Genomic DNA, 56,473 nt, shown 5'->3' with positions numbered 1-56,473 from the left:
AGCGGCTATGTCAATTTCCTGACCGAAGACGAGGCCGAGCGGGTGGAAGGCAGCTACGGCGCGAACTACGCGCGACTGCAGGCGGCCAAGCGGAAGTACGACCCGGACAACCTCTTGCGCATGAACCTCAACATCGCACCGTCCGCGGTGCACTAGCAGGAGCGCAAGGCGTGAGCGCCCTCGACCATCGCGGCTGCAGCATCACAGGCGCCACGCCCGGTGCACTCGCCGCCTACGAGCGCGCGCTCACCGCATTCCAGGGCTGGCGCACCGGCGTCGATGCGGAACTGGCGACCGCACTGCGCGAAGCCCCGGACTTCGTGATGCCCCATGTGTTGCGCGCCTACCAGCTGATCTGCAGCCGCGATCCGCGACAGGTGCGAAAGGCGCATCCCGTACTCGCCCGGGCGGCCACCCTCACGGCCAACCCGCGCGAACAGTTGCATCTCGCCGCCATCGCCGCCGCATTGGCCGACGATTACGAAGGCGCGAAGACGCGGCTTGGCGAACTGCTCGGCGAGCATCCGAGGGACGCGCTCGCGCTGCAGGTGGCGCATACGTTCGACCACGTCACCGGCGACGAGGCTCACATGCGGCACCGCGTGGCATCGGTGCTGCCTGCCTGGTCGGCAGACCTGCCGGGCTATCACACGATCCTTTCGATGCATGCCTTCAGCCTGGAGGAAAGCGGCGAGTACGCGCACGCGCAAGACGTGGCGCTCGCCGCTCTCGAACTCGACCCCGACGACGCCCGCGCCCACCACGCGATGGCGCACATCTTCGAGATGACCGAGCAGGCCGACGCCGGGGTGCGCTGGATGCGCCGGCACATCGCCGCATGGAGCGAAGGCACCGTCGTGGCGACGCACTGCTGGTGGCATCTCGCGCTTTTTCATCTGGCGCGCGCCGAGTGGGCGCATGCGCTCGCGATGTACGACCAGCGTGTGCGTGCAGGCCATTCGATGGCGATCACCGATCTGATCGACGCCGCGGCGCTGCTGTGGCGGCTCGACCTTCATCGCACCGATCTGGCCACGCGCTGGGCCGAACTCGCCGCCGCCTGGGCCGCGCACATCGACGATGGCTTCTGCAGCTTCAATGACCTGCATGGGGCGCTCGCCTTCGTCGGCGCGCGCGATTGGGGCCTGGCGCAACGGCTGGAGCGGTCGCTGATCGACGCGCAATCCAGGCCGACGCGCCACGGAATCGCCACGCGCCAACTCGGCCTCGCATCGTGCCGCGCGATGATGGCCTTCGGGCACGGCGACGACTCGCTCGCAATCACGCTGCTGGCCAGCCTGCCGGCGCTGGCCCATCGGCTCGGCGGCAGCCATGCCCAGCGCGACGTGCTGCACCTCACGCTGCGCGAAGCGGTCGAGCGGGTCTGCGCCGCCGCCTGCCGCTGGCTGCAGGACGCCTGATCGCCGGATGGCAACTGACGGTGCAGATCGTTACAGACGGCCACCGGTCTCCCGCGCGCCCCGGGCTGCAGCCCTCTGGCGATGCCGCCCGCGGCGTGGTAATTTGCGTGACTCTGCTTCTGCGTCAGAGGCGCGAAGGAGTCCGCTATGACGACGGCGATGAACCCGCCCGTGGCACCCGGCGAACCGGCCCCCGACTTTGCGTTGCCGGCGGTGGCCGATGCCGACACCATCTCCCTGGCCGACTATCGCGGGCGAAGTCCCTTGTTCCTGGCGCTTCTGGTGGGCCTGTGGTGCCCCTTCTGCCGACGGCAACTGGTTCAGCTCGGCGCGCTGGACGGCAAGCTGAAGGCCTTGAGCGTCGAGAGCCTCGCGGTGGTCGCCACCGCGCCGGAGAATGCGCGGCGCTATTTCAAGTTCAGGCCGACGCGGCTGCGGCTCGCCTCCGATCCCGAGCTGTCGACGCACCGCGCCTACGGCGTGCCGAAACCCGAGCCCACGCCCGAACTGGTCCAGGCACTGGGGCAACTGCGCGTGAACCCATTCGGCGACCTGCCCGAGCCGCTGCCGATCGCCGAAGCTGCCAAGCTGATGCAGGATCTGGACGGCTACGTCAACACGCCGACCGATGACGCCGATGTGGGAAAGCAGTGGCCGCAGCTCAAGGCCTATTTCATGATCGACCGCGACGGCATCGTGCGCTGGGCGGACATCGAATGCAGCACCGAAGGCCTCGGAGGCATCGGCAAGCTGGCATCGGAGGACGTGATCCTCGGCGCCGCCCGCGCGCTGCACTGAAGCGAGCCGGCGGCCTCAGTCCAGCGCCGCCACGGCGCACCACATGTGCACCTTCGAGAGGTAGACGCCCCCGAGCGCGACCGCGAAGGGTTCGACGCCGAACGGTGTGAAGCCGCAGTGCGCATAGAGCGTCTGCGCCGCGGCATTGCCTTCGGTCACGGTGAGCTGGACGACCCGGACGCCCTCCCGCGCAGCCGCTTCATCCAGCAGGGCGAGCACCAGTTGCCGCCCGAAGCCGGCGCCGCGCGCCGACGGCACCACGTACATGCCGAACAGGTCGGCCTTGTGCCGCGCCTTCTCCCGCGCCTGGAACTGCAACCCGGCCGCGCCCGCGAGCACGTCGCCGACGAATACACCGAACACCACCTGTTCGGCTGCCGGCGAAGCATCGAGCCGCTTCTCCCACCATGACAGCGGGAGCGCCTCCCGCTCCGTGGCCGTCGAGGTGAACGCATCCGGATGGCGCGCGTAGCCCTCGAGCATCAGGGCGCGATAGGCCTCGGCATCGGCAGGCAGCAGGCGGCGGATCGTCATGTCAGACCGCCGGTGCGATGGCCTCGGCGTACTCGTACAGCGCGCCGAGGATCGCCTCGCCACGCTCGTCGGTCTTTTCGGCGAGTGTGTCGATCTCCGCGAACAGCTCGTCGACATTGCGCGCGCCGCCTTCGCCTTCGAGCAGCCGCGCGACGCGATGGGCCTCCCAGCGCTCGGCCTCTTCCTCCGTCAGCGTGTCGACGAAATTGCGGGCGCGGTAGCGGAACAGCAGCTCTTCGAGCCTCGGATCGTCGAACGCGGTGCGTGCCTGCGCCTGCACGAGCTGCTCCGGCGACAGGCTGCGCAGTTGCGTGAGCCGCCGGCGATCGCCGTTGCCGACGAACCCGCCATAGAGGTCCTCGTCGACATCGGGCGTGCCTTCCCTCGGACGCTCGAAGACACGCGCCCAGATGCTGCTCATGTCGGGCAACGAGGCCGCGATGGCCGCGTGGCGCAGGGCTGCCGCCATGTCGATGCCCCAGCGCGTGGCCATCGCCGGTTCGAGCGTGCGCAGGTTGCCGACCACCATCGGCGACTTGTTCAGGTGGACGCTCTTGATCGGAAGCCGCGTCACGCCTTCGGGCAGATCGGCGCCTCGCGTGAACAGGCGCAGCCGCATCGTCTCGACGTCGAGCCCGGCCAGCTCGCTCGGATCGTGCGCGAGGTCCCAAGCGAGCAGTTCGTTCCGGTTGGTCGGGTGGCTCGCCAACGGCCACATGACCGCAAGGCATCCGCGCTCCGCCGGGAACATCCCCGAGACGTGCAGGAAGGGCCGCATGCCCTCCTTCGTCGCCGGAAGCCCCAACTCGCTCGCCACGCGATCCTTTCGGTGCAGCGCGAACGCGAAGTCGAACAGCCGCGGCTGCCGGTCGCGAATCAGGCGCGCGAGCGCGATGGTCGCGCGGACGTCGGACAGGGCATCGTGCGCCGCTTCATGCACGAGGCCATTGGCGCGGGCCAGATCCTCGAGCTTGAAGCTTTGGCTGCCGTCCGGCTTCTTCGGCCATTCGATGCCGTCGGGACGCAGCGCGTAGGTCAGGCGCACCACGTCGAGCAGATCCCACCGGCCGCAGTCGTTCTGCCACTCGCGCGCGTAGGGGTCGATGAGGTTGCGCCAGAAGAGAAAGCGCGTCACCTCGTCGTCGAAGCGGATCGTGTTGTAGCCCACGCCGATCGTGCCCGGCTGCGAGAAGGCACGTTCGATCTGCGCCGCGAATTCATGCTCGGGCAATCCGAGCTCGAGGCACTGCTGCGGCGTGATGCCGGTGATCAGGCAGGCCTCGGGGCTCGGCAGGTAGTCGGGCGCGGGTTTGCAATAGATCATCAATGGCTCGCCGACCTCGTTGAGCTCGGCATCGGTGCGGATCGCGGCGAACTGCGACGGTCGGTCGCGGCGCGGCACGGCACCGAAGGTTTCGTAGTCGTGCCAGAGAAAGGTGTGAGGAGCCATCGTCAAAGCAAAGGAGAAAACAAACGCGCCGAGGCTTCACCCAGGCGCCGCGGGAAAGTCTGGCGCCGGTTGGCGCGCACCGGCGAGGCATTGCGCAGATCGGTCTGGAACTGCGCCACGAGCGCGCCGGTGAGCGCCGGCCCGTAGATCACGGCGGACACCTCGAAGTTGAGCCTGAAGCTGCGGTTGTCGAAGTTCGCGGTGCCGATCATCGCGCAGCTGTCGTCCACCACCAGCGTCTTGGAATGCAGCATCCGGGCCTTGTATTCCCAGATCTTGACGCCGGCGGCGATCAGTTCGTCGTAGTACGAGCGCGCGGCCGCGCTCACGACGAGCGAATCGCTGCGCCGCGGCACCATCAACCGCACGTCAACGCCACGCAGCGCGGCACTCGTGAGCGCCATCAACGCCGGCTCGGTCGGCACGAAATACGGCGTGGTGAGCCAGGCGCGTTGCTCCGCGGCATGGATCGCATCGACCTGGATGCGGTGGATCGCCTCGAGGGCGCTATCGGGTCCGCTGGTGACGATCTGCACCGGAATGTCGCCGACACCCTCCTCGGCCTCGACGCGCGGGAACATGCTGTCGATCGCCTTGTGCACATGCCGCAGCGGCTCGCCGGTGGCGTAGGTCCAGTCCTCGATGAAAGTGGTCTGGAGCCAGCGAACGGCGCTCCCCTCGATCCTCAGGTGGACGTCGTGATACGCATCCGGGCGGATGCGCGCATCTTCCTCGTCCGTGATGTTGACGCCGCCGGTGAAGCCGATGCGCCCGTCGCAAACGACGATCTTGCGGTGGGTGCGGTAGTTGATCACCGGGCGCAGGCGGCGACCGATGCGGGTGTCATGGAACAGCGCCACCTGGATGCCCGCCTCGCGCATCGGCGCCATGAACTTGCGGCCGATGCGCTTGGACCCGAGTGCATCGAGGAGCAGGCGCACCGTCACGCCTTCGCGCGCGCGCTCGATCAGCAAGTCGCGCAGCGCGGTGCCGATGGTGTCGGGCTCGAAGATGTAGTACTCGAGATGCACGTGGTCGCGCGCCTGGCGAATGCAGTCGAAGATGACGTCGAAGGTCCGCGCGCCGCCCGACAGCAACTCGACCGAGGTCGCGCTCGACACCGGCAGCCCGCAGGCTGCCGTTCCCAATGCGGCCAGTTTTCGCAGGGTGGGCGGGGCGTTCTTCGATGCTTCTCGCAGCCTCGGCGATGTCGCCCGGCGCCTGCTCGATGGCACGGCTGCGAAGGCGCCTGAGCCGCTGCTTCTTCAGTCGCTGCGGCCCGAGGAAGTAGTAGATGAGGAATCCCACGAACGGCAGCAACGCGAGCGAGAGGATCCAGCTCATCGTCGACACCGGCGCGCGCTTCTGCATCACGATCCAGACCGAGAGGACCGCGATGTAGCCGCTCCACGCGAGGGAGAGGCCCGTTTTCCATTCCTGACTGAGCTCGGGGAGGATCAAGGCGAAAGGTGTGCGAACAGAAAAAAGGCCGGTAGCGCAATGCTACCGGCCTCGTGGGGCGGGAATTCCGCCGGAATGGCGGAAGCTGGCATCAGCCCGCTGCGGTTTCTTCCGCTTCCGGCTTTGAACGGCCTTCCTTCTTGGGCAGCGGCTGGATATCCAGCACGACCTCTTCCTTGTCGTCGAGATCGACCGTCAGGCGACCGCCGTCCTGCAGGCGACCGAACAGCAGTTCGTCGGCCAGGGCACGACGGATCGTGTCCTGGATCAGACGCTGCATCGGACGTGCGCCCATCAGCGGATCGAAGCCCTTCTTCGCGAGATGCTTACGCAGAGCGTCGGTGAACGTGACATCCACCTTCTTCTCGGCCAGCTGCGTCTCGAGCTGCAGCAGGAACTTGTCGACCACGCGCAGGATGATCTGCTCGTCCAGCGCCTTGAAGCTCACGATCGCGTCCAGGCGGTTGCGGAACTCCGGCGTGAAGAGGCGCTTGATGTCGCCCATTTCGTCGCCGGCCTGGCGCGGGTTCGTGAAGCCGATGGTCGACTTGTTCATCGTCTCGGCACCGGCGTTGGTGGTCATCACGATGATCACGTTGCGGAAGTCTGCCTTGCGACCGTTGTTGTCCGTCAGCGTTCCGTGGTCCATCACCTGCAGCAGCACGTTGAAGATATCGGGGTGCGCCTTCTCGATTTCGTCGAGCAGGAGAACCGCGTGCGGCTTCTTCGTGATTGCCTCGGTCAACAGACCGCCCTGGTCGAATCCGACGTAGCCCGGAGGCGCACCGATCAGGCGGCTCACGGCATGGCGCTCCATGTACTCCGACATATCGAAGCGGATCAGCTCGATGCCCATGATGTAGGCGAGCTGGCGGGCCGCTTCGGTCTTGCCGACGCCGGTCGGGCCGCTGAACAGGAACGAGCCGATCGGCTTGTCCTCGCGGCCCAGGCCCGAGCGGGCCATCTTGACCGCGGAGGCGAGCACTTCCAGCGCCTTGTCCTGGCCGAACACCACGCTCTTGAGGTCGCGCTCGATCGTCTGCAGCTTGCCGCGGTCGTCGTTCGACACGTTGGCCGGGGGAATGCGTGCGATCTTCGCGACGATTTCCTCGACCTCGGTCTTGCTGATGGTCTTCTTGCGCTTGTTCGCGGGCAGGATTCGCTGCGCCGCGCCAGCCTCGTCGATGACATCGATCGCCTTGTCGGGCAGGTGACGGTCATTGATGTACTTGGCGCTCAGCTCTGCGGCGGCCTGCAGTGCGGCCACGCCGTACTTCACGCCGTGGTGCTCCTCGAAGCGCGACTTGAGGCCCTTCAGGATATCGACCGTCTCGGCCACCGTCGGCTCGACCACGTCGACCTTCTGGAAGCGGCGAGACAGGGCCGCATCCTTTTCGAAGATGCCGCGGTATTCATTGAACGTGGTTGCGCCGATGCACTTGAGCTGGCCGCTGGAAAGCGCCGGCTTGAGCAGGTTGGACGCATCCAGGGTGCCGCCCGAAGCAGCGCCCGCGCCGATCAAGGTATGGATCTCGTCGATGAACAGGATCGCATTGGGCTTGTCCTTGAGCGACTTGAGCACGCCCTTGAGACGTTGCTCGAAATCGCCGCGGTACTTCGTCCCCGCGAGCAGCGCCCCCATGTCCAGCGAATACACGTTGGATTCCGCGAGGATCTCCGGCACGTCGCCCTGCGTGATGCGCCATGCGAGGCCCTCGGCGATCGCCGTCTTGCCGACACCGGCCTCACCGACCAGCAGCGGGTTGTTCTTGCGACGGCGGCAGAGGATCTGGATCACGCGCTCGACCTCGTACTCGCGGCCAATCAGCGGATCGATCTTGCCCTCCTTGGAGAGCTGGTTGAGGTTCTGGGTGAACTGCTCGAGAGGAGACGACTTCTCGTTCTTCTCGCCGCCGCCCTCCTCGCCCTCGCCGGACGACGCATCGCTGCTGCCCTTGGCCGCTTCCGGCGGGTCGCTCTTCTTGATGCCGTGGGCGATGAAGTTGACAACGTCCAGCCGCGTCACACCCTGCTGGTGCAGGTAGTACACGGCGTGCGAGTCCTTCTCGCCGAAGATCGCCACGAGCACGTTGGCGCCGGTGACCTCCTTCTTGCCGTTGCCGGTCGACTGCACGTGCATGATCGCGCGCTGGATGACGCGCTGGAAGCCCAGCGTCGGCTGGGTGTCCACGTCATCGGTGCCGGCGACCTGCGGCGTGTTGTCCTTGATGAAGTTGGTGAGCGACGCCCGGAGGTCGTCGACGTTCGCCGAGCATGCGCGCAGGACCTCCGCGGCACTCGGGTTGTCCAGCAAAGCGAGCAGCAAGTGCTCCACCGTGATGAACTCGTGGCGCTGCTGCCTGGCTTCGACAAAAGCCATGTGCAAGCTGACTTCCAGTTCCTGGGCAATCATGTGATTTCCTTTTGGCCTTGCTGTAAATATTCCGCAGATGGGTTGGAGAGCGATTTATTCAACCGGTTCGCTGACGCATTGCAGCGGATGTCCGGCCTGGTGGGCTGCCTCCATCACCTGATTCACCTTGGTCGCCGCCATGTCGCGGGAGTACACGCCGCACACGCCGCGTCCATCGAGATGGATCTTCAGCATGATCTGCGTGGCTGTCTCCCGGTCCTTGTTGAAGAACTGCTGGATCACGACGATGACGAACTCCATCGGCGTGTAGTCGTCGTTGAGCATCACCACCTGGTACATCTGGGGTGGCGCTGTCTTCTGCGGCCGCCGTTCAAGAACGACCGAGTCGCCATCGTCGCCGGCCGGCTTCGCAGCCGGTGGCGTCTTGGGGGTCGGGGGATTCTGGTAGCCATGAAAACCATTTTATAGAGCAGCCGCGCATTGCACTTGCGGCAGGGGGACAAGTGGTGGCGGCTTTGTGACATTCAAGGCGAATCGCGTGTGGAACCGGTCGTCGGCTCATGCAAACGCCGTGCCTCGCCGACCCGACACTCCCTCGTATATCGGCCGATCGCGGCAGAAAAAAGCCCCGGCGCCTTGCGACGCCGGGGCTTGGTGTTTGCAGGCCGAAAAGCGCCCGACGTGTCTTACATGTTGTCGATCATCACCTGTCCGAATCCGGAGCAACTGACCTGGGTGGCGCCTTCCATCAGGCGCGCGAAGTCGTAGGTCACCTTCTTGCTGATGATCGATTTCTCCATGGCGCTGATGATGAGGTCGGCGGCCTCCTTCCATCCCATGTGGCGCAGCATCATTTCGGCCGAAAGGATCTCGGAGCCGGGATTCACGTAATCCTTGCCCGCGTACTTGGGCGCGGTCCCATGGGTGGCCTCGAACATGGCGACGGTGTCGCTCAGGTTCGCACCGGGGGCGATCCCGATGCCGCCGACCTGCGCCGCGAGGGCATCGGAAATGTAGTCGCCGTTCAGGTTGAGCGTGGCGATCACGGTGTATTCGGCAGGTCGCAGCAGAATCTGTTGCAAGAACGCATCAGCGATCGAGTCCTTGACCGTAATTTCTTTGCCGGTTTTCGGGTTCTTGATCTTCATCCACGGGCCGCCGTCGATGAGTTCGGCGCCGAATTCCTTGGCCGCCAGACCGTAGCCCCAGTCACGGAACGAACCCTCCGTGAACTTCATGATGTTGCCCTTGTGAACGAGCGTCACGCTGGGCTTGTCGTTGTCAATGGCGTACTGGATCGCCTTGCGCACCAGACGCTCGGTGCCCTCGCGCGATACCGGCTTGATGCCGATGCCCGAGGTGTTCGGAAAGCGGATCTTCTTGACGCCGAACTCGTCCTGGAGAATCTTGATGAGCTTCTTCGCCTTCTCGCTTTCGGCTTCGAATTCGATGCCGGCGTAGATGTCTTCGGAGTTCTCGCGGAAGATCACCATGCGGGTCTTCTGCGGCTCCTTCACGGGGCTCGGCACGCCCTCGAAATACTGGATGGGCCGCAGGCAGACGTAGAGATCGAGTTCCTGGCGCAGCGCAACGTTCAGCGAACGGATTCCGCCGCCGACCGGCGTGGTGAGCGGCCCCTTGATGGACACCACATAGTCACGCACCGCCTGCAGCGTCTCGTCGGGCAGCCAGACATCCGGGCCGTAGACCTTGGTCGACTTCTCGCCCGCGTAGACCTCCATCCAGTGGATCTTCCTCTTGCCGCCGTACGCCTTGGCCACAGCCGCATCGACCACCTTGAGCATCACGGGCGTGATGTCGAGGCCCGTGCCGTCGCCTTCAATGAACGGAATGATCGGTTGATCAGGCACATTCAGCGAGTTGTCGGCATTCACAGTGATCTTTTGGCCCTCGGCCGGGACTTTGATGTGCTGATAGCTGGACATGGGGACAACGGCTCCGGATGAAATGAACACTGGAAGACACTGCGCTTCCGAGCGCCTGAATACCCTTAGAATTTTAGACGCAACCGGAGGAGCCTGAGGATCTGTCAACCACGGCCATATTGGCTCCGTTGTTGACAGACCTTCTGCTGGCCGGGAGGCGTTTTCAACCATTTCCAATGAGGAATCCGTAATGAGCAAAATTCTCGCAGCAACGATGGCCGGCCTGATCGCAGCCGGTGCTGGTCTGTTCTCGGTCAGTGCGTCCGCGCAGGGCCCTTCCACCTCGCAGGAAGCCGCTCCGCCCACCAACACCAAGCCGCAGCAACGCGCCCAGGAGCGTCGCTCCACCAAGCCGCAAGGCCAAGTCCGCCCGCAAGGCGGCGACACGGCCAAGACGGACGAAGGCAGCGGCGGTCTGACCCAGAACAAGGCAACGGAAGCCGGTCAGGCCCGCGCCGACACCCGCAGCGATCGTCGCCGCGACAAGAAGGGCAACGTTCGCAAGATGAACCCGCAAGGCGGCACGCCCGAGTAAGTCAGGGCTCGTCCCCAACGAAAAAGCGTTCCTGAGGGAACGCTTTTTTTGTCCCATGCATCAACTCGACCGTCAGCTTGCCGACAGCAATTCAGCCGAATTAGAGGTAAGCTCCCACCAATTGACCATGCCCGCGGACGCGGGCATTGTTGTTTGTGTCGCCGTTTGAAAGTCGTTCCATGTTTCAGCGCTTATTTGCTCTTCTTCTGTTGTCCACGTCTTTGAGTTTTGCGCACGCGCAGGAGCCGCAAAGCAATCTCCCCCACGTCCGGATAACGGCCGGCATGTATCAAATCGATGCACAAGTCGCGAAAACGCCCGAGGAGCGCCAGACCGGGCTGATGTTCCGCAAGGAGATGCCGCAATCCGAAGGGATGATCTTCGTGTTCGAGCAGCCGGCGACCCAGTGCTTCTGGATGAAGAACACACTGATTCCCCTCACCGCGGCCTTCGTGGCTGACGACGGCCGCATCGTGAATCTCGTGGACATGAAGCCGATGACCGAGGATTCGCACTGCTCCAAGGAGCCGGTGCGCTTCGTCCTCGAGATGAACCAGGGCTGGTTCGAACGCAAGAACATCAAGGCGGGCGCAAAGCTCGGCGGCGAACTGTTCGCAAAGAGCCGCTGACGTCCGAAAGGCAATAAAAAAGCCGACCCAGGGTCGGCTTTTTTCATTTCGGCGGACCGCAATCAGCCGAAGTTCTTCTCGACGAAGCCCCAGTTCACGAGCTTGGCGAGGAAGGTCTCGACAAACTTCTGGCGCAGGTTGCGATAGTCGATGTAGTAGGCGTGCTCCCAGACGTCGACGGTCAGCAGCGCCTTGTCGGCAGTGGTGAGCGGCGTGCCGGCGGCGCCGGTGTTCACGATGTCCACGGAGCCGTCCGCCTTCTTCACCAGCCAGGTCCAGCCCGAACCGAAGTTACCGACGGCCGACTTGACGAAGGCTTCCTTGAAAGCCGCGTAGTTGCCCCACTTGGCGTCGATCGCCTTGGCCAGCGCGCCGCTCGGCTCGCCGCCGCCCGCGGGCTTCATGCAGTTCCAGAAGAAGGTGTGGTTCCAGATCTGGGCCGCGTTGTTGTAGATGCCGCCGCTGGACTTCTTGACGATGTCCTCGAGCGTCATGTTCTCGAACTCCGTGCCCTTCTGCAGGTTGTTCAGATTCACCACGTACGCGTTGTGGTGCTTCCCGTAGTGGTACTCGAGAGTCTCCTTGGAGTACTCGGGCGCCAGCGCGTCCATCGCGTATGGCAGGGGAGGAAGAACGTGTTCCATGCTTTTTCTCTCGGGTTGGTTGTGGGATGGATGATTCTAGAAAGGAAATCACGGCCCCGACGTCGGACGCATTCCCATGGCCTGCGTTTGCAGGACCTTCAGATCGGCGCGGCCGTCGGCGAGATGCGCCTGCACTTCGTCGCCGGCGGCAAGTCGATCGACGCTGCTGACCGCATGGCCCTGCGCGTCCGTGATGAACGCATAGCCCCGCTGGAGCACGAGCCCCGGGTCCAGCAGCTTCAGTCGCAGCGATGCACGGTTCAGCAGCTCCTGATGACGGTCGAGCGCCACTCGAAGCCGGGACGGCAATCCGGCCTGGAGCACCTGCTGCGCATGGGCGAGCCGTGCCGTCTTTGCCTGCAAGGCGAAGTGCATGCGCTGGGCATGATGCGCGAGGCGCAGCCGCTGACGCCCCACCAGCTCCGAGGGACGGCCGAGCCGCCCCGCCGCCACGTCCAGACGCTGGTTCGACGCATCGAGCCTTGCGAGGATCGCGCCGCGCAAGCGCTCTTCGATCAACTCGAGCGCACCGATCCAGAGATCGCGCGGCGCCGCCACGAGCTCTGCGGCGGCGGTCGGGGTCGGCGCGCGGACGTCCGCACAGAAATCGGCGATCGTGAAGTCGGTTTCGTGGCCGACACCGCTGACGAGCGGCACCGGACTCCTCGCGATCGTCCTGGCCAGCGCTTCATCGTTGAAGGCCCAGAGATCTTCGATCGACCCACCGCCGCGTACCAGCAGGATGACGTCGACCTGCGGCTCCAGCGTGTAGAGCGCCTCCAGCGAACGCACGAGCTCCGCCGGTGCGCTCGCCCCCTGCACCGCTGCCGGAACGAACACCACCGGAATGTGCGGTACGCGCCTGCGCAATGCCGTCACGACGTCGTGAAGCGCTGCGGCACCGAGCGAGGTCACGAGTCCGATGGACCGCGGCATCGCCGGCAACGGTCGCTTCCGCGCGGCATCGAAGAGCCCTTCCGCCTCCAGCTTGGCCTTGCGCTGAAGGAACTGCTCGAAAAGCGCCCCCTGCCCCGCCCGACGCAGGCTCTCGACGATCAGCTGAAGATCGCCACGCGGCTCGTAGAGCCCGAGCCGGCCGCGCACCTCGACCTGGTCGCCATCGCGCGGCGCGAAGTCCAGCAGGCCGGCCGCGCGGCGGAACATGGCGCAGCGCAACTGCCCGTTCTGATCCTTCAGCGAGAAATAGCAGTGGCCGCTCGAGGCTCTTGAAAAGCCCGAGATCTCGCCTTTGACGGCGACCGGATTGAAGCGCGCTTCCAGCGCGTCCGCGACCGCTCGGCACAGGGCGCCCACGGCCCAGATGCGCACGCCGCCCGCAGGTGTTTGCTCACGTTCATTCATGCCGCATCGCTGTGACAGGGTGCGAATCTTCCACAAGCGCCCGTGACCCACCATGGCGAGGCGCCCCACACGCAACACACGCACGCGTTCTCGTACAAGTCATTGATTTCATTGAAGAAAGTACTGCCCAAATATCGCTCGATCCAGTGAAGCGTCCATCTGGCGCGGCTCCGGATGAGTTGCCCTGCGTGTTAATCACAAAGTTATCCACAGTTTCTGTGCGTCGATGCCTGTATGCGAAGGTCACCGAAACACGCGCCGGCTCGGTAGATAATCGCCGCGCATTTGCAGTCGATGGGCCGGAGGAATATTTGTTTTCCATCATAGTTGCTGCGGGCTGGCCGATCTGGCCGCTGCTCGCTTGTTCGGTCATTGGCCTGGCGCTTGTCATCGAGCGGTTTACCAGCCTGAAGACCTCGAAAGTCTTGCCACCCCAATTGCTCGATGAGGCCATCGCGGTCTCGCGCAATTCCGTTCCGGCCCCGGATGTTGTGACGAAGCTGGAACGCAATTCCAGCCTCGGCGAAGTCCTCGCTGCCGGCTTTCGTGCACTGAACTCCAACCCCGCTTCGAGCGAGGACGATCTGCGCGTTTCGATGGAGGCCGCGGGCCGCGTGGTGGCACACCGGCTCGAACGCTATCTGCCGGCGCTCGCAACGATCGCGTCCGCCGCACCGCTCTTGGGCCTGCTCGGCACGGTGATCGGCATGATCGAGATCTTCGGCTCGCAGTCCCCGGCCAGCGGCGCCGTCGGCTCGGGCAACCCTGCCCAGCTCGCGCATGGCATCTCGATCGCGCTTTACAACACGGCTTTCGGCCTGATCATCGCGATCCCGGCACTCATCTTCTGGCGCTATTTCCGCAGCCGGGTCGACGAGTACCTGCTGAACCTCGAACTCGCGGGCGAACGCTTCGCCCGTCACCTGAACACGCTGCGCCGATGAGGATGCACTTCCGCCACGGCTCGCGCGAGGAGCCCGAGATCAACCTGATCCCGTTCATCGACGTCCTGCTCGTCGTGCTGATCTTCCTGATGCTGTCGACCACCTACAGCAAGTTCACCGAAATGCAGCTGCGGCTGCCGGTGGCCGATGCCGAGGCGCAGCGCGACTATCCCAAGGAAGTGATCGTTGCCGTGTCGGCCGATGGGCGCTACTCGGTCAACAAGACGCCCCTGCCCGACCGCAGCGTCGAGGCCGTCACGGCCGCCCTGACGGCCGCGGCGAGCGGCGGGAAGGACAACGTCGTCATCATCAGCGCCGACGCCAGCGCGGCGCATCAATCCGTGATCACCGTCATGGAGGCTGCACGGCGCGCGGGCCTCATGCAGATCACCTTCGCGACGCAATCGGCCGCCCAGGCGGGACGATAGCCTTGGCTTCGTTGCAGCATGCCTGGCTGCGCCGCGGCGCGCTGGCGTGGCTGCTGTGGCCACTCTCTGTCCTCTACGGCGGGCTGACCGCCTTCAGGCGCACCCTTTTCCGGTTCGGCATCCTGCGAACCGAGCGCCTTGGCGTACCGGTCGTCGTGGTGGGTAACGTCGTCGCCGGTGGATCGGGAAAGACACCGGTCGTCATGGCCATCGCACGCCATCTGCAGTCACGGGGCATCCGGGTGGGCGTCGTGTCGCGCGGCCATGGCCGATCGACGACCGGTTGCCGTGAAGTGCTGGACGACAGCGCACCCGCCGATGCCGGCGATGAGCCGTTGCTGATACGACGCTCGACCGCTGCCCCGGTGTTCGTCGCTGAGCGGCGCGTCGAGGCCGGGCGAGCCCTTCTCGCACGGCATCCCGATACGCAGGTCATCGTCAGCGATGACGGCCTGCAGCATCTCGCGATGGCACGCAACATCGAGATCTGCGTCTTCGATGACCGCGGCACCGGCAACGGATGGCTGCTTCCGGCGGGACCGCTGCGCGAGAGGTGGCCGCGCCCTTGCGATCTCGTTCTGCATACCGGCCTGAATCCGGCTTTCGCGGGCTTCACGGCCACGCGGTCGCTCGCCGACTACGCGCTCAAGAGCGATGGCACCCGGGTGCCGCTGGTCGAACTCGCCGATCAGCGGCTCGCAGCCGTCGCCGCGATCGCGAAGCCCGAGGCCTTTTTCGACATGCTGGGACAGCGCGGCTTGCGCCTCCAGCGGTGCATCGCGCTGCCGGACCATCACGATTTCGAGGACTGGACGCCTTCGGCAACACGGGGCTGCACGGTGCTGTGCACCGAAAAGGACGCCGCAAAACTCTGGCGCAAGGCACCCGATGCGCTCGCGGTGCCGCTTCTGTTCGAGCCCGAGCCCGCCTTCTTCTCCGCGCTCGACGCAAAGCTATCATCGACCGATGGACACCAAGCTGCTTGAACTGCTCGTCTGCCCCGTGACCAAGGGCCCGCTCATCTGGAACCCCGAGAAGCAGGAACTCGTCTCACGCAGCGCACGTCTGGCCTACCCGGTGCGCGACGGCATTCCGGTACTGCTGGAAAACGAAGCTCGCCCTCTGACGGACGAAGAACTGGGCCTTTGATCTTGAGCACGAAGTTCGTCGTCCTGATCCCCGCCAGGCTCGCCTCGACCCGCCTGCCCGACAAACCGCTGGCCGACATCGCCGGACTGCCCATGGTGGTGCGCGTGGCGCAGCGCGCGCGGGAATCGGCCGCCCTGCGCGTCGTGGTGGCCGGCGATGACGCCCGCATCGTCGAGGCGTGCGAAGCGCACGGCGTCGAAGCGCTGCTCACGCGCAAGGACCACGCCAGCGGCAGCGACCGCCTGTCGGAAGCCTGCACCCGGCTGGGCCTTGCGGACGATGCGATCGTGGTCAACGTCCAGGGCGACGAGCCCCTGATCGAGGCCTCGCTCATCGACGCGGTGGCCCGAACGCTGTCGGATCACCCCGGCGCGGCGATGAGCACCGCGGCGCATGCCATTGATTCGCCGGAGGAATTCGCCAACCCCAACGTCGTCAAGACCGTCCTGGACGCGCGCGGCTACGCGCTCTACTTCAGCCGGGCGCCGATCCCCTGGTGGCGCGACGGCTTCGCCGACGGCGGGCCGAACAAGCTGCCGCCCTCTCCGCCGGCATTGCGACACATCGGGATCTACGGCTACCGGGCCGGCTTCGTCCGGCAGTTTCCGAGCCTTCCCCCGGCGCCGGTCGAAGGCACGGAGGCACTCGAACAACTGCGTGCGCTCTGGCATGGCCACCGTATCGCGGTGCACATCAGCGAACACGCGCCCGGCCCCGGCATCGACACGCCGGACGATCTTGCGCGCGTCCGAGCCCTTTTCGGCGCGGGCTAGCCGCCGGGCCCATCGGGGGGCCATGCTATCCTCGAAAGAACTCCGCCATTGACGCCACTCGTGATCAGCACGGCGCGACAGAAATCCAAAAAACTTCCGAGGACACCATGAGACTGATATTGTTGGGCGCGCCCGGGGCGGGCAAAGGCACGCAGGCGACCTTCATCTGCCAGAAATACGGCATCCCCCAGATCTCCACCGGCGACATGCTTCGCGCGGCCGTCAAGGCCGGCACGCCGCTGGGCAAGCAGGCCGAAGCCGTGATGGCCTCCGGTGCACTGGTCAGCGACGACCTGATCATCAATCTCGTCAAGGAACGCATCGCAGAGGCCGATTGCGCGCAGGGCTTCCTGTTCGATGGCTTTCCGCGGACCATCCCGCAGGCCGAGGCGATGCGGGCCGCCGGCGTGAAGCTCGACTACGTTCTCGAGATCGACGTTCCCTTCTCCGACATCATCGAACGCATGAGCGGCCGCCGCTCGCATCCGGCGTCGGGCCGCACCTATCACGTGAAGTTCAACCCGCCGAAGGTCGACGGCAAGGACGATGTGACCGGCGAGGACCTGATCCAGCGCGAAGACGACAAGGAAGAAACGGTGCGCAAGCGCCTCGACGTCTACAGCCAGCAGACCCGCCCGCTGGTCGACTATTACTCCCAGTGGGCCAAGGTCGAGCCCCAGGCGGCACCGAAGTACCGCTCCATCAGCGGCGTGGGCACCGTCGACGACATCACCCAGCGCGCGCTGGCCGCACTCAGCAGTTGATCGGGCCGGGCCGGAGCGCGTCGAGCGCAGCGCGTCCAGCTTCCGACTAGCGCCAGTCGATCCGGCCGCCGGATAGGAGTTCCAGCGCCAGCGCGATCCGCGCCTTGACGGGCGTCAGCCCACCCGCATCGCGCAAAGACTCGCTCTGCTTCGGCAGGATGCGCCCCTGCATGCAACGGGTCGCGCGCACCACGGCAATTCCTTCGGCCTGCGCGCGCAGCGCGGCGGCCTCCAGCTCGTGGTGCAACGTGCCGTTGCCGGTCGCGGCAAGCACGAGGCCCTCGACGGCATCGGCGCTGCCTCGCTTGCGCTCGGCGATCAATGCCTCGACGATTGCCCCGCGTGCCTCGGCATGGCTCACCAGAATCTCGACGCGCGGCAATGATGCGGCGCTGGCAACGCGATCGAAGGCCTGCGTCGCGTCATGCGACTGGGGCCAGTTGCGCAGCACCCGGAGTGCGCCCTCTTCCACATACGCCAACGGACCGCTGTCGCCCGATTCGAAGGCATCGATGCGGTAGGTGTGGACCTTCTGAACATCGAGCGCGCCGTGGACGGTGCCTGCACAAACCGCCACGACGCCTTGCACGCCTCCTGTTGCAGCGACCACGATCGCATCGCGCACGTTCTGCGGCCCGTCGGGAACCAGCGCAGTCGCCGGACGCATCGCGCAGGTGAGCACCACCGGCTTGGCGGGCGCGAGTACCAATTGGAGAAAAAAGCCGTCTCCTCCAGCGTGTCGGTGCCGTGGGTGATGACGACACCCGCCACATCCGCTTCCGCGAGCCAACGGGCGCACCTCCGTGCGAGCGTTTGCCAGATCGCGAAGCTCATGTCCTTGCTGTCCACCTGCGCGACCTGCTCGGCCAGCAACGCAATGCCGTCGGGCGCATCGATGCCTTCCAACAGCTCCGTGACGCCGACCTGTCCCGCGGTGTAGCCGATGTTGTCGCCTGCGAGATTGGCACGTCCTGCAATCGTGCCCCCAGTGCCCAGAACGATGACCCGGCGCGCGGCGCCTTGAATGTTTTCGACCATTGCTTGCCAATCCCGGGAAAACTGGTTAAAAATACAGGTACTGGATATGCAACCAGCCCCTCAGGAGCCACCATGCAGTTTGCCGTCAAGCTTACCGCCCGTCAGCAGCAGATTCTGGACTTGATTCAAAGCGCCATCGCTCGCACCGGCGCACCCCCGACGCGCGCCGAAATCGCAGCCGAGCTGGGCTTCAAGTCGGCCAATGCGGCCGAGGAGCATCTGCAAGCCCTGGCCCGCAAAGGCGTGATCGAGCTGGTGAGCGGCACCTCGCGAGGCATCCGGCTCAAGGGTGAGGCCCTGCGCGCGCTCAACGAATCACGGAACAATCAGTATTCGCTGTCCCTGCCCGGCATGGCGCAACTCGCCCTGCCGCTGATCGGGCGTGTCGCCGCCGGCTCGCCCATCTTGGCGCAGGAGCATATCGACCAGACCTACTACGTCGAGAACACGCTCTTCCAACGTCAGCCGGACTACCTCCTCAAGGTGCGCGGCATGTCGATGCGCGACGCCGGCATCATGGACGGCGACCTTCTCGCAGTGCAGGCCACCAAGGAAGCGCGCAACGGCCAGATCGTGGTCGCCCGTCTGGGCGACGAAGTCACAGTCAAGCGCCTCAAGCGCAACAAGCAGGTCATCGAGTTGCACGCAGAAAACCCCGACTACCCGACCATCGTTGTACAACCCGGCGAACCTTTCGAAATCGAAGGCCTCGCGGTCGGCCTGATCCGCAACACGATGTTGATGTAGGCATCCTCATCACCGGCCGCGACAGGTGGCGGGCGTATGGCATTGAGCCATCACCCTGTCGAGGCGACGAAAGCAATCCTGCCTGTGTTCAATCTCTACCCTCCGGAGTTCACATGGGAATCGCTCTTCTCAGCATCGTCGACCTGTTCACGCCCCTGCAGTCGCTGGCCGATCGCTGGATGCCGGCACGGCGCTCGCGTCACATCAATTCATCAGGACTGCGCTATGTCGGCGTCAGGCCGAGCTGCGCGCCGCGGCAGGGCCCGGCGGGCCGGGATACGTCCGCCAGCGCGCGTCCACTGCGAGTCGTCCGCATGGTCGATGCGCAGCAGCCCCATCGGCACCCGGGTCGCGTGGTCATCTCCGGCCGCATGGCGGATGTCTGCGCAGAGCTCGATCGCCTGGCCGCACTGGAAGCCGCAGACACGGCCCGGCATTGCGCTCGCATGCATTGACACCCCCACCCGGCGTTGTGTGCGACACACGACGCCGGGCAACACGCCGACACAGCCTGCGAGTCGTGCAAGGCACAATGCAAACCATGAACATTGTGATCCTCGACGACTACCAGGACGCAGTACGCAAGCTGCAGTGCGCCTCCAAGCTCGACGCCTATGCGGCCAAGGTTTACACCAACACCGTCAAGGGTATCGGCCAGCTCTCGGTTCGCCTCAAGGATGCCGAGGTGATCGTGCTGATCCGGGAGCGCACCAACATCTCGCGGCAGTTGATCGAGAAGCTGCCCAAGCTCAGGCTCATCTCCCAAACCGGCCGCGTCGGAAGCCACATCGACGTGAACGCCTGTTCCGAGCTTGGCATTGCGGTGGCCGAAGGCACGGGATCCCCGCAAGCGCCGGCGGAACTCACATGGGCGCTGATCATGGCAGCGATGCGTCGACTGCCCCAGTACATCAGCAACCTGAAGCACGGCGCCTGGCAGCAATCGGGGCTCAAGTCGGCATCCATGCCGCCGAATTTCGGGCTGGGCTCGGTGCTCAAGGGCAAGACGCTCTGCATCTGGGGCTACGGCCGCATCGGCCAGCTCGTCGCGCGCTACGGCCAGGCGTTCGGCATGCAGGTGGTCATCTGGGGACGCGAGCAGAGTCTGTCCAAAGCACGGTCAGACGGCTTTCAGGTGGCGCCGAACCGTGAAACCTTCTTCGCCGCGGCGGATGTGCTGTCGCTCCATCTCCGACTCACTGAGGAAACCCGTGGCCTCGTGACGCTCGAGGATCTGTCGCGCATGAAGCCGACCTCCCTGTTCGTGAATACCTCGCGTGCCGAGCTGGTGGAGCAGGACGCACTCCTCGCGGCGCTCAATCGCGGGCGGCCCGGTCTCGCTGCGATCGACGTCTTCGAAAGCGAACCACCGTTGCAGGGACACGCCCTTCTTCGGCTCGAGAACTGCATCTGCACGCCCCACATCGGCTATGTCGAACAGGAGAGCTACGAGCTGTACTTCGGGCAGGCCTTCGACAACGTGGTGAGCTTCATCAAAGGCAACCCGACCAACATCGTCAACCCCGGCGCGCTGCAGGTCCGCCGTTGAAGCAGCCTGCACTGCCAGCCGCCTTGTGGGCCCTGCTGGCGGGCAACTTCGTGATCGGCACCGGCGTCATGGTGGTGCCCGGCACGCTCAACGAGCTCAGTTCTTCGCTCCAGATCAGCGCGGCGACGGCCGGCCAGTTGATCACGGCGGCGGCCGCAGTGATGTGCGTCGGGGCACCCTTGCTTGCCGCAGTGGTCGCCGGTTGGGACCGGCGCGTACTGCTCGCCTGCACGATGCTCTGGTATGCGTGCGGCCATCTGTTCGCGACCTTGATGCCCACTTTCGGCGCGCTGCTGCCGGTTCGCATGTTGACGGTGATCGCTCCGGCGATCTTCACGGCGCAGGCCGCCGCGTGCGCGGGGCTGCTGGTGCCGGCGGAGCAACGCGGGCGTGCCGTGACCTTCGTCTTCCTGGGATGGTCCATGGCCTCGGTGCTGGGGCTTCCTCTCGGTGCACTGATCGGAGGCCACCTTGGCTGGCGAGCGGCCTTCGCCGCCATTGCGCTGCTCGCGTTGGTGAGCGCGATTTGGATCTGGGTCAAGCTGCCGTCCGGCATCCGCCCCCCGCGTTGTCACGCGATGCCTGGGCGCGGGTCTTCAAGAGTCCCCTTCTCATGGGCGTCGTCTGCGTGACCGCGCTGCAAGGCTCCGGCCAGTTCGTGCTGTTCAGCTACTTCGCACCGATTCTTCGGGAGCGGCTTGGCGCCGACGCAACCCAGCTCGGGCTGGTCTGGGCATGGTTCGGCGCCTGCGGCGTGGTGGGCAACATGCTGGTCAGCCGCCACATCGATCGAATCGGCGCATCGCGCATGGTCCTGGTGACCACGGCATTGATCGCGCTGAGCCTGCTTCTGTGGCCTCTGGGTGTCAGCCTGGTCTGGCTGGCGATCCTCCTCACGCCATGGGGACTGGGCTGCTTCGCGACCAACTCGGCGCAGCAGGCGCGGCTGGTGTCGCTCTCACCCTCACTGGCACCGGGATCGGTGGCACTGAACAGTTCCGGGATCTACATTGGCCGGGCCCTCGGCGCCGGTGCGGGCGGCTGGCTGCTCGCCCATGGCGCGATCGACTGGATGAACTGGGTCGGCCTGGTGACGGTACTTGCCGCCATTGCACTCAGCATCTCCGTCGACAGGGCGCGAACGCGCACCCTGGCCATCAACGCTTGATCGACTTGCTCTTTGGCGCGATCTCCGCTTCCGTGGTCGGATCGAACAGCTCGAAATCGATGACGTGCGGATCGCTCGACGGGGCCGGCGGCTTTGGGGGCTCGATCGGCGTCGGCATGGTCTCGTAGGCCGTCTTGTCGAACTCGGCGAGGTCCAGTTCGGGCGGGGGCACGACGCGCGGTGGCGTGTCGCGCTCCTCGTCGTGTGCAGGGGGATCGGTGTGTCCGGAACCATCACGGTGTCGTGATGGAGCCTGTCGTCGATCGAGCCGTAGATCGACGGGGGCAAGGTCGGCCCGTCCGGCATGACGGGAGGCACCGTGTCGGGCCAGAGCGACGCCGTGGCGGTCGCAGAGTGCGTGTCGGTAAACGGCGCAGGCGCGACCTCGGCGGGCGGCGCCGTATCGGGCTCGATCACCTCCTTCGCAAGGGCGTACAGCAGAAGCAGTTCCTGGTACGCCGCGAGATCGAAGGCGCCTTCCTCGTGGACGCCGGGCTTGCGGAAGATCAGCTCCTCGATCAGTGCCAGCGTGCTCGGCGCAGGCCATTGCGACTCGATGCGCGCGAGTGCGCTGCGGTAGTGCTCGAGGCCCTTGCCAGCGTCGGTGTACTTGTCGAAAGGAGGCACGTCCGCGTTGAAGGCGCGTTCGAATTCCTCGGCGAGCCGCGCATAGTCTTCGCGGCGATCGAGCGAATGGTAGATGCGCAGCAGGTCCAGATACGCCAGCGCACTCGTCCCCGGATTGGCGGCGATGTGTTCTCGCAGCACGTCGATCGCCTGGTCTTGCTGGCCGAGCGAAAGAAAGAAGTCCGACTGCTGCTGCACATCGAACAGTTCCTCGGTGTTGACCGGCCGAACCGCCGCACCTTCGAGTGCCCGCGCGGGCGGCGGCGGCGGCGGCGCGACGTCGTCGCCGTCCGGCTCCAGAGGCGCAAAGGGCGTGGCGCCGAAGGTCGTCATGCCGAGCGTGCGCTTCCTCGGCGGTTCGTCCTCGGCGTCGGTGCCCGATTCGTCGTCATCGAGCAGACCACCATCGCGACGCAGCCGCTTGGCCCCATCCCCGCCTTCGGGCTGCAGCACCGACTCGCGCCACCACGCGGAAGCCGCGGCACGGCGACTCGCGCGCCACATCAGCAGCAAAGCGATCAACGCCAGCAGCAGCGCGCCGATCAGTGCATAGACCAAGGGGTTGCGGAACTGGCTTTCGCGGGCCTGCGCGAGTTCGCTGCGCAACTCGAGGAGCGCGCGCTGGTTCTGCGCGGTCTGTTCGCGCAGCGTGGCCAGCGTGGCTTCAAGTTCCTTGTTGCGCTGATTCTCGCGCTGCGCCTGCTCGGCGGCGGGATTCATTGCGCCCCACAGCGCAGCGGCCGCCGCACGGCGCGCGGGATCCTCGGTGGGCGGAGGCACGATCTGGGGGTGGTCTTCAGCCCGCTTTCCTTGGCCGGCTCAGGCTCGAGCGCATCGACCTGGAGCCGGGGTCCCGCAGCAACGGGTTCGGTCTTTGGTGGCGCCGCGGCGGTTGGCCGCGCAGCCGGCACCGCGCGCGGAACAATCGGCGCGGCCCGACGCGGCGCGGGCGCAGCGGGGGCACTTGCCTGCGATGCGGCCTGAGCGGTGCTTTCGCGTTCCGCTGAAGAACGGGCTGCGGCGCGGCGGACGGTCGAGCTTCCCGAGCCATCCTGGCTGGCGGCACCGCCACCGCCCCCACCCGCCATGCGAGATGTCGGACGTGCGGTCGGCCTCGGCACCGGGGCACCATCGGCCGACGGACGCGCCCCTGCCACGGCAACACCCGGCGGCGTGAGATCGGAAGGCACGTCGGCCAGCAGCACGTAGTTGCGTGTCGACTTCATGTCGCAGCCAGCGCGAACCGTGATGGTGACGACGGGCTCGTCGACCGGCACGGTCGTACGCACGCGAATGTTGGAGTTGCCCGGGCTGCTGCCGGATTCGAGGGAGACGGTCACCCTGCGTTCGAGCATGGGCGCGTCGCCCTGCAGCACCTCGGCGCCGAGGCACAGTGAGCTACCGGCCTCGGCCGCGTCGAGCGCAAGCGGAATCACCACGTCGATCGGCTTGCCGATCCAGACGGCGCCTTGCGGGCGCCCGATCGTCAAGGCGGATGATTCGAGGGCGACTCCGAGGAGGAGCAGGCTCGCCGCAAAGCGTGGGAGTTGCAAAATCGGATGCAAGAAGCAATCAAAAGTTGACGCATTCTGACATGGTGGTCAGGCCCCTCCATTCACCGAGAGACAATTATCAAATGACCGTGAACTTTTCCAATACCGCCGTGATCGGCGCAGGCGCCATGGGCCGAGGCATCGCCCAGATCGCAGCACAAGCCGGAAGCCAGGTTCTGCTGCTGGACAGCTTCGAAGGGGCCGCCGAGCGGGGCCGCGATGCGATCCTCGCCCAGTGGCGCAAGCTGCAGGAGAAAGGCAAGCTCGACGCCGCGCAGCTCGAGGCGCTTTCGGGCCGCGTGCACGCGGTCGGATCGATGCAGGACATCGCTGGCTGCGACCTGGTGATCGAGGCGATCGTCGAGGACATCGAGGTCAAGCGAAAGTTGTTCCGCGAGATCGAGACGGTGGTCTCGACATCGGCAACGCTGGTGAGCAATACCTCATCGCTATCAGTGACCGCCATCGCCGCGGGGCTCGCGCATCCGGAACGCATGGCCGGCTTCCACTTCTTCAATCCGGTTCCACTGATGAAGGTCGTGGAGGTGGTGGCGGGCTTCAAGACCGATCCCGAGATCTGCCGCAAGTTGGCCGGCTACGCCACGCAGATGGGCCACAGCCCGGTGCAGGCCAAGGACACGCCCGGGTTCATCGTGAATCACGCGGGGCGCGGCTACGGCACCGAGGCGCTGCGCATCGCCGGAGAAAGCGTAGCCGACTTCGCCACCATCGATCGCATCCTCAAAGACCAGGCGGGTTTCCGCCTCGGGCCGTTCGAGCTGCTCGACCTCACCGCGCTCGACGTCTCTCATCCGGTGATGGAGTCCATCTATCGCCAGTACTACGAGGAGCCGCGCTACCGCCCCAGCGTGATCACGGCGCAGCGGCTTGCGGCCGGCGCCCTGGGCCGCAAGAGCGGCGAGGGCTTCTACCGCTATCCCGACGGCGCGATGCAGCAGGTTGCAGAACCGCCCGTGCCTTCGGTCGACACGATTCCCCCGGTCTGGGTTTCGCCGCGTGCGGCACGGCGCCCCGAGTTGCTCAAGCTCGTGCATGCCCTCGGCGCCCAGCTCGAAAGCGGTGCCACGCCCTCGCCTTCCGCGCTGATCCTGGTCGCGCCGCTGGGCTTCGACGTCACGACCGTCGCGGCCGTCGATCGGCTCGACGCGACCCGTACCGTCGGCATCGACATGATGGTCGACGATGCTGCCACCAAGCGGCGGGTGCTCGCCACCAACCCGGCCACGCGCCGCGACATGCGCGACGCAGCCCATGCGCTGTTTGCGCACGACGGCAAGGCGGTCAGCGTGATCCGCGACAGCGGCGGTTTCGTCACCCAGCGCGTCGTCGCGACGATCGTCAACATCGCGTGCGACATGTGCCAGCAGGGCGTCTGCACGCCGGCCGATCTGGACCTGGCGGTGCGACTTGGCCTCGGCTACCCGCAGGGGCCGCTGGCCATGGGCGATTTGTACGGTCCGACGAACATGCTGGAAATCCTGTTCAACCTCCAGACCGTGTACGGCGATCCCCGCTACCGCCCGAGCCCGTGGTTGCGCCGTCGCGGCGCACTCGGCCTGAGCCTCACCCATCAAGAAGAGTAAGAGACGACAACCATGACCGCAGAGCTCAAGAGCACCACCGAAGGCAGCACCATGGTGCTGACCCTGTCCAATCCGTCGCAGCGCAATGCGCTCGGGCCCGAGATGTACGCGGCCGGCATCGAGGCCTTCAACGGCGCCGAGAACAACACCGAGATCCGCAGCGTCGTCATGGTCGGCGAAGGCAAATGGTTCTGCGCTGGCGGCTCGCTGCAGCGCCTGCAGGCCAACCGCGCGCTCGATCCATCGGTACAGGCCGAAAGCATCGAGGCACTGCACACATGGATCGACACGATCCGTACTTTTCCAAAGCCCGTCATTGCCGCGGTCGAGGGGGCTGCAGCCGGCGCAGGCTTCTCTCTCGCGATGGCCTGCGACTTCGTGGTGTCGGCGCGCGACGCGGTCTTTGCGGCTTCGTACAGCAACGTCGCTCTCTCGCCGGACGGCGGCCTGAGCTGGCATCTGGCGCGCGCCCTGCCCCGCCAGCTCGCGAGCGAATGGCTCATGCTGGGCGAGCGGCTCGAACCCGCGCGCCTGCATGCGCTGGGCCTCGTCAACGAACTCGTCGAGAACGGGCAGGCGCTCGCGGGTGCGCTCGCACTGGCGGCAAAGATCAATGCGCGTGCACCGAACTCGATGGCCAGCATCAAGGAACTGCTCGGCGAGGCGCGCGGGGCCTCTCTGGCTTCGCACCTGGCGCAGGAGCGCGATCACTTCGTGCGCAACCTCCATCACGCCAACGCGGGCATCGGCATTGCCGCCTTCCTTTCGAAAGAGACGCCGCGCTACGAATAGCGTGCCGTCGCGCTCGTGACAACCCCAGGCATTTCAGTCACCGACAGGACAGTCCATGGACGACCCGATTCTTACCATCGAAGAACGTGAAGCGATCAATAGTGGTCGCTGGTTTTCTTCTCTTTCTCCATCACTGCGCCACGACATCCTCCGATGTGCATTCGTCAAGCGATACAAGGACGGCGATCTGATCTGCGCGCGCGGCGATCCGCCCGAGCAGTGGATCGCCTGCGCCAAGGGCGCGGTCCGCGTGAGCTCGACCGCCGTGTCGGGCAAGCAGGTGACGCTGACCTACGTGGAGCCGGGCATCTGGTTCGGCGACGTGGCGATGTTCGATGGGGACAGGCGCACGCACGATGCGTACGCGCATGGGGATTCCACGATTCTTTGCGTGGCGCGCGCGGACTTCCAGAAGATCCTCGCCAACCACGTCGAGCTCTACGAAGCGCTGATGCGGCTGCAGGCACGCCGCATCCGGCAGCTCTTCGGGCTGGTCGAGGATCTGAACACCCTGCCCCTGCGCGCGCGCCTCGCGAAGCAGCTCATCCATCTGGTGCGCAGCTACGGTGTGCCGAATCTCGCGGATGGCAATCAGATGCGGATCGGGTTGCACCTCGCGCAGGAAGAACTCGCGCAATTGCTCGGCGCCTCGCGCCAGCGCGTCAATCAGGAACTCAAGGCCATGGAGCGCGAAGAAGCGATCCGCATCGAACCGGGCGGACTGGTGGTGCTCGACCGCGCGGCGCTGATGCGCATTTCGGAAGCCGATCAATAAATCACAGAGACATGACCCAGGACTTCGACAAATTCGTCGGCACGCGTGCCGTCTCCCCGCAGCACCAGTTCGACGTCGACGCACTCACCCGCTGGCTCGAAAAGAACCTCGACGGTTTCAAAGGCCCGCTGACGGTGGAGATGTTCAAGGGCGGGCAGTCCAATCCGACCTACAGGCTGGTGACGCCCACGCAGAGCTACGTGATGCGCGCGAAGCCGGGTCCCGTCGCCAAGCTCCTGCCTTCGGCGCACGCGGTCGAACGCGAGTTCAAGGTCATGAGCGGCCTTGCCGGCACCGACGTGCCGGTGCCGCGGATGCACTGCCTGTGCGAGGACGAGTCGGTGATCGGCCGCGCCTTCTACGTCATGGAGTTCATGCAGGGCCGCGTGCTGTGGGACCAGTCGCTGCCCGGCATGAGCAACGCCGAGCGCGCCGCGATCTACGACGAGATGAATCGCGTGATCGCGGCCCTGCATACGGTGAAATTCGCTGAACGCGGCCTCGCCGACTACGGCAAGCCGGGCAACTACTTCGAGCGGCAGATCGGCCGCTGGAGCAAGCAATACGTCGCCTCGATCACGCAGCCGATCCCCGAGATGGACCGGCTGATGGAATGGCTGCCGGCGCACATCCCGGCGAGCGCGCGCGACGAGACGCTGACGTCGATCGTCCACGGCGACTTCCGGCTCGACAACCTGATGTTCCATGCCACCGAGCCGCGCGCGATCGCGGTGCTCGACTGGGAGCTTTCGACGCTGGGCCATCCGCTCGCCGACTTCAGCTACCACTGCATGTCGTGGCACATCCCGCCGGGAGCGTTCCGCGGCATCGGCGGGCTGGACCTGAAGAGCCTCGGCATTCCCACCGAGAGCGAATACATCCGCAAGTACTGCGAGCGCACCGGCATCACCACGCCCGAAGCGCTGGCGCCCGACTGGAACTTCTACCGGGCCTACAACCTGTTCCGCATGGCGGCGATCCTGCAAGGCATCGCCAAGCGGGTCGAGGCCGGTACGGCTTCGAGCGAACAGGCGGTGGCCTCCGGCCGCGGCGCGCGCCCGATGGCTGAAATGGCGTGGCAATTCGCGGAAAAAGCATGATTCCCCGGCTTTTCACTTCGCTGCGCTACGTGTAATTCGCCACCCCCCGAGGGGAGGCGCGGCTCGCCTTGGGGCAGCCCGGCGGCGGCCGCCTGAACGCTTACCCACCAGGAGACGAAATGGACTTCGATTACTCGGCCAAGACCAAAGACTTGCAGAAGCGCGTCACGGCTTTCATGGAAGAAAACATCTACCCGGCCGAAGCCGAGTACGCGGCCGAGCTGGCAGCCAACACCGCCGCCGGCAAGCGCTGGAGCGCACTCAACGTGGTGGAAAAGGTCAAGGCCAAGGCCAAGGCCCAGGGGCTGTGGAACCTGTTCCTGCCGGTCGACAGTGCGGCCGCGTCCGGCTACGAAGGCGCGGGCCTGACCAACCAGGAATACGCACCGCTCGCCGAGATCATGGGCCGCGTGCCATGGGCCAGCGAGGCGTTCAACTGCTCGGCGCCGGACACCGGCAACATGGAAACCATTGCGCGCTACGGCTCCGAGGAAATCAAGGCCCGCTGGCTCAAGCCGCTGCTCGAAGGCGAGATCCGCTCCGCCTTCGCGATGACCGAGCCCGAGGTGGCATCGAGCGATGCCACCAACATCGCGACGCGCATCGAGCGCCAGGGCGACGAGTACGTCATCAACGGCCGCAAGTGGTGGATCTCCGGTGCGGCCGACCCGCGCTGCAAGGTGTTCGTCACCATGGGCAAGACGGACCCGGAAGCGCCCAAGCATTCGCAGCAGAGCATGATCATCGTGCCGGCGGACGCCAAGGGCATCCGCATCGCGCGCCCGCTCAACGTCATGGGTTACGACGATGCGCCGCACGGCCACGTCGAGATGTACTTCGAGAACGTGCGCGTGCCGGCTGGCAACATGCTGCTCGGCGAAGGCCGCGGCTTCGAGATCGCGCAAGGCCGCCTCGGCCCTGGCCGCATCCACCACTGCATGCGCCTGATCGGCCTGGCCGAGCGCGCGCTCGAGCTGATGTGCAAGCGCGCCTCGTCGCGGGTCGCCTTCGGCAAGACGGTGGCGTCGCAGACGGTGACGCAGGAGCGCATCGCCGAAGCCCGCTGCAAGATCGACATGGCCCGCCTGCTCACGCTCAAGGCCGCGTGGCTGATGGACGTCGCCGGCAACAAGGTCGCGAAGACCGAGATCGCGATGATCAAGGTGGTGGCGCCGAACATGGCCTGCCAGGTGATCGACTGGGCCATGCAGGTGCACGGCGGCGGCGGGATGTGCGACGACTTCCCGCTTGCCTACGCCTACGCCGGCGCGCGCACGCTGCGCTTCGCCGACGGCCCGGACGAAGTGCACCGCAACGCGATCGCGAAATGGGAACTGGGCAAGTACGGCACCGGCAAGACCGACGACACGATGCCGGTCACGCGCTTCTGAACGCAGCCTTCTGAAACGAAGCCGCCGCACTGCGAAGTGCCGGCGGCTTTTTTACAGCTTCTTCTGCAGGAACATCGCGCTGCCGAAAGCGGGATCGAGCTGGTAGCTCGCGAAGCCCTCGCGCTCGTAGGCGCGCAGCGCGCTCCTGTTGCCCGAAAGCACCTCGAGCGTCAGCTTGCACGCGCCACGGGCCCGCGCCTCCTGCTCGACGCGGGCCAGCATGTGCTGTGCCACACGCCGGCCGCGATGGCTCTCGAGGACCACCACGTCGTGCACATTGACCAGCGGCTTGCAAGCGAAGGTGGAAAAGCCTTCGATGCAGTTGACGAGCCCGACCGGCCGCTCGCCGTCGTAGGCGAGCACGCTGAAAGCCTGCGGACGCGCCGCGAGCGCTTCCGGCAGCTCGGCCAGCACCTTGGGCTCGAGCGGCGTGCCGCCGCCCGCGGGATCGCGCGCATACGCATCCAACAGCGTCACGACCGCCTGCGCATGCGACGGATCGCGATAGTCGGCAAGGCGAATGTCGATCACCGTCTCGCTCACGCGGCCTCCACCGCCGCAACCAGGCGCTTCGCGCAAGCTTCGGATTGCGCGGCGTCCTTGGCCTCGACCATGACGCGCAGCAAGGGCTCGGTGCCGCTGGCCCGGATCAGCACGCGACCCGCATCGCCGAGCTCGGCCTCGACCCGTTCGATCTCGTTCGCGAGCGCCTGGTTGGATTTCCAATCCTGACCCCCGCCAAGACGCACGTTGATCAACGTCTGCGGGTAGAGCTTCACGCCGCCGAGCAGCTCGGCCACCGTCCGGCCGCTGCGCACGCAAGCCTGCAGCACCTGCAGCGCACTCACGATGCCATCGCCCGTCGTATGGCGGTCCAGCGCCAGCAGGTGGCCCGAGCCTTCACCGCCGAGCAGCCAGCTGCGCTTGTCGAGCTCCTCGAGCACGTAGCGGTCGCCCACGCGGGCGCGGACGAACTCGATGCCCTGCGCCTTCAGCGCCATCTCGACCGCCTTGTTGGTCATCACGGTGCCGACTACGCCGGCGGGCTTCTCCCCGCGCGCGACGCGCTCCATCGCCATCAGGTAGACCAACTCGTCGCCATTGAAAAGGCGTCCGCTCGCATCCACGAGCTGCAGACGGTCGGCATCGCCGTCGAGCGCGATGCCGTAGTCGGCGCCCTGCGCCTTGACCGCTTCGATGAGCGCCTGCGGATGCGTCGCGCCGAAGCCCTTGTTGATGTTCAGGCCGTCGGGGGCGCAGCCGATGCTGGTCACCTCGGCGCCCAGTTCGTGGAAGACAGCGGGTGCGACCTGATAGGCCGCGCCATGCGCCGCGTCGACCACCAGCTTGTGGCCCCGGAGCGTCAGGTCGTTGGCAAAGGTGCTCTTGCAGAACTCGATGTAGCGTCCCGGCGCGTCGTTGAGCCGCCGCGCCTTGCCCAGATTGCGGGAATCGACCCACACCGGGTCCTCCTTCAAGACCGCTTCCACCGCCAACTCCCACTCGTCGCTGAGCTTGGTCCCGTGCGCGCTGAAGAACTTGATCCCGTTGTCCGGGTAGGCGTTGTGGCTGGCACTGATGACCACGCCGAGACTCGCACGCTGCGCGCGCGTGAGATAGGCCACGCCCGGTGTCGGCAACGGGCCGAGCAGCACCACGTCCACGCCGGCCGAGTTGAAACCCGACTCCAGCGCCGATTCGAGCATGTAGCCGGAGATGCGCGTGTCCTTGCCGATCAGGACCGTGGGCCGCGACTCGGACCGCTTGAGCACGCGTCCCACCGCGTGCGCCAGCCGCAACACGAAATCGGGCGTGATCGGCGCCTGCCCGACGGTGCCGCGAATACCGTCGGTGCCGAAATATTGTCTTGTCATTGCTGAGCTTCCTGTCGCTGTTGTTCTCTGTTCATCGCTCGCCAGACGGCCAGCGCTGCGACGGTCTCGCGCACGTCGTGCACGCGAACGATCGCCGCCCCCTTCTCCACGGCCAGCACCGCGGCGGCCACGCTCGGCACCATCCGCTCGCCCGCCGATTCGATGCCCGTGACCGCACCCAGAGAGGACTTGCGCGACCAGCCGGCCAAGAGCGGCAGGCCCGATGCCAGCAATTCGCCCTGCCGCGCGAGCAGCGCGAAATTCTGCGGGACGGTCTTGCCGAATCCGATGCCGGGATCGAGGACGATGCGTTCCGCCTGCACACCCCGGGTCATCAGCGCCCCTGCCTGCGCCTCGAGGAACTCGCGCACTGCCGCAACCACGTCCCCGCTCATCGGTGCAACCTGCATGGTCTGCGGGTCACGGTGCATGTGCATAAGGCAAACCCCACATGCCGGGTGCGCGCAGACCACCTCCATCGCACCCGGTCGGCGCAGGGCCCAGATGTCGTTGACGATGTCCGCGCCGAGTTCCAGCACCGCACGCATCACTTCGGGCTTGTAGGTGTCGACCGAGACCGGCACGCGCAGCTTCACTGCTTCGCGCACGACCGGCACGACGCGCGCCAGCTCCTCGTCCAGCGGCACCGCGGGACTGCCCGGCCGGGTCGACTCACCGCCGATGTCCAGAATGTCCGCACCCTCGTCGATCAACTGCTCGCAATGACGAACGGCCGATTGCGTCGTGGCATGCGCGCCGCCGTCCGAAAACGAATCCGGCGTGACGTTGACGATGCCCATCACCTGCGGGCGCCCGAGCTCGATCGCGAAGCGCGTGGTTTGCCAGGCGGCCATCATGCCGCGTCCCCATGAAAAAACGGGGCCAGAGGCCCCGCTGATCGACAAAGCATCATGAAGCTCAGGCTGCGGTCGGCGTCGGATCGGGATTCACCGCCGGCGTGCCGCCACTGCCACCGCTGCCCGACGGCGGGACGCGCGGCGTCCAATCCTTGGGCGGACGCGGCGCGCGGCCGGCCATGATGTCGTCGAGCTGCTCGGTGTCGATGGTTTCCCATTCGAGCAGCGCCTTCGCCATGGCGTGCATCTTGTCGCTGTTCTCCTCGATCAGGCGGCGTGCCAGTGCATATTGCTCGTCGATGATACGGCGCACTTCGGCGTCGACCTTCTGCATGGTCGACTCGCTCATGTTCGTGGTCTTGGTGACCGAGCGGCCGAGGAAGACCTCGCCCTCGTTCTCCGCGTAGACCATCGGGCCGAGCGATTCGGTCATGCCGTAGCGCATCACCATGTCGCGGGCGATCTGGGTCGCGCGCTCGAAGTCGTTGCTGGCGCCGGTGGTCATCTGGTGCATGAACACCTCTTCGGCGATCCGGCCGCCGAACAGCATGCTGATCTGGTTCAGCATGTACTCGCGGTCGTAGCTGTAGCGGTCTTGCGCAGGCAGGCTCATGGTCACGCCCAGCGCACGGCCGCGCGGGATGATCGTGACCTTGTGGACCGGGTCGCACTTGGGCAGCAGCTTGCCGATGAGCGCATGGCCGGCCTCGTGGTACGCCGTGTTGCGACGCTCTTCCTCGGGCATCACCATGCTCTTGCGCTCCGGGCCCATGAAGATCTTGTCCTTGGCCTTCTCGAAGTCCTGCATTTCCACCACGCGCGCATTGCGGCGTGCGGCCATGAGCGCGGCTTCGTTGCAGAGGTTGGCCAGATCGGCGCCCGACATGCCGGGCGTGCCGCGCGCGATGATGCTCGCGTTGACGTCCTGGCCCAGCGGCACCTTGCGCATGTGGACATTGAGGATCTGCTCGCGGCCGCGGATGTCCGGCAGCGTCACGTAGACCTGGCGGTCGAAACGGCCCGGGCGCAGCAAGGCGGCATCGAGGATGTCGGGACGGTTCGTCGCCGCGACCACGATCACGCCGAGGTTGGTTTCGAAACCATCCATCTCGACCAGCATCTGGTTGAGGGTCTGCTCGCGCTCGTCGTTGCCGCCGCCGAGGCCGGCGCCGCGCTGGCGGCCGACCGCGTCGATTTCGTCGATGAAGATGATGCAGGGCGCATTCTTCTTCGCGTTCTCGAACATGTCGCGGACACGGGCTGCGCCCACGCCGACGAACATCTCGACGAAGTCGGAACCGGAAATGGAGAAGAAAGGCACCTTGGCTTCGCCGGCGATGCTTTTCGCCAGCAGCGTCTTGCCGGTGCCCGGCGGGCCGACCAGCAGCAGGCCGCGCGGAATGCGGCCGCCGAGCTTCTGGAACTTGGCCGGATCCTTCAGGAAGTCGACGACCTCCTTGACTTCCTCCTTGGCCTCGTCGCAACCGGCGACGTCGGCGAAAGTCACCTGGTTGTTGTTCTCGTCGAGCATGCGGGCCTTGCTCTTGCCGAAGCTGAAGGCCCCGCCCTTGCCGCCGCCCTGCATCTGTCGCATGAAGTAGACCCAGACACCGATCAGCAGGAGCATCGGCCCCCAGCTCACCAGCAGGGTCATCAGCAACGAGCCTTCTTCGCGCGGCTTGACGTCGAACTTGACGTTGTTGGCGATCAGGTCGCCGACGAGACCCCGGTCGAGGTAGGTGGCGGTCGTTCGGATCTTGCGGTCGTCAGTCGTGACCGCGACGATCTCGCTGCCGCCCTGGCCCTCCTGGATCGTGGCGCTCTTGATTCGGTTGTTTCGCACTTCCTCGAGGAAGTCCGAATAGCCGATGCTGCCTGCGCCGGCAACGCCGCGGGTGTCGAACTGCTTGAACACAGTGAACAACACCATCGCGATGACGAGCCATACGGCAACTTTGGAAAACCACTGATTGTTCAAACGAAGCTCCAGTCGATAGCGCGTAGCACTGAAAACAAAAAAGGCGCCGTGGGCATCCAATTGACGCTCATTTTAGGCTTTTCAACCCGAAAAACCGGCTGATTTCCCTATAGCAGCCATAGGGCGCGAGCGGTCTTAAGGAAAAACCATGCATGCGGAAACCGGTATCAAATCGTATCGGAGGGTTTGAGCCCGATGCCTACCATAAAAGTTTCGGCCGATTTGTCGCGCGATGCCTTGGGCTTGAACGGTTTGACGACACGGAAGTTGTCCTTGAAGAGCCGGGTCAGCTCGTTGTAGCCGCTGCCGTGGAACAGCTTGGCCACCAGCGCCCCTTCCGGCTTCAGGTGGTGGCGGGCAAAGTCGATCGCCAGCTCGATGAGATGCGCCACCCGCGCCGCATCGGCGGAGGCAATGCCGGAAAGATTCGGCGCCATGTCCGACACGACCACGTCGGCCTGTCGGCCGGCCATCGCCTCGGACAGCCGTTCCAGCACGTCGGCTTCACGAAAATCGCCCTGCAGGAAGGTCACGCCTTCGATCGGCTCCATCGGCAGGATGTCCAGCGCGATGATCGTGCCCGCAAGCTCACCGACCGCGGCGCCGTCCGGCGAGAGCCTGCGCCGCACGTACTGGCTCCACGCACCCGGCGCAGAGCCCAGATCGACCACGAGATGGCCGGGCTTGATCAGGCTCAAGCTTTCGTCGATTTCCTTCAGTTTGTAGGCGGCGCGCGCCCGGTAGCCTTCCTTGGTGGCGAGCTTCACATAGGGGTCGTTCACGTGGTCGTGGATCCACGCCCGGTTGACCTTCTTCGCTTTCGGTTTGGGATTCATTGACATCGATAATACGGGGATGCCCGCCATTCAACTTACCCCTGCGCAGCGCAAGGTGCATCGCGCCGAAGCGCACCACCTCGACCCGATCGTCATGATCGGCGGCGACGGCCTGACCCCGGCCGTCAAGAAGGAGGCCGATGCCGCGCTGAAGGCCCATGGCCTGATCAAGGTGCGCGTGTTTTCCGATGACCGGGCCGCGCGCGAAGCCATGCTCCAGACGCTGGCCGACGACCTGAACGCCGCGCCCATCCAACACATCGGCAAACTCCTCGTCCTGTGGCGCCCCATTCCCGAGAAGGAGCGCGTTCTCGACGAGGACCGCATGCCTGGCCCGCGCGACGTCAAGGTCATCAAGTACAGCAAGCGCGGCGGACAGCGGCCTGAAATCAAGACGTTGCGCGTGCTCGGCAACCAGCGCCTGACCTCCGGCGGAAACGTCAAGCGCGCCAAGGCGCGCAAGCCCCTGTCGGTCAAGAAGCGGCGGCAGGCGGATTGAGGATGCCCCACCACACCGCGGCAGGCGCGCAGCGCCACATCCTCTGCATGAAGTGGGGCACCAAGTACGGCCCCGAGTACGTCAATCGCCTGTACGCGATGGTGCGCAGGCATCTCCGCGGCGACTTCAAGTTCGTCTGCCTGACCGACAACAGCGCGGGGATTCGCCACGAAGTCGAATGCTTTCCGATCCCGCCGCTCGATCTCGAACTGGCCCCCGGCCGGGTCGACCGCGCCTGGAAGAAGCTCACGACCTTCGAGCAGGATCTCCACGGGTTGCACGGGACGGCGCTTTTCATCGATCTCGACGTCGTGATCGTCGGCAGCCTGGACGAATTCTTCGAGTACCCGGGCAAGTTCCTGATCATTCACGACTACGAGCGCCCATGGCGGCGGCGGCGCATCACCGGGAACTCCTCGGTCTACCGGTTCGAAATCGGGGCCCATCCGGACGTTCTGGCCTACTTCCGCCAGAACATGGACAAGGTGCAGGCGGAGTTCCGAAACGAACAGACTTACCTGTCCGATTTCATGTATCGCAAGGGCACCCTCGCCTATTGGCCCGAAACCTGGTGTCCCAGCTTCAAGTACCACGGCATCCCGACGTGGCCGACGAACTACTGGAAGGAACCCTTCGTGCCGGAAGGCGCAAAGATCATGGTGTTCCACGGGGAGTGCAATCCCCCGGATGCGCTGGCGGGACGGCGCAACCGTCGCTTCAGGTTTATCCGGCCGGCGCGCTGGATCACGCAGTTCTGGCAGACCTGACGGGTCGACGCCGGCGGGATTCGGGATTCAGTTCCGCGGGCGCCCCATCCGCCACAGCAGGACGCCGGCGCACACCCACTGGCCGAGATACATGCCGCTGCCGATCGAGTGCCAAAGCCTGAGGTTCTCGCGTGCGAGGATGTGCGGCGCGACCGCGTATTGCTGGAGCAGCGCGAGCAGCAGGGCGGTCACGATCAGGATGACCGCGATCCGCTCGAAGTCCGTCAACCGGTCATCGGCCCGCGACCGAAAATAGACCAGCAGCACCCCTCCGCACGCCAGCGCCACCCAGGTCTGCGCCGCGAACAACTGGCCCGCGAAGTTGCCCGCAACGGCAGGATTGCCGAGCCGGGCGAAGAGCATCGGCACCACCAGAAAGCCGATCGTCGTCAGGCTGCCCCACCAGAAGGCAGCAAGCATGAGCGCAATCCGGTCCTTCATCCGGCTCGCCCGCATCTCAGACGTAGCTGACCGCCACGATCTCGTAGCGCTTCAGGCCGCCGGGGGCCTGGACCTCCGCGGTATCGCCCTCTTCCTTGCCGATCAGTGCGCGAGCGATCGGGCTCGAGACATTGATGAGGCCCAGCTTCAGATCGGCTTCGTCCTCGCCGACGATCTGGTATCTGACGGATTCACCGGAGTTCTCGTCCTCGAGTTCGACCGTCGAGCCGAAGACGACCTTGCCGCCGGCGTCGAGTTGCGCCGGATCGATGATCTGGGCCGCCGACAGCTTGCCCTCGATGTCCTGGATCCGGCCCTCGATGAAGCCCTGACGGTCCTTCGCCGCCTCGTACTCGGCGTTTTCGCTGATGTCGCCCTGCGCACGCGCTTCGGCGATCGAGTTGATGACGCCCGGTCGGTCGACGGTCTTGAGCCTTTGCAGCTCTTGGCGCAGCTTCTCGGCACCGCGCTTGGTAATCGGAATGGTGGCCACTAGTTTTGCTCCAGAAAGCGAAACCGCCGAACGCTGCCGTTCGGCGGTCGATGGGAGAGAAATGATCAGACGAGCGTGCGTCCGGTCAGCCGGCTCAGGATGGCGAGCGGGCTCGATTCGGGATTGTATTGCCTTGCAGCCGGCAGATGCAGCGTCTGCTCGAGCATGTACTGGCCCGACATGACCGCGTGCGAAGTCTGGTCCGAGAAGCAGACCCACACGGAACCGGGCGGAAACGGCACGGTCTGCTGATCGGAGTTCTTCTGGTACTCGAGGTCCGACTTCATGCCGTCGTGCAGTTGCAGCATGAGATGGTCGTATTCGCTGCGCAGCGACTTCGTCACCCGCAGGGCACGCAGCAGCCGCGCCTGCAGGCGCGAGTAGGGCTTGGCGCGCGGCAGGAAGCGTCGCGCGACCGCCTCGAACGGCTCCCCGACGCGCCAGACCCGCGGAGCACCCTCCGGATTGGCGTTGGTGAAGACGCGAAGAATGCGCTCGCCGTAGTTGGGCCGCGAAGGAAAGGCATCGACGTGCAGACGGCGGTCATCTGCCCGCCACGACTGCACGCGGGTCTCCACCTGCACCGGCCTGTAGCTGGTCGGCGCCAGACGCAGCGCCGGCGTGTAGTGCGGCAGGAGACCATGAATCAGCTGCTGTGCCTGCGCGCGGAAGCGGCCGACCATCGCTGCCACCGCTTGCTGCCGCGCCTCGTCCCCGGCCACGCCTTTCAGCCGCCCTTGTGCGTCGAGACTGATGTTGCGCACCTTGGGCGCCAGGACCTCGGGCGAAAGCAACGGCCGCTCCTCGGGCAGGACCTCGAACCCGAGCCGGGGAAAGTACAGGACCTTGCCCGCCTCGAGCGCCGCGATCCATGCCTCGTTGGGCACTGCGGCTTTCCAGTCGGTCAGGTCGAGTTCGACGAGCTGCGATTCCATGAAGCGCCTTTCAGAAATCACGCCGCGGCGAGGCGAGCGTGCATTTCCTGCACCGAGATCACGTCGAGCTCGTTCATGTGACGCATGCCTTCGACAGCCGCTTCGGCGCCGAAGATCGTCGTGAACGTCGTGACGCGCGCCAGCAGTGCCGAGGTACGGATCTGACGCGAGTCGGCGATCGCGTTGCGGCGCTCTTCCACCGTGTTGATGACCAGCGCGATCTCGTTGTTCTTGATCATGTCGACGATGTGCGGACGCCCTTCGGTCACCTTGTTGACGACCGCGCAGACTACGCCTGCCGCATTGATCGCCGCCGCCGTTCCCTTGGTCGCGATGAGTTCGAAGCCCAGCGCCGCCAGACCACGAGCCACTTCCACCGCGCGCGGCTTGTCGTTGTTCTTCACCGAGATGAAGGCGCGACCGGACTTCGGCAGGTGCGTTCCGGCGCCGAGCTGCGACTTCACGAAGGCTTCGCCGAAGGTCTTGCCCACGCCCATGACTTCGCCAGTCGACTTCATTTCAGGGCCGAGGATGGTGTCCACGCCCGGGAACTTCACGAACGGGAACACCGCTTCCTTGACGCTGAAGTAAGGCGGCGTGACTTCCTTCGTGACGCCCTGCGACGCCAGCGACTGGCCGGCCATGCAGCGCGCAGCCACCTTGGCCAGCTGGATACCGGTCGCCTTGCTCACGTAGGGCACGGTGCGGGAAGCACGCGGATTCACCTCGAGGACGTAGATCACGTCCTGACCATCCTTTTCCTGGATCGCGAACTGCACGTTCATGAGGCCGACCACGTTCAAGGCCTTCGCCATGGCGGCACTCTGGCGCTTGAGTTCGGCGACGGTCTCGGCCCTCAGGCTGTAGGGCGGCAGCGAGCACGCGGAGTCGCCCGAGTGCACGCCGGCCTGCTCGATGTGCTCCATGACGCCGCCGATCAAAGTCGCGCCCTCGGCATCGCGCACGCAATCCACGTCGCATTCGATCGCATCGTTGAGGAAGCGGTCGAGCAGCACCGGCGAATCGTTGCTGACCTTCACGGCCTCGCGCATGTAGCGCTCGAGGTCACGCTGCTCGTGCACGATTTCCATCGCACGGCCGCCGAGCACGTAGCTCGGGCGCACCACCAGCGGGTAGCCCAGTTCGGACGCCTTCTCGAGCGCTTCCGCCTCGGTGCGCGCGGTGGCGTTCGGCGGCTGGCGCAGCTTGAGCTCGTGGAGCAGTTTCTGGAAGCGCTCGCGGTCCTCGGCCGCATCGATCATGTCGGGCGAGGTGCCGATGATCGGCACGCCGTTCGCTTCGAGATCGAGCGCCAGCTTGAGCGGCGTCTGGCCGCCGTACTGGACGATCACGCCGGTCGGCTTTTCCTTGTCGACGATCTCGAGCACGTCTTCGAGCGTCAGCGGCTCGAAGTAGAGGCGATCGCTGGTGTCGTAGTCGGTCGAGACGGTCTCGGGGTTGCAGTTGACCATGATGGTCTCGTAGCCGTCCTCGCGCATCGCGAGCGCCGCGTGCACGCAGCAGTAGTCGAACTCGATGCCCTGGCCGATGCGGTTGGGGCCGCCGCCGAGCACCATGATCTTCTTCCTGGTGGTCGGATCGGCTTCGCACTCGTCCTCGTAGGTCGAATACATGTAGGCGGTGTTGGTGGCGAACTCCGCGGCACAGGTGTCGACGCGCTTGAAGGCGGGACGCACGCCCAGTGCACGGCGCTTCTCTCGGATCGCGGTGTCAGTGGTCTTGAGCTGGCGGGCGAGGCGGCGATCGGAGAAGCCCTTCTTCTTCAGCGCGAGCATCGTGTCGCGGTCGATGTCGTCGAGCGACTTGGTCTCGAGCTCGAGTTCGATCTTCACGATTTCCTCGATCTGCACGAGGAACCATGGGTCGATCTTCGTCAGCGCATGGACCTCGTCGACGGACAGCCCCATCGCGAAGGCATCGCCGACATACCAGATGCGGTCCGGGCCCGGCTCGCCGAGCTCTTTCTCGAGGACTTCGCGGTCCTGCGTCTTCTCGTTGAGGCCGTCGACGCCGACCTCGAGGCCGCGCAGCGCCTTCTGGAACGATTCCTGGAAGGTGCGGCCCATGGCCATGACTTCACCGACCGACTTCATCTGCGTCGTCAGGCGCGAATCGGCCTGGGGGAACTTCTCGAACGCGAAACGCGGGATCTTGGTGACCACGTAGTCGATGCTCGGCTCGAAGCTCGCCGGCGTGGCGCCGCCCGTGATCTCGTTGCGCAGCTCATCGAGCGTGTAGCCGACGGCCAGCTTGGCCGCGACCTTGGCGATCGGGAAGCCGGTGGCCTTCGATGCCAGTGCGGACGAACGCGAGACACGCGGGTTCATCTCGATGACGATCATGCGGCCGTCCTTCGGATTGACCGAGAACTGGACGTTCGAGCCGCCGGTGTCGACGCCGATCTCGCGCAGCACCGCCAGCGAGGCGTTGCGCATGATCTGGTATTCCTTGTCGGTCAGCGTCTGGGCCGGTGCGACGGTGATCGAATCACCCGTGTGCACGCCCATCGGATCGAGGTTCTCGATCGAGCAGACGATGATGCAGTTGTCGGCCTTGTCGCGCACGACTTCCATCTCGTACTCTTTCCAGCCGAGCAGCGATTCCTCGATCAGCAGTTCGTTGGTCGGCGAAGCCTCCAGGCCGCGCTTGCAGATGACTTCGAACTCTTCCGGGTTGTAGGCAATGCCGCCGCCCGTGCCGCCGAGCGTGAAGCTCGGGCGGATGACGGTCGGGAAACCGACGTTCTTCTGCACCGCCCAGGCCTCGTCCATCGAGTGCGCGATGCCCGAACGCGCCGAGCCCAGGCCGATCTTGGTCATCGCGTCCTTGAACTTCAAGCGGTCTTCGGCCTTGTCGATGGCTTCCGGCGTGGCGCCGATCAGTTCGACCTTGTACTTGTCGAGCACGCCGTTGCGCCACAGGTCGAGCGCGCAATTCAGCGCGGTCTGGCCGCCCATGGTCGGCAGGATCGCATCGGGGCGCTCCTTGGCGATGATCTTCTCGACCGTCTGCCAGGTGATCGGCTCGATGTAGGTCACGTCGGCCGTGGCCGGGTCGGTCATGATCGTCGCGGGGTTGCTGTTGATCAGGATGACCTTGTAGCCCTCCTCGCGCAGCGCCTTGCAGGCCTGCACGCCGGAGTAGTCGAACTCGCAGGCCTGACCAATGATGATCGGGCCGGCGCCGATGATCAGGATGCTCTTGAGATCTGTGCGCTTAGGCATTTTTCTGTCCCTCTTTGTGGCTTTGCATGAGTGCCGTGAAGCGATCGAACAGATAGCCGATGTCGTGCGGGCCGGGCGAGGCCTCCGGATGGCCCTGGAAGCAGAACGCCGGCTTGTCGGTGCGCGCCAGGCCCTGCAGCGTGTTGTCGAACAGGCTCACGTGCGTCGGACGCAGGTTGGCCGGCAGGCTCTTCTCGTCGACGGCGAAGCCGTGGTTCTGGCTGGTGATGCTCACGCGGCCGTTGTCGAGATCCTTCACCGGATGGTTCGCGCCGTGGTGGCCGAACTTCATCTTGAAGGTCTTGGCGCCCGAGGCCAGCGCCATGATCTGGTGGCCGAGGCAGATGCCGAACACCGGAATGCCGGTCTCGATCAGCTGGCGCGTCGATTCGATGGCGTAGTCGCACGGCTCCGGGTCACCCGGGCCGTTGGCCAGGAAGATGCCGTCCGGACGCAGCTTCAGCACGTCGGCAGCGGACGTCTGGGCCGGCACGACCGTGATACGCGCGCCACGCTGGGCGAGCATGCGCAGGATGTTCTTCTTGACGCCGTAGTCGAACGCGACGACGTGGAAGCGGGGCGTGATCTGCACGCCGTAGCCCGATCCGAGCTTCCACTCGGTCTGGGTCCATTCGTAGGTTTCCTTGACGGAGACGACCTTGGCCGAGGTCGAGCCCCGCCATGCTCGGCGCCGCCTTGGCGGCGGCGATGGCCTTGTCGATCAGTGCCTGGGTGACGGTTTCACCTTCGGACAGACCGAGGACGCAGCCGTTCTGGGCGCCCTTGGTGCGCAGATGGCGCGTGAGCTTGCGGGTGTCGATGTTGGCGATGGCGACCGTGTTGCCGCGCACGAGATACTCGTTCAGCGTGGCGGTCTTGCGGAAGTTCGAGGCGACGCGAGGCAGATCCTTGATGATCAAACCTGCGGCATGGATCTTGTCGGCCTCGATGTCTTCCTCGTTGACGCCGTAGTTGCCGATGTGCGGGTACGTGAGCGTCACGATCTGCTGGCAATAGCTCGGGTCGGTCAGGATTTCCTGATAACCGGTCATGGCGGTGTTGAACACCACTTCGCCAGTTGTGGCGCCGGTGGCGCCGATCGAGTTGCCGAGAAAGACCGTGCCGTCTGCAAGCGCCAGGATGGCGGGCGGGAATTTTCCCTTGAGAGACAAAAGCACTGGGATCTCCGGATGGATGACGCCCAAAGCGAACCCAAGAATTGACTCGCGGGTCGCGACTTTCGTCGAAGAGTTGGCTTGCGTGCGCTGAGGGCGGGGTATGTTCGGGAAAGCCCTTGATTATAGCCGGCGCCGGGTCACGACTTCGTCTGGGACGCGCTTGCATGCAGACAAATTGCGGCGGCCGCGGCCACGTTCAGCGATTCTTCGCCGCCCGGCTGCGCGATCCGGATGTGGCGAGTGGCCCGCGCCTCGAGCTCGGCCGAAACGCCCTGCCCTTCGTGCCCCATCAGCCAGGCGCACGGATACGGCAATTCGGCCCGGTGCAGCCAGTCGCCCCGGTGCGAGCTCGTGGCGACAAAAGGCACCGAAAGGGCGTCCAGCGCGGCGATCTCCACGCCTTCGACGAGCCTCAGACCGAAATGCGCCCCCATTCCGGCGCGCAGCACCTTCGGCGACCACAGCGCAGCGCTGCCCTTCAGGGCGATCACCTGCCTGAATCCGAACGCCGCCGCGCTGCGGAGGATGGAGCCGACGTTTCCGGCGTCCTGGAGGCGGTCGAGAACCACGCTGGGCGCATGGGATTCGACCGATGGACGCGACGGCAGATCGAGCACGAACCCCATCGGCGCCGGGGATTCCAGTCCGCTGATGCCGGCCATCAGCGCGTCGGCGATGACGACGGTCTTGTCGGCCGCCCCGGACCACTCGGCCCGGGCCGCCGGCCAGCTCGATTCCGTGAACACCGCAACCGCGGCGCGAACGCCCCGCTCGCGGGCGGCCCTGCAGAGATGGTCGCCCTCGAGCCAGACCCGACCGGCCTTCCGGTAGGCGCCGGGCTCGTGCGAAAGCTTGCGCAGTTCCTTGAGCAGTGCGTTGTCGCGCGACGTGATGTGGCTGGGCTCGGATGTCATGTCGCCAACCGGATCAGGGCGCCGGTCGCCTCCACCGGGACGCCGCCGCCCCCCTGGATGCCCGCCGCCTCGGCCGAATCGCGCGCCAGCACCGCCGCCACCGGACTGAACGATCGCCGGTGATGCACGCACGCGCCGTGGCGCGCGAGCGCCTCGAGGTGCTCCGGCGTACCGTAACCCTTGTGGCCGGCAAAGCCGTAGTGCGGAAACTCCGCGTGTAGGCGCTCGCAGAGCCGGTCGCGGTGGACCTTTGCGAGGATCGAAGCCGCCGAGATCGCCTTGATGCGCGCGTCGCCCTTGACCACGGCCTCCGCCAGCACGTCGAGCCTCGGGAGCCGGTTGCCGTCCACCAGCACCTTGGCCGGCTTGAGCCGCAGGCCTTCGACCGCCCGGCGCATCGCGAGCATGGTCGCCTGCAGGATGTTGTGCGTGTCGATCTCTTCGACGCTCGCCTGCGCGATCGAGCAGCACAGCGCCCTGGCCAGGATCTGGTCGTTCAGCTTTTCGCGCTGCAGGGCGGTCAAGGTCTTCGAATCCGCGAGGCCGCGGATCGGGCGCTGGTCATCAAGGATCACGGCCGCGGCAACGACCGGCCCCGCCAATGGGCCGCGCCCTGCCTCGTCGACGCCGGCCACCAGGCCCGGCGCGTCCCAGGCCAGCGTGGCCTGCTCAGCCTTCAAGAACTTTCTGGATCGCATCAGCGCACAGTGTCGGCGTATCGCACAGCAATTCGCTATGCAGCGCGCAAAAACGTTGTTGCAGGGCGTGAACCCTGTCGGGTTCGTCGAGCCATTCAAGCGTCGCCTCGGCCAACGCCTGCGGCGTCGCACGCTCCTGGAGCACCTCAGGCACGAGGAACTCGCCCGCAAGGATATTGGGCAGGCCGACCCAAGGCTGAAGCTGCTTGTGCCGCATGATCAGGTTCCAGGTCAGCGAATTCATGTGATAGGAGATCACCATCGGCCGCTTGAAGAGCGCAGCCTCGAGCGTGGCAGTACCGCTTGCGATCAAGGTCACGTCACAGGCGGCCAGCGCCGCATGGGACTGACCGTTGAGCAGCGTCACCTGCCCCGCCATCCCGGAGGCCTGCAACAGCTGCTCGACCTCCGCCCGCAGCGTCGCCAGGACCGGAACGATGAACTGCAACGACGGTCGAGCCTTGCGCATGAGTGCCGCGGCAGCAAAGAATCGGGGCGCGATGTGGCGAATCTCCGAGCGGCGGCTTCCTGGCAGCAAGGCCACCACGGCCGCATCGGCCGCCAGGCCGAGCGAAGCGCGGGCCGCCGCGCGATCGGGCGTCATCGGGATGACTTTGGCGAGCGGATGACCGACGTAGGTGGCTGCTATGCCGTGCTTGGCAAGCAGTTCAGGCTCGAACGGGAAGATGCAGAGAACGTGATCGGCAGCGGCGCGCAACTTCACCACGCGCTCGGGCCGCCATGCCCAGATCGAGGGACAGACGAAGTGCGCCGTTTTGATGCCGCTGGCACGCAAGCCGGCCTCGAGATCCAGGTTGAAATCCGGCGCATCGACGCCGATGAAGATGTCCGGTCGCTCGACCTGGAGCCGAGCCTTGAGCTGGCGGCGAATGCCGGCGATCTCGGCGTAGTGCCGCAGGACTTCGATGTAGCCGCGAACTGCGAGCCTCTCCTGGGGCCACCAGGTCTCGAAGCCGCGCGAGAGCATCTGCGGGCCACCGATCCCGACCGCCTTCAGGCCGGGCCAGCGCGCCTGCAAGCCGTCGAGGAGCAGCCCGGCGAGCAGATCGCCCGATGCTTCTCCTGCGACCAGCGCGAACTGTCGCGTTGCAGCTTCGATCGTCATCGAAGCTCAGCGAGCGATGCCGCTCGCGGCACTGCCCAGGAAAGCGTCCATCCGGGCGATGTCTTCCGCTGCGCCGGGCATCTCGGCCAAGAGCGCGGCGATCCCCTCGCGCGCCTCGTCGAGCGTCTTGCCCTGGCGGTAGAGCAGCTTGTGCATGTCGCGGATCGCGGCGATGCGCTCGGCCGAGAAATCACGGCGCCGGAGGCCGACGAGATTGACGCCACGCACGACGAGCGGACTGCCGTCGACCACCAAGTAGGGCGGGACATCCTTGTTGACGTGGCTCGCGAAGCCGACCATTGCATGGGCGCCTATGCGCATGCGCTGAAGCACGCCGGTGAGGCCGCCCACGGTCGCCCAGTCCTCGACATGGACGTGGCCCGCCAGCGTCACGTTGTTCGCCATCGTGATCTGGCTGCCGAGCTGGCAATCGTGTGCGATGTGCACGTACGCCATGATCCAGTTGTCGTCGCCCACCCGCGTGACGCCGGCATCCTGGGCGGTGCCGAGATTGAAGGTGCAGAACTCGCGGATGGTGTTGCGATCGCCGATCACGAGCTCGGTCGGCTCGCCGGCGTATTTCTTGTCCTGCGGAATCGCGCCAAGTGAAGCGAACTGGAATATCCGGTTGTCGCGGCCGATGGTGGTGCGGCCCTCGATCACGCAGTGCGCGCCGATCGTCGTTGCGGCACCCACGCGCACCTGCGGCCCGATCACCGCATAGGGCCCGACGCTGACAGTGGGATCCAGTTGCGCAGCGGGGTCGACGATGGCCGTGGGATGAATCAGAGTCATGCGCGGCGCAGGCTCAATTGATCTGCCGCATGGCGCACATCAGGGTGGCCTCGCACGCCAATTCGGCGCCGACGGACGCGCGGCCCTTGAACTTCGAGATGCCGGCCTTCATGCGCTCGATCTCGACTTCCAGCGTCAGCTGGTCGCCGGGCTCCACGGGACGCTTGAAGCGCGCGCCGTCGATCGCCGCGAAGTAGTAGATCGTGTTGTCGTCCGGAACGATGTCGAGCGAGCGGAACGAAAGCAGCGCCGCCGCCTGCGCCATCGCCTCGAGCATCAGCACGCCCGGCATCACCGGCCGGTGCGGGAAATGGCCATTGAAGAACGGCTCGTTCATGGTCACGTTCTTTATCGCCGTGATGCGCTTGCCCTTCTCCATATCGATCACGCGGTCCACAAGCAGGAACGGGTAGCGGTGAGGAAGCAGCTTGAGGATTTGATGGATATCGAGCGTCATGATTTCTTGTCCTGCATCGTCATTTTTTCCAGCGCCTTGAGGCGCTCGCGCAGACTGTGCAGTTGCTTGAGCGTGGCTGCATTCTTTTCCCAGGCGGCATTGTCGTCGATGGGAAACACGCCGGTGTAGTGGCCCGGCTTGTGGATGGATCGCGTCACCAGCGAGTTCGAGGAGACATGCACGTGATCGGCGATGGTCAGATGCCCGAGGACGCCTGCGCGCCCTCCGAACGTGCAATAGGCGCCGATCGTGGCGCTTCCCGCGACAGCGGCGCAGCCGGCCATGGCCGTGTGCTTGCCGATGTGCACGTTGTGGCCGATCTGGATCAGGTTGTCGAGCTTGACCCCGTCCTCGATCACGGTGTCTTCGAGCGCACCCCGGTCGATGCAGGTGTTCGCGCCGATCTCCACGTCGTTACCGATGCGAACGGCGCCGAGCTGCTCGATCTTGACCCAGGCGCCTTCATGCGGCGCGAGTCCGAATCCGTCCGCGCCGATCACGACACCTGGATGCAGAAGGCAGCGCTCGCCGATGACGCAATCCTCGCTCACGGTCACCCGGGACTTCAGGACGGTTTCCGCGCCGATGCGCGCGCCGCGCTCGATCACGCACAGCGCGCCGATGCGAGCGCTCGGATCGATCGTGGCGTCGGGATCGATGACCGCCGTCGGGTGGATCCGCACGGCGTCCGGCCTGGCATGGGCCTTCCGCCAAAGCTGCGTCAGGCGGGCGAAGTACAGGTACGGGTCGGGCGCAACGATGAACGCACCCCGCTCAGCCGCCGCTTCGCGCATGGACGGCGCAACGATCACGCACCCTGCCTTCGAGGCGGCGAGTTCCTTGCGGTATTTGGGATTGCTCAGGAAGCTGATGGCGTCAGCCTGAGCCGTCGATAGCGGCGCCAGGCGCGCGATGGAGAGCTCCCGATCGCCATCAAGCTCGCCCCCGAGCGCATCAACGATTTCGCCTAGCCGGATTGCCACACCGAGATGAGGCGCTACTTGCCGCCGTTGGTAGTTGTTGCGTTCAGCGCCTTGATCACCTTTTCGGTGATGTCGTGCTTGGGATTGATGTAGATCGCCTCCTGCAGGATGGCGTCGTACTTCTCGGCCTCGGCGACCTGCTTGACCACGCGATTCGCGCGCTCATAGACCTGCTGGAGCTCTTCGTTCTTGCGCGCGTTCAGGTCTTCCTGAAACTCGCGGCGACGGCGCTGAAAGTCGCGATCCTGCTCGACCAGCGCGCGCTGACGGGCAATGCGCTGCGTTTCGGACAACGTGGGCGCCTCCCGCTCGAACTTCTCCGAAGCGGCCTTGAGCGCCTCGCCTTGCGCGGTCAGGTCCTTTTCGCGCTTGAGAAATTCGGATTCCAGTTTGGCCTGCGCCGCCTTTGCAGGAAGCGCCTCGCGCAAAACGCGGTCCGGATTGACAAACCCGATCCGGAAGGTTTCCTGCGCGTGCGCTGGCATTCCTACGGCCATGAGGGCCGGAAGCAACAGCGCACCAGCGGCACGGAGCAAAGCAGTCATTAGAAGGAGGTTCCGATCTGGAATTGCAAGCGCTGAATTCTATCCTCCGGGATGAAAGTCGATGGGTCCAGCGGATTTCCCTCGGCCTTCTGATACTTGACCGGGAACGCATAGGCCAGTCGCAATGGACCGAGCGGAGAAACCCAGCTGATGCCCAAGCCGACCGAGGCACGAATCTTCTTGATGGCGTCCCATTGCGCATCGGTCGAGAAAGTGTTCCGGTCCGCAAACACGTTACCCGCGTCGAAGAAGCCGTAAAGGCGCAGCGTGCGGTCGTTGCCGGCCCCCGGGAACGGCGTGCTCAGCTCGGCGTTGAAGATCGCCTTCTTGGTGCCGCCCAAAGCAGCACCCTCGGTCTGGCCGGCGATCGGCTGGTCGCGCGGACCCAGAGAGTTCTGCTCGAAACCTCGCACCGAACCCAGGCCACCGGCATAGAAGTTCTTGAAGATCGGGTAGGCCTTGTTGCCATAGGCGTCCGCATAGCCGAGCTCGCCATTGATCGCAAAGGTGTACTGCTTGTTGATCGGGAAGAACTGCTGGTACTGGTAGTTGGCCTTGTAGTACTTCATGTCCCCGCCCGAACCCACCTCGAGGTTCGCACGCTGCAGGCGGCCGCGGCTCGGCACCAAGGCACTGTCACGGTCATCCCGCGACCAGCCGACCGTCAGCGGAATACCGGAAACCGAGTTGTCCCGGCAGATGATCACAAGACCGTCCAGACCCGTGGTGCACCCGAAGTAATCGCGATAAGACTGCGGGGTCAAGGCAGCGACCTTGCTACCCGGGTCGAAGCGGTAGCGCTCCAGGCCGACACCAAAGTAGACCGTGTCGACTTCGCTGAACGGAACGCCGAAGCGAATGTTGCCGCCCTCGTTGACCAGCTTGTAGTCGCCGTCGACCGTGTAGTACGGCCGGGTCGTGGTGCTGTACAGACTGATCGAGCGGGAAATCCCGTCCTTCGTGAAGTAGGGATCGACGGTCGTCAACGACAGTGTGCGGTTGTACTTGCTGGTGTTGACCTGAACGCCGAGATAGTTGCCGGAGCCGAAGACGTTCTCCTGGGAGATGCCGAAGGTCAGGGAGACCTTGTCCGCCGTCGAGAAGCCGGCGCCCAGTTGCAGCGTGCCAGTCGGCTTCTCCGCCACGTTGATCACAAGGTCTACCTGATCCGGCGAGCCCGCCACTTCCTGGGTATCGACGTTGACTTCGGTGAAGAAGCCCAGACGGTCGACGCGGTCGCGGGACAGCTTGATCCTGTCGCCGTCGTACCAGGATGCTTCGAACTGCCGGAACTCCCGACGGATGACTTCGTCCCGAGTGCGATTGTTACCGCCGATCGTGATGCGGCGAACGTAGACCCGGCGGCCCGGGTCGGCATTCAGGGTCAGCGCGACGCGGTTGTTGACGCGGTCGATCTCCGGCTCCGCCTGCACGCGCGCGAAGGCGTAGCCGAAGGAAGCGAAATAGTCGGAGAAGGCCTTGATCGTCTCGTTGACCTGTTCGCCGTTGTAGGGCTCACCCGGCTGGATCGTCACGAGCGATTTGAACTCGTCTTCACGGCCGAGGAAGTTGCCGGACAGCTTGACACCCGAGACCACGAACTTCTGGCCTTCGGTGACGTTCACCGTGACGGAAAGGTCCTGGCGGTCCGGCGAAATGGCGACCTGGGTCGAATCGATGTGGAACTCGAGATAGCCGCGCGTCAGGTAGTAGGAACGCAGCGTTTCGAGGTCGGCGTTGAGCTTGGCTCGTGAATACTGGTTGGACTTGGTGTACCAGCTCAACCAGCCGCCGCTGTCCTGATCGAACAGACTGAGCAGCGTCGACTCGCTGAAATCCTTGTTGCCCACGATGCGCACTTCACGGATGCGCGCGGACTCCCCTCGGTCACCGTGAAGGTCAGATTGACGCGATTGCGTTCGATCGGCGTCACCGTCGTGACGACCTGCGCGTTGTAAAGACTGCGGCTCACGTACTGGCGCTTGAGCTCCTGTTCGGCGCGATCGGCCAATGCCTTGTCGAAAGGCCGGCCTTCCGCCAGGCCCACTTCGCGCAGCGCCTTCTGCAGCGCTGCCTTGTCGAATTCCTTCGTGCCGACGAAGTCGACATCCGCGATGGTCGGCCGCTCTTCCACGATCACGACCAGGACGTCGCCGTTGACGTCGATACGCACATCCTTGAACAAACCAAGATCGAACAACGCGCGGATGGCCGCGGAACCACGGTCGTCGTTGTACTGATCGCCTACGCGAAACGGCAGCGAGGCGAAGATGGTCCCAGGCTCCACACGCTGAAGTCCTTCGACCCGAATGTCGCGAACCGTGAATGGTTCGACCGCCCAGGCCGCGGTGGCGGCAATCGCGCTGGCCACAACTGCGGCTACGCTGCGCAGGCGAAAGCGACTGAATGATTTGTTCATCTGTGAAATTGAGCCAGCGCGGAACGGGCTGGCAGATAGTTAACCAAAGAGCCGCGTGACGTCGTTGAAGAGTGCGATCGACATCATGACCAGCAGCAACGCGACACCACCGCGTTGAAGCCGTTCCATCCATGCGTCGGAGACTCCCCTGCCGGTCAGGCCCTCCCAAAGATAATACATCAGGTGTCCTCCATCGAGGACCGGCAACGGCATCAGGTTCAGCACGCCGAGACTCACGCTGATCAGAGCGAGAAAGACCAGGTACTGAGTCAATCCGAGGCTTGCGGATTTTCCGGCGTAGTCGGCGATCGTCAGGGGGCCGCTCAGGTTCTTGAGCGACGCTTCGCCGACAACCATCTTGGCCATCATGCGCACCGTCAGCGCCGAGACCTCCCAGGTGCGGACAACACCGTTCCGGAATCCCTCCACCACGCCCTGCCTGACCAGAACCATCTCGGGCGGCGCACCCACGTAGGCGCCGATGCGGCCGACCTTCGTGGCGCCCTCATCGCGCACTTCGGGCACGACGTCGATCCTGACCAGCTGCCCACGGCGCTCGATCTGCCAGGTCTGGCTGCGCGGTTGATTGCCGTCGACCGACGCGCGAATGACTTCGCGCAACTGCTGGCCATCGACGATCGCAACGCCACCGACGGCGCGCACGATATCGCCCGCATGCAGACCGGCACGCTCGGCCGCACTCTTCGGCATCACTTCGCCGATCTCGGGGCGCGTCAGCGGCGCGACGACGCCGATCTTCCTGAACATCTGCGCGTCGGCATCCTTGGCCTCGACGCGGCTCAGGGGCAGCACGAGTTCCCGCGCGGGACGTCCGCCCTCGCCTGCGATCTCCAGCGTCAGGTCGCGCCGGTCGAGCGCGCCTCGCGTGATGCGCCAGCGCAGATCCTCGAAGGACCGGACGCTTTCCAGGTCGCCATCGAAGCCCGCTCGCGTGACATGCTCGCCACCGCGCAGACCGGCTGTCTCCGCGAGGGACGCCACGGCCGGTCGCGCGAGCTTCGCGACCGGCTCCTGCACGCCGATCCAGTTGACCAGCGTGTACAGAAACACCGCCAGCAGCAGGTTGGCCAACGGGCCGGCAGCGACGATCGCAGCGCGGGCACGCAGAGGCTGCGTGTTGAACGCGCGATGCCGCTCCTCGGGCGCAACCGGGGCTTCACGCTCGTCGAGCATCTTGACATAGCCGCCGATCGGGAACGCGCCAATGACGAACTCGGTGTCCTGCCCCGGATGCTGGCGCTTCGGCTTCCAACGATAGAGGGTCGGTCCGAAACCGATCGAGAACCGCAGCACCTTCACGCCGCAGGCGACGGCCACGCGGTAGTGACCGTATTCGTGCACCGCGATCAAGAGGCCCAGTGCAACGATGAAGGCGACGACTGTGAGCATCGGGTGTCCCTGAAATTGGATGACGTCAGGCCGCGAAACGCAGCGCAGCAGCGTTGGCCGCGGCTCGGGCGGTCGCGTCGAGCGCAAGAAGGTCCCCGAGCGACTGCGGCTTGGAGGGATGCACCACCTCCAAAGTTTCCATGTTGACCGCGTGGATCCGGTCGAAGCGCAACCTGCGATCGAGGAATGCCTCGACGGCGACTTCGTTGGCTGCGTTCAGGACCGCCGTGGTTCCGGGCGCAGCGCGCAATGCCTGCCAGGCGAGTTCGAGCCCGGGAAAGAGTTCCGCGTTGGGGGAGTCGAAGGTAAGCGCGGCCATCTGGCGAAAATCGAGCCGGCTCGCGCCACTCTCGATCCGTTCGGGCCATGAGAGTCCCACCGCGATGGGCACGCGCATGTCGGGCGTGCCCAGTTGCGCAATCACGGACGAATCGGTGAACTGGACCATCGAGTGCACCACGCTCTGCGGATGGATCACCACCTCGATCTGCTCCGGCTGCACACCGAACAGATGGCGGGCCTCGATGACCTCGAGCGCCTTGTTCATCATGGTCGCGGAGTCCACCGAAATCTTGCGGCCCATCACCCAGTTGGGATGGGCGCACGCCTCCTCCGGCGTCACGCTCGTCAGCGACGCGGGCAAGCGGGTGCGGAATGGCCCGCCGGACGCGGTGAGGATGATCTTGTCGATCCGCCGCGCCCAGGTCGACGGGTCCTCCGGAAGCGACTGGAAGATCGCCGAGTGCTCGCTGTCGATGGGCAGCAGGGTCGCGCCGCCAGCGCGCACCGTGTTCATGAACAGGTCGCCGCCGACCACCAATGCCTCCTTGTTCGCGAGCAGCAGACGCTTGCCGGCACGGGCGGCAGCCAGGCAAGGACCCAGGCCGGCCGCACCGACGATGGCAGCCATCACCACATCGGTTTCCTCGTGCGAGGCGATGGATTCGAGGGCGCCGGCGCCCATCAGAACGCGCGTCGGCAGACCGTTCCGGGCCAGCTTTTCGGCGAGCAGCTCCGCGTGCGGCGTGCTCGCCATCACGGCGAACCTGGGCGAAAAGCGTGCGCATTGCGCGAGCATCTCGTCGACCTTCGTGGCCGCGGAGAGTGCCAAGACCTCGAAACGGTCGGGATGGCGGGCGATGACATCGAGGGTGCTCACGCCGACGGACCCCGTCGATCCAAGCACCGTGACGCGCTGTTTGGTTGTGTTCACAGGAAAGCCAACATCATTGCAATGGGCAGCGTCGGAAGCAGCGCGTCGACCCGATCAAGTACGCCACCGTGCCCCGGCAGCAAGCCGCTGCTGTCCTTGGCGCCGGCACTGCGCTTGATCAGCGATTCGACCAAGTCCCCGACCACGCTCATCGCCGCCAGGAATATTACGCCGATCACGAGCAGCCACCACCCTCGGTGGGCGAGACGGGTGTACAGGCTCGCGACGCTGGACTGAAGGGCCGAATCGCTCCAGGCCCAGGCCAGGGCAAGAATGACCACGCCGGCCATGCCGCCCCAGACACCTTCCCAGCTCTTTCCGGGACTGATGGTCGGCGCAAGCTTGTTTCGCGTGAACTTGAGACCGAACGCCCGGCCCGAGAAATACGCGAAGACGTCCGCCACCCAGACCAGCACCAGGATGGAAAGAAGAAAGTTGATCCCGACGACCCGCGCCTGCACTGCCGCCAGCCATGCCACCCAGAGCGCCAGCTGTCCGCCGACGAGGCGCAGTCCTCTCGGAATGCGCGGCCATCCCGGCACCGCGGCGCGCAGCAACGCCGCGCCCCCGAGCACCCACCCGGCACTGGCCACGACCCACACCGCAAGCAAGGAGCTCTCGAGCAACCCCAGCCACCACGAGAGCGCACAAAGCACGGCAATCTCGGCGCCGAGAAACAGCGAGACGCGCGAACCGTAGCCATTGAGTCGCCCCCATTCCCAGCCGGCGGCGGCGATGAGCACCAGCATCACGCAGGCAAACGGGACGTGGGACGGATAGAAGAGCGCAGGCAGCAGGATCGCCAGCAGGACAACCGCGGTGATGATGCGTTGTCTGAGCATGCGCTCAAGCGGCTCGCTGGTCAGGACGTGCTGCTACCCGAACCTGTGCGGAGGTCTGGCCGAAGCGTCGCTCGCGTTTCTGGAAAGCAGCGATGGCCTCGTCCAGCGCGGCCTCATCGAACTCGGGCCACAGGCGATCGCTGAAGAACAGCTCGGCGTAGGCGCTTTGCCAGAGCAGGAAATTCGAAAGGCGTTGCTCGCCGCCCGTGCGGATGAACAGGTCGGGATCGGGAACGTGCGACAGGGCCATGGCCGCATCGAGGTTGGCCTCGGTGAGCGCTTCGCCCCGGGCAGCCAGCTGTGCCGCGGCGCGCGCGATATCCCATCGCCCGCCGTAGTTGAAGCACACATTGAGGACAAGGCGCGTGTTGTGCGCCGTGGCGGCCTCCGCCTGCACCGAGGCCTGCCGCGATCTTCTCGGACAAGCCACCGCGCTCGCCGACGAAGTGCAGCCGGACGCCATCCTGCACGAGCCTGGGCACCTCCCGCCCGAGGGCCACGACCATCAGGTCCATCAGTCCCGAAACCTCTTCGACCGGGCGATTCCAGTTTTCCGACGAGAACGCGAAGACGGTGAGCACCGAGACCCCGCGGGCAACGCACGCCTTCACGCACCGGCGCAAGGACTCGACGCCCTGCTTGTGCCCAGCGACGCGCGGCAGGAAGCGACGTGTCGCCCAACGGCCGTTCCCGTCCATGACGATCGCAATGTGATGGGGAACGGCGGGCGCTGCGCTCATCGTCAGACCGCCATGATCTCGGCTTCCTTCGCAACCACGAGGCGGTCGATTTCCGCGATGTGGCGATCGGTCACCTTCTGGATCTCGGCCTCGGCGCGCTTCTGGTCGTCTTCGGAGGCCAGCTTGTCCTTGACCAGCTTCTTGATCGCATCGTTGGCGTCACGGCGCAGGTTGCGCGTCGCGATCTTGGCGGCTTCGCCCTCGTTGCGAACGAGCTTGGTCATTTCCTTGCGGCGCTCCTCGCTCATGGGCGGCATCGGCACGCGGATCAGATCGCCCATCGATGCGGGGTTGAGGCCCAGGTCACTTTCGCGGATCGCCTTTTCGATCTTTGCGCCCATGCCCTTTTCCCAGGGCTGGACGCTGATCGTCCGGGAATCGATCAGCGAAACATTGGCCACCTGCGACAGCGGCACACTCGTGCCGTAGTAGTCGACGTGGATGGAATCGAGCAACTGCGGATTGGCACGCCCCGTACGGATCTTGGTCAGGTTGTGCTGGAACGCCGCCAGCGATTGGTTCATCTTGGCGTCCGTCGTGTTCCGGATATCTGCGATGGTCATATTCTTTCTCCGCTCAGGCATGCACCAGCGTGCCTTCGTCCTCGCCCGTGACGACACGCTTGAGCGCACCGTTCTTGAAGATCGAGAACACCTTGATCGGCAGGTTCTGGTCGCGGCACAGCGCGAAGGCCGTGGCGTCCATGATGCCGAGATTCTGCGCGATGGCCTCGTCGAAACTCAGGCGCGAATATCGGGTCGCGCTCGGGTCTTTCTTGGGGTCCGCCGTATAGACGCCATCGACCTTGGTCGCCTTCAGCACCAGTTCGGCGCCGATTTCGGCACCGCGCAAGGCCGCGGCGGTATCGGTGGTGAAGAACGGGTTGCCGGTTCCAGCGGCGAAGATCACCACCTTGCCTTCCTCCAGGTACTGGAGGGCCTTGGGACGGACGTAGGGTTCGACGACCTGCTCGATCGCGATCGCCGACATCACTCGGGCGATCAACCCCTGCTTGTTCATCGCATCCGCAAGCGCGAGCGCGTTCATGACGGTCGCGAGCATGCCCATGTAATCCGCCGTGGCGCGGTCCATGCCGACCGAGCCGCCCGCGACACCGCGAAAGATGTTGCCGCCGCCGATGACGACGGCGACCTCGACGCCCATGTTCACGACCTCGGCGACCTCACCGACCATGCGAACGATCGTCGCGCGGTTGATGCCGAATGCGTCGTCCCCCATCAACGCCTCTCCCGACAGCTTCAACAAGATTCGCTTGTGGGCTGGGCGGGTTTCTGGCATGGAGTGTTCCTTTGAAAGTTGGGCGCGTACGAGTGTATGACGTGGATTTGAAACAGCGGCGGCACGAGAATTCGCGCCGCCGCCGTGTGGCCGCGATTTAGGCGGCGGCGGCCTTCGCAGCGGCGACCTGGGCTGCCACTTCTGCCGCGAAGTCGTCGACCTTCTTCTCGATGCCTTCGCCGACCACATACAGCGTGAACGACTTGATCGTGGTGCTGGCAGCCTTGAGCATCTGCTCGACGGTCTGCTTGTCGTTCTTCACGAACGACTGGTTGTGCAGCGACACCTCCTTGAGGTACTTCTGCACGCTGCCTTCGACGCGCTTGGCGACGATATCGGCGGGCTGCGGCTGCTTGCCTGCCGCTTCGGCGGC

53 protein-coding genes and 5 pseudogenes (2 of these 58 cut by a window edge) are annotated in these 56,473 nt (G+C 65.4%); 23 read left to right on the top strand and 35 right to left on the bottom strand.

The window, feature by feature from the left end; genetic code table 11:
- From ACQ858_RS09205 to ACQ858_RS09195, 3 genes are all read left to right on the top strand, one after another.
- On the top strand, positions 1-156 hold the final stretch of the coding sequence (locus ACQ858_RS09205) for an FAD-binding oxidoreductase (protein WP_431276393.1). The gene continues 1,275 nt to the left of window position 1, outside the view; 156 of the gene's 1,431 nt are visible here — the last part of the coding sequence; its start codon lies beyond the left edge, outside the window; the stop codon is at positions 154-156.
- 14 nt (positions 157-170) lie between these two features.
- On the top strand, positions 171-1,421 hold the full coding sequence (locus ACQ858_RS09200) for a tetratricopeptide repeat protein (RefSeq protein ID WP_431276392.1): 1,251 nt from the start codon (positions 171-173) through the stop codon (positions 1,419-1,421).
- Positions 1,422-1,568: 147 nt separating this feature from the next.
- The gene (locus ACQ858_RS09195) at positions 1,569-2,219 is read left to right on the top strand and encodes a redoxin domain-containing protein (RefSeq protein WP_431276391.1); all 651 of its coding nucleotides are present in this window, start codon (positions 1,569-1,571) and stop codon (positions 2,217-2,219) included.
- A 15-nt stretch (positions 2,220-2,234) separates the two neighbouring features.
- On the opposite strand, the gene ACQ858_RS09190 is transcribed toward ACQ858_RS09195, so the two are convergent.
- From ACQ858_RS09190 to icd, 6 genes and pseudogenes are all read right to left on the bottom strand, one after another.
- Positions 2,235-2,753 carry a GNAT family N-acetyltransferase gene (locus ACQ858_RS09190; protein WP_431276390.1) on the bottom strand — a complete coding sequence of 173 codons (519 nt, stop codon included), beginning with the start codon at positions 2,751-2,753 and terminating at the stop codon, positions 2,235-2,237.
- Between the two features lies 1 nt (position 2,754).
- The gene (gene sbcB / locus ACQ858_RS09185) at positions 2,755-4,203 is read right to left on the bottom strand and encodes an exodeoxyribonuclease I (RefSeq protein WP_431276389.1); all 1,449 of its coding nucleotides are present in this window, start codon (positions 4,201-4,203) and stop codon (positions 2,755-2,757) included.
- 2 nt (positions 4,204-4,205) lie between these two features.
- Entirely contained in the window at positions 4,206-5,351 is a 1,146-nt protein-coding gene (gene cls / locus ACQ858_RS09180) for a cardiolipin synthase (protein ID WP_431276388.1), read from the bottom strand.
- 404 nt (positions 5,352-5,755) lie between these two features.
- Positions 5,756-8,077: an ATP-dependent Clp protease ATP-binding subunit ClpA gene (gene clpA, locus ACQ858_RS09175; protein ID WP_431276387.1), complete on the bottom strand. Its 2,322-nt coding sequence runs from the start codon at positions 8,075-8,077 to the stop codon at positions 5,756-5,758.
- A gap of 54 nt (positions 8,078-8,131) precedes the next feature.
- Positions 8,132-8,490 (bottom strand): annotated as a pseudogene (gene clpS, locus ACQ858_RS09170) (ATP-dependent Clp protease adapter ClpS).
- A gap of 234 nt (positions 8,491-8,724) precedes the next feature.
- On the bottom strand, positions 8,725-9,984 hold the full coding sequence (gene icd / locus ACQ858_RS09165; protein ID WP_431276386.1) for an NADP-dependent isocitrate dehydrogenase: 1,260 nt from the start codon (positions 9,982-9,984) through the stop codon (positions 8,725-8,727).
- Positions 9,985-10,174: 190 nt separating this feature from the next.
- Here icd and ACQ858_RS09160 point away from each other — a divergent pair, with 190 nt between their 5' ends.
- Together ACQ858_RS09160 and ACQ858_RS09155 are read left to right on the top strand one after the other, a co-directional pair.
- Positions 10,175-10,519 carry a cell envelope biogenesis protein TolA gene (locus tag ACQ858_RS09160; protein WP_431276385.1) on the top strand — a complete coding sequence of 115 codons (345 nt, stop codon included), beginning with the start codon at positions 10,175-10,177 and terminating at the stop codon, positions 10,517-10,519.
- Between the two features lie 179 nt (positions 10,520-10,698).
- Positions 10,699-11,148 carry a DUF192 domain-containing protein gene (locus tag ACQ858_RS09155; protein WP_431276826.1) on the top strand — a complete coding sequence of 150 codons (450 nt, stop codon included), beginning with the start codon at positions 10,699-10,701 and terminating at the stop codon, positions 11,146-11,148.
- 62 nt (positions 11,149-11,210) lie between these two features.
- Here the strand turns inward: ACQ858_RS09155 and ACQ858_RS09150 are convergent, their stop codons facing one another.
- The gene (locus ACQ858_RS09150) at positions 11,211-11,792 is read right to left on the bottom strand and encodes a superoxide dismutase (protein ID WP_431276384.1); all 582 of its coding nucleotides are present in this window, start codon (positions 11,790-11,792) and stop codon (positions 11,211-11,213) included.
- 48 nt (positions 11,793-11,840) lie between these two features.
- Positions 11,841-13,154, bottom strand: a complete 1,314-nt coding sequence (gene xseA, locus ACQ858_RS09145) for an exodeoxyribonuclease VII large subunit (protein WP_431276383.1) — start codon at positions 13,152-13,154, stop codon at positions 11,841-11,843.
- 311 nt (positions 13,155-13,465) lie between these two features.
- Here xseA and ACQ858_RS09140 point away from each other — a divergent pair, with 311 nt between their 5' ends.
- The 6 genes from ACQ858_RS09140 (at position 13,466) to adk (ending at position 17,212) form a co-directional block, all read left to right on the top strand.
- On the top strand, positions 13,466-14,098 hold the full coding sequence (locus ACQ858_RS09140) for a MotA/TolQ/ExbB proton channel family protein (RefSeq protein WP_431276825.1): 633 nt from the start codon (positions 13,466-13,468) through the stop codon (positions 14,096-14,098).
- 2 nt (positions 14,099-14,100) lie between these two features.
- The gene (locus ACQ858_RS09135) at positions 14,101-14,526 is read left to right on the top strand and encodes an ExbD/TolR family protein (protein ID WP_431276824.1); all 426 of its coding nucleotides are present in this window, start codon (positions 14,101-14,103) and stop codon (positions 14,524-14,526) included.
- A complete protein-coding gene (gene lpxK, locus ACQ858_RS09130) occupies positions 14,502-15,512 on the top strand; it encodes a tetraacyldisaccharide 4'-kinase (protein WP_431276823.1) in 1,011 nt (336 codons plus the stop codon). Before ACQ858_RS09135 ends, lpxK begins: the two co-directional genes overlap by 25 nt.
- Entirely contained in the window at positions 15,493-15,675 is a 183-nt protein-coding gene (locus ACQ858_RS09125) for a Trm112 family protein (protein ID WP_431276382.1), read from the top strand. The genes lpxK and ACQ858_RS09125 overlap by 20 nt, the downstream gene beginning before the upstream one ends.
- On the top strand, positions 15,672-16,448 hold the full coding sequence (gene kdsB / locus ACQ858_RS09120; RefSeq protein WP_431276381.1) for a 3-deoxy-manno-octulosonate cytidylyltransferase: 777 nt from the start codon (positions 15,672-15,674) through the stop codon (positions 16,446-16,448). The genes ACQ858_RS09125 and kdsB overlap by 4 nt, the downstream gene beginning before the upstream one ends.
- A 107-nt stretch (positions 16,449-16,555) precedes the next feature.
- Positions 16,556-17,212, top strand: coding sequence for an adenylate kinase (adk, locus tag ACQ858_RS09115; protein ID WP_431276380.1), 657 nt, complete (start codon positions 16,556-16,558; stop codon positions 17,210-17,212).
- 46 nt (positions 17,213-17,258) lie between these two features.
- Here the strand turns inward: adk and ACQ858_RS09110 are convergent.
- Positions 17,259-18,250, bottom strand: a pseudogene (locus ACQ858_RS09110) (asparaginase).
- Between the two features lie 72 nt (positions 18,251-18,322).
- Here ACQ858_RS09110 and lexA point away from each other — a divergent pair.
- The 5 genes from lexA (at position 18,323) to ACQ858_RS09085 (ending at position 21,714) form a co-directional block, all read left to right on the top strand.
- The gene (gene lexA / locus ACQ858_RS09105; protein ID WP_088956850.1) at positions 18,323-18,997 is read left to right on the top strand and encodes a transcriptional repressor LexA; all 675 of its coding nucleotides are present in this window, start codon (positions 18,323-18,325) and stop codon (positions 18,995-18,997) included.
- A 113-nt stretch (positions 18,998-19,110) separates the two neighbouring features.
- Positions 19,111-19,452, top strand: coding sequence for a hypothetical protein (locus ACQ858_RS09100; protein ID WP_431276379.1), 342 nt, complete (start codon positions 19,111-19,113; stop codon positions 19,450-19,452).
- 86 nt (positions 19,453-19,538) lie between these two features.
- Complete coding sequence (locus ACQ858_RS09095) at positions 19,539-20,546, top strand: D-2-hydroxyacid dehydrogenase family protein (protein ID WP_431276378.1); 1,008 nt, start codon at positions 19,539-19,541, stop codon at positions 20,544-20,546.
- Positions 20,543-21,178 (top strand): MFS transporter, encoded by a 636-nt coding sequence (locus ACQ858_RS09090; protein WP_431276377.1) that lies wholly within the window; start codon positions 20,543-20,545, stop codon positions 21,176-21,178. The genes ACQ858_RS09095 and ACQ858_RS09090 overlap by 4 nt, the downstream gene beginning before the upstream one ends.
- Positions 21,160-21,714: an MFS transporter gene (locus tag ACQ858_RS09085; RefSeq protein WP_431276376.1), complete on the top strand. Its 555-nt coding sequence runs from the start codon at positions 21,160-21,162 to the stop codon at positions 21,712-21,714. Before ACQ858_RS09090 ends, ACQ858_RS09085 begins: the two co-directional genes overlap by 19 nt.
- Before the next feature lie 1,343 nt (positions 21,715-23,057).
- On the opposite strand, the gene ACQ858_RS09080 is transcribed toward ACQ858_RS09085, so the two are convergent.
- Entirely contained in the window at positions 23,058-23,831 is a 774-nt protein-coding gene (locus ACQ858_RS09080) for a type IV pilus assembly protein FimV (RefSeq protein WP_431276375.1), read from the bottom strand.
- A gap of 146 nt (positions 23,832-23,977) precedes the next feature.
- Between ACQ858_RS09080 and ACQ858_RS09075 the strand changes: the two genes are divergently transcribed.
- The 5 genes from ACQ858_RS09075 (at position 23,978) to ACQ858_RS09055 (ending at position 29,556) form a co-directional block, all read left to right on the top strand.
- A complete protein-coding gene (locus ACQ858_RS09075) occupies positions 23,978-25,498 on the top strand; it encodes a 3-hydroxyacyl-CoA dehydrogenase (protein WP_431276374.1) in 1,521 nt (506 codons plus the stop codon).
- A 12-nt stretch (positions 25,499-25,510) separates the two neighbouring features.
- Positions 25,511-26,290, top strand: a complete 780-nt coding sequence (locus tag ACQ858_RS09070) for an oxepin-CoA hydrolase, alternative type (protein WP_431276373.1) — start codon at positions 25,511-25,513, stop codon at positions 26,288-26,290.
- A 55-nt stretch (positions 26,291-26,345) separates the two neighbouring features.
- Complete coding sequence (locus ACQ858_RS09065) at positions 26,346-27,065, top strand: Crp/Fnr family transcriptional regulator (RefSeq protein ID WP_431276372.1); 720 nt, start codon at positions 26,346-26,348, stop codon at positions 27,063-27,065.
- A gap of 11 nt (positions 27,066-27,076) precedes the next feature.
- Entirely contained in the window at positions 27,077-28,165 is a 1,089-nt protein-coding gene (locus tag ACQ858_RS09060) for a phosphotransferase (RefSeq protein WP_431276371.1), read from the top strand.
- Positions 28,166-28,284: 119 nt separating this feature from the next.
- On the top strand, positions 28,285-29,556 hold the full coding sequence (locus ACQ858_RS09055) for an acyl-CoA dehydrogenase family protein (RefSeq protein ID WP_431276370.1): 1,272 nt from the start codon (positions 28,285-28,287) through the stop codon (positions 29,554-29,556).
- A gap of 51 nt (positions 29,557-29,607) precedes the next feature.
- Here ACQ858_RS09055 and ACQ858_RS09050 read toward each other — a convergent pair whose 3' ends face one another.
- The 5 genes from ACQ858_RS09050 to ACQ858_RS09030 all read right to left on the bottom strand — a co-directional run bounded on the left by ACQ858_RS09050 (position 29,608) and on the right by ACQ858_RS09030 (position 35,101).
- Positions 29,608-30,099 (bottom strand): GNAT family N-acetyltransferase, encoded by a 492-nt coding sequence (locus ACQ858_RS09050; protein WP_431276369.1) that lies wholly within the window; start codon positions 30,097-30,099, stop codon positions 29,608-29,610.
- Positions 30,096-31,430, bottom strand: a complete 1,335-nt coding sequence (glmM, locus tag ACQ858_RS09045; protein ID WP_431276368.1) for a phosphoglucosamine mutase — start codon at positions 31,428-31,430, stop codon at positions 30,096-30,098. The genes ACQ858_RS09050 and glmM overlap by 4 nt, the downstream gene beginning before the upstream one ends.
- Positions 31,427-32,284 carry a dihydropteroate synthase gene (folP, locus tag ACQ858_RS09040; protein WP_431276367.1) on the bottom strand — a complete coding sequence of 286 codons (858 nt, stop codon included), beginning with the start codon at positions 32,282-32,284 and terminating at the stop codon, positions 31,427-31,429. Before folP ends, glmM begins: the two co-directional genes overlap by 4 nt.
- A 64-nt stretch (positions 32,285-32,348) precedes the next feature.
- Positions 32,349-34,265: an ATP-dependent zinc metalloprotease FtsH gene (gene ftsH, locus ACQ858_RS09035; RefSeq protein ID WP_431276366.1), complete on the bottom strand. Its 1,917-nt coding sequence runs from the start codon at positions 34,263-34,265 to the stop codon at positions 32,349-32,351.
- A gap of 167 nt (positions 34,266-34,432) precedes the next feature.
- Positions 34,433-35,101, bottom strand: a complete 669-nt coding sequence (locus ACQ858_RS09030; protein ID WP_431276365.1) for an RlmE family RNA methyltransferase — start codon at positions 35,099-35,101, stop codon at positions 34,433-34,435.
- A gap of 19 nt (positions 35,102-35,120) precedes the next feature.
- Here ACQ858_RS09030 and ACQ858_RS09025 point away from each other — a divergent pair, with 19 nt between their 5' ends.
- On the top strand, positions 35,121-35,600 hold the full coding sequence (locus ACQ858_RS09025; RefSeq protein WP_431276364.1) for a YhbY family RNA-binding protein: 480 nt from the start codon (positions 35,121-35,123) through the stop codon (positions 35,598-35,600).
- Positions 35,601-35,602: 2 nt separating this feature from the next.
- Positions 35,603-36,367 carry a glycosyltransferase gene (locus tag ACQ858_RS09020; protein ID WP_431276363.1) on the top strand — a complete coding sequence of 255 codons (765 nt, stop codon included), beginning with the start codon at positions 35,603-35,605 and terminating at the stop codon, positions 36,365-36,367.
- A 27-nt stretch (positions 36,368-36,394) separates the two neighbouring features.
- Here the strand turns inward: ACQ858_RS09020 and ACQ858_RS09015 are convergent, their stop codons facing one another.
- The 20 genes and pseudogenes from ACQ858_RS09015 to tsf form a co-directional block, all read right to left on the bottom strand.
- Positions 36,395-36,808 (bottom strand): DUF4149 domain-containing protein, encoded by a 414-nt coding sequence (locus tag ACQ858_RS09015; protein ID WP_431276362.1) that lies wholly within the window; start codon positions 36,806-36,808, stop codon positions 36,395-36,397.
- Positions 36,809-36,824: 16 nt separating this feature from the next.
- Positions 36,825-37,301, bottom strand: a complete 477-nt coding sequence (gene greA, locus ACQ858_RS09010; protein WP_431276361.1) for a transcription elongation factor GreA — start codon at positions 37,299-37,301, stop codon at positions 36,825-36,827.
- A 65-nt stretch (positions 37,302-37,366) separates the two neighbouring features.
- Positions 37,367-38,236 (bottom strand): Kdo hydroxylase family protein, encoded by an 870-nt coding sequence (locus ACQ858_RS09005; protein WP_431276360.1) that lies wholly within the window; start codon positions 38,234-38,236, stop codon positions 37,367-37,369.
- Positions 38,237-38,253: 17 nt separating this feature from the next.
- Positions 38,254-41,481 (bottom strand): carbamoyl-phosphate synthase large subunit, encoded by a 3,228-nt coding sequence (gene carB / locus ACQ858_RS09000; RefSeq protein ID WP_431276359.1) that lies wholly within the window; start codon positions 41,479-41,481, stop codon positions 38,254-38,256.
- Positions 41,474-42,659, bottom strand: a pseudogene (carA, locus tag ACQ858_RS08995) (glutamine-hydrolyzing carbamoyl-phosphate synthase small subunit). Before carA ends, carB begins: the two are co-directional and overlap by 8 nt.
- 137 nt (positions 42,660-42,796) lie before the next feature.
- Entirely contained in the window at positions 42,797-43,573 is a 777-nt protein-coding gene (locus tag ACQ858_RS08990; RefSeq protein WP_431276358.1) for a TrmH family RNA methyltransferase, read from the bottom strand.
- Entirely contained in the window at positions 43,570-44,271 is a 702-nt protein-coding gene (gene rnhB, locus ACQ858_RS08985) for a ribonuclease HII (RefSeq protein ID WP_431276357.1), read from the bottom strand. The genes ACQ858_RS08990 and rnhB overlap by 4 nt, the downstream gene beginning before the upstream one ends.
- On the bottom strand, positions 44,243-45,397 hold the full coding sequence (gene lpxB / locus ACQ858_RS08980) for a lipid-A-disaccharide synthase (protein WP_431276356.1): 1,155 nt from the start codon (positions 45,395-45,397) through the stop codon (positions 44,243-44,245). The genes rnhB and lpxB overlap by 29 nt, the downstream gene beginning before the upstream one ends.
- Before the next feature lie 6 nt (positions 45,398-45,403).
- Entirely contained in the window at positions 45,404-46,192 is a 789-nt protein-coding gene (gene lpxA, locus ACQ858_RS08975) for an acyl-ACP--UDP-N-acetylglucosamine O-acyltransferase (RefSeq protein ID WP_431276355.1), read from the bottom strand.
- A gap of 13 nt (positions 46,193-46,205) precedes the next feature.
- Complete coding sequence (fabZ, locus tag ACQ858_RS08970) at positions 46,206-46,649, bottom strand: 3-hydroxyacyl-ACP dehydratase FabZ (protein ID WP_431276354.1); 444 nt, start codon at positions 46,647-46,649, stop codon at positions 46,206-46,208.
- Positions 46,646-47,632 carry a UDP-3-O-(3-hydroxymyristoyl)glucosamine N-acyltransferase gene (lpxD, locus tag ACQ858_RS08965; protein WP_431276353.1) on the bottom strand — a complete coding sequence of 329 codons (987 nt, stop codon included), beginning with the start codon at positions 47,630-47,632 and terminating at the stop codon, positions 46,646-46,648. The genes fabZ and lpxD overlap by 4 nt, the downstream gene beginning before the upstream one ends.
- A gap of 14 nt (positions 47,633-47,646) precedes the next feature.
- Positions 47,647-48,177, bottom strand: a complete 531-nt coding sequence (locus tag ACQ858_RS08960; RefSeq protein ID WP_088956825.1) for an OmpH family outer membrane protein — start codon at positions 48,175-48,177, stop codon at positions 47,647-47,649.
- Positions 48,177-50,596 (bottom strand): annotated as a pseudogene (gene bamA, locus ACQ858_RS08955) (outer membrane protein assembly factor BamA). Before bamA ends, ACQ858_RS08960 begins: the two are co-directional and overlap by 1 nt.
- 39 nt (positions 50,597-50,635) lie before the next feature.
- Entirely contained in the window at positions 50,636-52,006 is a 1,371-nt protein-coding gene (gene rseP, locus ACQ858_RS08950) for an RIP metalloprotease RseP (protein WP_431276352.1), read from the bottom strand.
- 25 nt (positions 52,007-52,031) lie between these two features.
- Complete coding sequence (ispC, locus tag ACQ858_RS08945) at positions 52,032-53,219, bottom strand: 1-deoxy-D-xylulose-5-phosphate reductoisomerase (protein WP_431276351.1); 1,188 nt, start codon at positions 53,217-53,219, stop codon at positions 52,032-52,034.
- Positions 53,216-54,061, bottom strand: a complete 846-nt coding sequence (locus ACQ858_RS08940) for a phosphatidate cytidylyltransferase (RefSeq protein ID WP_431276350.1) — start codon at positions 54,059-54,061, stop codon at positions 53,216-53,218. Before ACQ858_RS08940 ends, ispC begins: the two co-directional genes overlap by 4 nt.
- Before the next feature lie 4 nt (positions 54,062-54,065).
- Positions 54,066-54,801 (bottom strand): annotated as a pseudogene (gene uppS, locus ACQ858_RS08935) (polyprenyl diphosphate synthase).
- Between the two features lie 2 nt (positions 54,802-54,803).
- Positions 54,804-55,364 (bottom strand): ribosome recycling factor, encoded by a 561-nt coding sequence (gene frr / locus ACQ858_RS08930; RefSeq protein ID WP_431276349.1) that lies wholly within the window; start codon positions 55,362-55,364, stop codon positions 54,804-54,806.
- A 13-nt stretch (positions 55,365-55,377) separates the two neighbouring features.
- A complete protein-coding gene (gene pyrH, locus ACQ858_RS08925) occupies positions 55,378-56,100 on the bottom strand; it encodes a UMP kinase (RefSeq protein ID WP_431276348.1) in 723 nt (240 codons plus the stop codon).
- A 97-nt stretch (positions 56,101-56,197) separates the two neighbouring features.
- Positions 56,198-56,473, bottom strand: the 3' end of a protein-coding gene (gene tsf / locus ACQ858_RS08920) for a translation elongation factor Ts (RefSeq protein ID WP_431276347.1). Its footprint extends 651 nt past the window's final position; 276 of the gene's 927 nt are visible here — the last part of the coding sequence; its start codon lies beyond the right edge, outside the window — the gene reads right to left on this strand; it ends in the stop codon at positions 56,198-56,200.

Source organism: Variovorax ureilyticus, assembly GCF_050632185.1.
GTDB lineage: Bacteria > Pseudomonadota > Gammaproteobacteria > Burkholderiales > Burkholderiaceae_C > Variovorax > Variovorax ureilyticus_A.
The sequence above is the reverse complement of the archived record's forward strand: the minus strand, read 5'-3'. Positions and strand labels throughout refer to the sequence as shown.

Bases quoted from the DNA above. Each gene is read 5' to 3' on its own strand.
- pyrH (WP_431276348.1), bottom strand. From the start codon at position 56,100: ATGCCAGAAACCCGCCCAGCCCACAAGCGAATCTTGTTGAAGCTGTCG.
- ACQ858_RS09025 (WP_431276364.1), top strand. From the start codon at position 35,121: ATGCCCGCCATTCAACTTACCCCTGCGCAGCGCAAGGTGCATCGCGCC.
- carB (WP_431276359.1), bottom strand. From the start codon at position 41,481: ATGCCTAAGCGCACAGATCTCAAGAGCATCCTGATCATCGGCGCCGGC.
- ACQ858_RS09195 (WP_431276391.1), top strand. From the start codon at position 1,569: ATGACGACGGCGATGAACCCGCCCGTGGCACCCGGCGAACCGGCCCCC.
- lexA (WP_088956850.1), top strand. From the start codon at position 18,323: ATGCAGTTTGCCGTCAAGCTTACCGCCCGTCAGCAGCAGATTCTGGAC.
- ACQ858_RS08940 (WP_431276350.1), bottom strand. From the start codon at position 54,061: ATGCTCAGACAACGCATCATCACCGCGGTTGTCCTGCTGGCGATCCTG.
- ACQ858_RS09160 (WP_431276385.1), top strand. From the start codon at position 10,175: ATGAGCAAAATTCTCGCAGCAACGATGGCCGGCCTGATCGCAGCCGGT.
- rseP (WP_431276352.1), bottom strand. From the start codon at position 52,006: ATGCTCACAGTCGTCGCCTTCATCGTTGCACTGGGCCTCTTGATCGCG.
- lpxA (WP_431276355.1), bottom strand. From the start codon at position 46,192: ATGACTCTGATTCATCCCACGGCCATCGTCGACCCCGCTGCGCAACTG.
- ACQ858_RS08990 (WP_431276358.1), bottom strand. From the start codon at position 43,573: ATGACATCCGAGCCCAGCCACATCACGTCGCGCGACAACGCACTGCTC.
- icd (WP_431276386.1), bottom strand. From the start codon at position 9,984: ATGTCCAGCTATCAGCACATCAAAGTCCCGGCCGAGGGCCAAAAGATC.
- ACQ858_RS09055 (WP_431276370.1), top strand. From the start codon at position 28,285: ATGGACTTCGATTACTCGGCCAAGACCAAAGACTTGCAGAAGCGCGTC.
- ACQ858_RS08960 (WP_088956825.1), bottom strand. From the start codon at position 48,177: ATGACTGCTTTGCTCCGTGCCGCTGGTGCGCTGTTGCTTCCGGCCCTC.
- clpA (WP_431276387.1), bottom strand. From the start codon at position 8,077: ATGATTGCCCAGGAACTGGAAGTCAGCTTGCACATGGCTTTTGTCGAA.
- adk (WP_431276380.1), top strand. From the start codon at position 16,556: ATGAGACTGATATTGTTGGGCGCGCCCGGGGCGGGCAAAGGCACGCAG.
- ACQ858_RS09030 (WP_431276365.1), bottom strand. From the start codon at position 35,101: ATGAATCCCAAACCGAAAGCGAAGAAGGTCAACCGGGCGTGGATCCAC.
- ACQ858_RS09020 (WP_431276363.1), top strand. From the start codon at position 35,603: ATGCCCCACCACACCGCGGCAGGCGCGCAGCGCCACATCCTCTGCATG.
- ACQ858_RS09135 (WP_431276824.1), top strand. From the start codon at position 14,101: ATGCACTTCCGCCACGGCTCGCGCGAGGAGCCCGAGATCAACCTGATC.
- ACQ858_RS09190 (WP_431276390.1), bottom strand. From the start codon at position 2,753: ATGACGATCCGCCGCCTGCTGCCTGCCGATGCCGAGGCCTATCGCGCC.
- ACQ858_RS09085 (WP_431276376.1), top strand. From the start codon at position 21,160: ATGGGCGTCGTCTGCGTGACCGCGCTGCAAGGCTCCGGCCAGTTCGTG.
- ACQ858_RS09100 (WP_431276379.1), top strand. From the start codon at position 19,111: ATGGGAATCGCTCTTCTCAGCATCGTCGACCTGTTCACGCCCCTGCAG.
- folP (WP_431276367.1), bottom strand. From the start codon at position 32,284: ATGGCCGCCTGGCAAACCACGCGCTTCGCGATCGAGCTCGGGCGCCCG.
- rnhB (WP_431276357.1), bottom strand. From the start codon at position 44,271: ATGCGATCCAGAAAGTTCTTGAAGGCTGAGCAGGCCACGCTGGCCTGG.
- ACQ858_RS09095 (WP_431276378.1), top strand. From the start codon at position 19,539: ATGAACATTGTGATCCTCGACGACTACCAGGACGCAGTACGCAAGCTG.
- glmM (WP_431276368.1), bottom strand. From the start codon at position 31,430: ATGACAAGACAATATTTCGGCACCGACGGTATTCGCGGCACCGTCGGG.
- lpxB (WP_431276356.1), bottom strand. From the start codon at position 45,397: ATGACGATCGAAGCTGCAACGCGACAGTTCGCGCTGGTCGCAGGAGAA.
- ACQ858_RS09060 (WP_431276371.1), top strand. From the start codon at position 27,077: ATGACCCAGGACTTCGACAAATTCGTCGGCACGCGTGCCGTCTCCCCG.
- ACQ858_RS09065 (WP_431276372.1), top strand. From the start codon at position 26,346: ATGGACGACCCGATTCTTACCATCGAAGAACGTGAAGCGATCAATAGT.
- sbcB (WP_431276389.1), bottom strand. From the start codon at position 4,203: ATGGCTCCTCACACCTTTCTCTGGCACGACTACGAAACCTTCGGTGCC.
- frr (WP_431276349.1), bottom strand. From the start codon at position 55,364: ATGACCATCGCAGATATCCGGAACACGACGGACGCCAAGATGAACCAA.
- ACQ858_RS09150 (WP_431276384.1), bottom strand. From the start codon at position 11,792: ATGGAACACGTTCTTCCTCCCCTGCCATACGCGATGGACGCGCTGGCG.
- ACQ858_RS09155 (WP_431276826.1), top strand. From the start codon at position 10,699: ATGTTTCAGCGCTTATTTGCTCTTCTTCTGTTGTCCACGTCTTTGAGT.
- ACQ858_RS09005 (WP_431276360.1), bottom strand. From the start codon at position 38,236: ATGGAATCGCAGCTCGTCGAACTCGACCTGACCGACTGGAAAGCCGCA.
- ACQ858_RS09075 (WP_431276374.1), top strand. From the start codon at position 23,978: ATGACCGTGAACTTTTCCAATACCGCCGTGATCGGCGCAGGCGCCATG.
- ACQ858_RS09015 (WP_431276362.1), bottom strand. From the start codon at position 36,808: ATGAAGGACCGGATTGCGCTCATGCTTGCTGCCTTCTGGTGGGGCAGC.
- xseA (WP_431276383.1), bottom strand. From the start codon at position 13,154: ATGAATGAACGTGAGCAAACACCTGCGGGCGGCGTGCGCATCTGGGCC.
- fabZ (WP_431276354.1), bottom strand. From the start codon at position 46,649: ATGACGCTCGATATCCATCAAATCCTCAAGCTGCTTCCTCACCGCTAC.
- ACQ858_RS09070 (WP_431276373.1), top strand. From the start codon at position 25,511: ATGACCGCAGAGCTCAAGAGCACCACCGAAGGCAGCACCATGGTGCTG.
- ACQ858_RS09125 (WP_431276382.1), top strand. From the start codon at position 15,493: ATGGACACCAAGCTGCTTGAACTGCTCGTCTGCCCCGTGACCAAGGGC.